Below are 57189 nucleotides of genomic sequence, written 5' to 3'. Positions count from 1 at the left end.
CGTCGCCCTGGGCTTCGGCTCGCAGAAGCTGGTGCAGGACTTCATCACCGGGATCTTCCTGCTCATGGAAAACGCCATGCGCGTGGGCGACTGGGTGACTGTCGCGGGCGTCTCGGGCAGCGTGGAGTACCTGTCGATACGCACCGTGCGACTGCGCGGCGGCGATGGCGCCCTGTATATCGTGCCCTTCAGTTCCGTATCGACCGTCAGCAATAGCAACCGCGGCATCGGCAACGCGGCCGTGCGCATCAGCGTCAACTACGACACCGACATCGAGATGGCGATAGCCGAACTGAAGAACATCGGTGCATCGCTGCGCAGCGATCCTGCCTTCAAGGACCTCATCCTGAACGACCTCGAAGTATGGGGGGTGGACTCTGTCGACGGAGCCATGGTGACCCTGGCCGGGCAAATACGCTGCGTCGACAAGGGCCGCTGGGGCGTACAGCGCGAAATCAATCGGCGCATCCTGGCGCGTTTCCGTGAACTTGGCATCGAGATCGCGAACCCCCGCGCCAGCCTGCTGCTGCCGGCCGACCCCTCTCCGCTGGCCGCGCAGGGCGTCTCTACCCTGGCCGCGGCCGGCACGGAGGCTTCCCCTGCGCCGCCCGCTCGCGGCGGGCCGCCACCCAGTGGGCAAAGATGATCCGGCCGGGGCCTGCTCACGGCCCGGAGGCGCAGGCCAAGGTAACCCACCACACGTGAGACGGCGATTGCTGCCCCGCCCCGCGCGTCCGGTCCCGGGCCGAATGGCCTACTTCGGAATCAGCGCGGCCGCCTTCCGGTCGCCGTCGCGGTGGCTCTGCGCAAGGCCGGCCGCAACGCCGGCGCGGTCTTCGGCGTTGCGATTCTGGCTCATCTTCCGCTTGGCTTCGATGCGCGCGATCGGCAACCGCACCCCGATGATGCCGCGCAACTGGGCCGCCACGTAGTCCTGTGGCGCGTCCGACACCGCCCAGGGCGCGTCCCGCCCGGACTCGTGGCGCTCGGTCAGCGCAGACACCACCGTGAGCAGCCGCGCCGCATCGTCGAAGAATTCCACCGGTCCATAGGCGTGCACGGCCACGTAGTTCCAGGTCGGTACCACTTTGCCGTCGCGCTGCTTGCTTGGATACCAGGAGGGAGACACGTAGGCGTCGGGTCCCATGAAGATCGCCATCGCGTCGCCCGCCACCTCGGCGCGCCAATGAGGATTGCCGCGCGAAACGTGGCCATACAGGACCCCATGCTCGCCTTCCTCCGCGACCAGCAGCATGGGCAGCGGTGTGGCCACGACGCCGGCGGGCCCTGCCGTGACGAGGTGCGCGAGCGGCGCATCCCGCATCGTCTGGTGGATGACGGACAGGTCTTCTTCACGAAATGCGGGTGGCACGTACATGGGTTTTCTCCGAAGGCGCACGCCATTATCGGTGATTCGCGGCTGCCCCGGCACGACGCTTGCCCCATGGGAACCCCGGAGCAGCACCCCTGCCCGGCCGTCCTTGTCCCGAGCACCGCCGCGGCGGTCCAAGAGAGCCATACATGAGCAACGATGCCATTCTCGTCACCGGCGGCGCCGGATTCATCGGTACGCATGTGCTGGTGGAACTGGTGCAGGCCGGCTACCAGCCCATCGTCCTGGACGACTTCAGCAACAGCCGCCCGCAGGCCTTGCGCCGCGTGGCCCGCATCGTCGGGCGTGCGGTCGAGCATGTCGCGGGCGATATCCGTTCGCCGGCGGTCGTCAGCGCCCTGTTCGCTTCGCTGCGCGACCGTGGCACACCGATCCGCTGCGTCGTGCATATGGCGGGGTGCAAGGCGGTCGGTGAATCGGTGCGCGATCCGCTCAAGTACTACGACGTCAACGTGGGCGGGACGATGAACCTGCTGCGCGCCATGCGCGGCTTTAACGTGAACCGGCTGGTATTCAGCTCGTCGGCCACGGTATACGGCGAGCCGTGCGCGCTGCCGATCACGGAAGCGCATCGCCTCGACGCCACCAGCCCGTATGGCCGCAGCAAGCTGACCATCGAAGGCATCATCGCCGACCTGTGCGCCGCCGACCCGCGCTTCGGCGCGGTGGCCTTGCGTTACTTCAATCCAATCGGCGCGCACCCCAGCGGACTGATCGGCGAATGTCCCAATGCGGAGCCGGACAATCTCTTTCCCTACATGACCCAGGTCGCCGTCGGAACGCGCCCGCGCCTGACCGTCTTCGGGAACGACTACCCGACCGTCGACGGCACCGGCGTGCGGGACTACCTGCATGTCGTGGATCTCGCGCGCGGCCACGTGCGTGCGGTGGATCGTGCGCTGCGGCTGCCGCCGGGCATGCTCGCGGTCAACCTGGGCACCGGCAAGGGCACCAGCGTGCTGCAGTTGATCGAATGCTTCGAGCAGGCGACAGGCCTGCGTATTCCCTATACCGTCGCGCCGCGCCGCGCCGGCGACGTGGATGCGATGTGGGCGGACGCCACGCTCGCCGAACGCGAGCTGGGCTGGCGCGCGCGGTACGGCCTTGCGGACATGTGCGCGCACGGCTGGCACTGGCAACAATCCAATCCGGACGGCTATGCCGACGACCGCATCGATGCAGGCGGCCGGCAGGCGCCTGCCCAGCGCCGGCGCGAACCTGCGGAGGTGTCGTGATGGACGACCCGCAATTCGCGGTGTTGGTCGCCGATGCGCGCATGCTGTCCGAACTGGTGCGCGTCATCGCGCAGGAGAAGCAGGATCCGGAGACCTTCATCGCCCAGATGAAGGTGGACGTACTGGCCTGGGCGGACCGGCAGTATCCGGACTGGGCGGGGGCCGTGCGCGATGCCTTCGAGATGCGCGTCGACGATGTCCTGGGCGCCGCGCAGAACCGGTCCGTGGGCGGCTAGTTCCCGCCTGGGGTCCAAGGCGTCCGTCCTTGCCCCAGGACGCGTTCCACCGCCGAGACCATCTCGGACAGGTCAAAAGGCTTGGCCACAAAGGCGGCGTAGCCGCTGCAGGCGCGCATGACATCGCCTTCCGGCAAGGCGCTCATGACGATGAGCGGCACTTCTCCAAGGCAGGCGTTATCGCGCATGGCGGTCAGGAGGGAACCGCCGCCCATGCCGGGCATCATGATGTCCGACACCACCAGGTCCGGCTCGATCTCCAGCATGCGGGTCAGTGCGGTCAAGCCATCATTCTCGACATAGACGGTATGGCCCGCCTCGAGCAACGCCTCGCGGACGACTTTCGCAAGGACGGCCTCGTCGTCCACCACCATTATCTTTGCCATATATTCTCCGATGCGGGTCGCGCCGTCGCATACTAGCGCACCAATTCACGCATGAAATCCAGCAGCGCTCGTCCCGGATCCGGGTCCCGGGACGCCACCACCTTGATGCCCCATTGGTCCAGCACCGCATTCGCTACGGGGTTGTCCTGATGCCAGAACAAGTACGACGGGGGACGTTGCGCCGCGAACTTGTGTCCTTGCCACAGCTTCGACAGTTTCCAGAACAGCAGGCGGATATTGATATCCGAAATGCTGTAGCCCACGAACAATACGGGATTGACCAGCAAGTCCGCGCGTAGTTTCAAATCCAGCGGCGATTCGAAACTCAAGCGTTCGAAATAGCTGGTCTCGTCCAGGACCATCGTGTCCCCGTCCTTCAGGTCGCCATGGAACTTGATGATCTGCCGCACCCCGTTCCGGGCCGCCGCCAGATCCTTCACGCTGGATATCTTGGCGTAGGGCTTGCCATAGACCTCGTGCGCCAACTCGAGCCATCGGTCGAAATTCGTTGTGTAGATGCTCTGGAAGCACCCCTCCACGATGAGCCGATGGATCTCGGATTGCTGGATATCGATATCCGGCCGATGCCATTCCTTGATCATCCATTCCCGTAGCGGCCCGATGCCGCAGCGCAGGCGATAGTACTCCGCCAGCGCCCGCACATCACCGTAGCCCGAGAATGTATCGACGTCCTCGTTCAACTGGCGCGCCATTTCGGTAGCAAGCTGGGGAGCTGTGGGCAACCCGAGGCCGGCTGAAACGCCGGCGCCGGCAAACAGGATGAGCCGGCCTTCGCGATAGGTCTTGCGCAGGCCTTGCAGGGCCGAAGCATCCAGATCACTGCGTCTTCTTGTTGGCATGGTCGATCAATTGCCGCGGATTCGCGCTCGCTCGAACGTCGCGCGTGATCCGCGGAATGGGGTGCTTGCGGCGTATCGCCGTGGGGCCGCATCGGCAAGCGTCGTACCCGACCCGCCCGCCGCGGCCCATGGGCACGGGGGCTGCTGAGCCGCGCCGGTCTTCCGAGGACATGACACGCGAACATCGATGAAGATCCTGCTCACCGGCGCCACTGGATTCATCGGCCGCAGGCTGGTCGCGGCCCTGATGGCGCAAGGCCACACGCTGCGCTGTGTCAGCCGGACCCCGCCTTCGGGCGTCCAGGCATCGGGCGCGCTGGCATGGCTGCGTATGGACTACGCACAGGCTCTCAGCGCGACGCAATGGGCCGAAGCCGTGCGCGATTGCGATGCCGTCATCAACGCGGCCGGCATTCTGCGTTCGCACGGTTCGCAAACCTTGGAACGCGTGCATGGACAAGCGCCTTGCGCGCTATTCGAAGCCGCGCGCATCGCCGGCGTGTCCCGCATCGTCCAGATATCGGCGTTGGGCGCGGACGCCGGCGCGGCATCCGCCTATCACCTCAGCAAGAAGATCGCCGACGATGCGCTGCGTGCCCTCGGCATCCCGTACTCGATCGTGCAACCATCACTGGTGTTCGGCCCGGAAGGGGCGAGCGCGCGATTCTTCATGGCCACCGCCAGCCTGCCCCTGATCCCGCTTGCGGGGATGGACGACAGCCTGATCCAGCCTGTGCTTATCGACGACCTGGTGCAAGCCGTACTGGCCCTCCTCGCGATGCCGGCCCACGATATGCCGCCCGTGGTCGCGGCCGTCGGGCCGCGGCCGCTGTCCTTGCGCGCGTATTACGAGGCGCTGCGCGCAACCCTGCACCTGCCGCGTCGCGCGCGCTTCGTCCGCATGCCCCTGCCCCTGGTCCAAGTAGCGGCGCGCATGGGCGACGTGGTCCCCGGGACCCTCCTGAACACCGACACCCTGGCCATGCTCATGCGGGGCAACACCGCCGATTCCGGCCGGCTGCAGCGCTTGCTGGGCCGCGCCCCGCGGCCCGCCGATGCGTTCGTGGAGCCGGCGTATGCGTCCGCGCTTGCCGCGCAGGCGCGTCTCGCATGGCTTCTGCCGGTGCTGCGGTGGAGCATCGCGCTGGTGTGGATCGTCACCGCCTTCGTGTCGGCGTTCGGCTATCCGGTGGCGGACAGCTACGAACTGCTGCGGCGCGCCGGCGTCCCCGACGCCGCGCTGGCACCCGCGTTGTATGGCGCGGCCGGCCTCGACCTTCTGCTCGGCATATGTGTCGTACTGCCGCGCCGGCGCCGCTGGCTATGGCTCGCGCAGGCCGCGCTGGTGATCGGGTACACCATCATCATCTCGCTGCGCCTGCCGGAGTTCTGGCTGCATCCCTACGGCCCGATGGTGAAAAACCTGCCCTTCCTTGCAATGCTTTGGCTGCTATACGAACTGGAAGACCGGAAGTGGACATCCTGATCGTCAAATGGATTCATATCCTGTCCTCGACGCTGCTCTTCGGAACGGGCATCGGCAGTGCCTTCTACCTGCTGGCCGCCACCATGTCGCGCGACACCCGCGTAGTCGCGGCCGTGGCGCGCTACGTCGTGCTGGCGGACTTCCTGTTCACCGCGACGACCGCCGTGATCCAGCCCGTGACCGGCGTATGGCTGGTGTGGCGCTACGGCATGCCGATGGAAACGGCATGGGTACGCCTATCCCTCATCCTTTATGCGGTGGCCATCGCCTGCTGGCTTCCGGTTGTGTGGCTGCAGATGAAATTGCGCGACCTCGCCCAGGAGGCCGTTCGGACGAACCAACCTTTGCCACCGCCGTACTGGCGCGCCTTTCGCATCTGGGTTGCGCTGGGCGTCCCGGCGTTTGTAGCGTTCCTGGCTATTTTTTATCTGATGGTGGCGAAGCCGACATAGCGAGGGGGCCGACCGCGGCCAGATCGGCCGATGTCACGGTCACTTCACCCGCGTGGCGGTCTCCAAGCAGCTGTGCAACCGCGTGGATGGCGCGGAAGTTCGCACGGTATGCGTCCAGCATGCGCTCCGGCGTGCCGTCGGCTCCGAAGTATTCGCACAGTGCGCCGCGCGTCACGCGTACCGCGCGCACGCCGTCGGGAAAATGCATCGCGTAGTGGACGTCGCCGTCCTGTACATGCGCATCAGGATCAAAACTCATCGATGCTCCTCACGTTTGCCGGGCTTGCGGAGCGGCCATGAAAGCGAAACTCATCCGTGGAAAGAAAGTTCACGCGCGGCGCCCCTTGGAATGCATAGGCCGCGCATGCCCCGTGCCGCGCCATACGTGCTGACGGGTCGGGACCGCCGGGCTTGCTGTCTATTCCGCGCCCGCGATGCGGGCATGGCAACTGCGTAAAGGGGCACGCCGCTCCAGCGCATGTCGCTCCGGCAGCCCCCGCCACGCTTTCCCCATACCCGTTCTTCTTGAGGTCATTATGAGCCCGGACGCTACCCCGCGCATCGACACCGATGCGGCCCTGGCATTGTCTGATTCGGCAGCGCGCATGCCGGCGCGCCTCGCGCATGCCGCTCGGCCGGCCCTGCTCTGCTTCTCGCACTTGCGCTGGAACTTCGTCTATCAGCGGCCTCAACATCTATTGTCCCGGTTCGCACGCACGCACCGCGTCTACTACATGGAAGAGCCGGTGGCCACGCTCGATGCGCAGCCATGGCTGGAATGCGTGGAAACACCGGAGGGGGTCACCGTACTGGTCCCGCACCTGCCCTCCGATTGCGGAGCCGAGCAGGCACAGGTTCATCAGCGCGCGCTGCTCGACGCCATGCTGCGCGAGGATGCGGTGCGGCCTGCCGTACTCTGGTACTACACCCCGATGAGCCTGGCCTTCTCGGATCATCTGGCCACGGACGTCGTCGTCTACGATTGCATGGACGAGTTGTCCGCGTTCCGGGGCGCCCCCCCGCAATTGACCGCCAGGGAAGCGCAGTTGCTCGGACGTGCCGACGTGGTATTCACGGGAGGACACAGCCTGTATGAAGCCAAGCGCAACCGCCACCGCAACGTCCATGCTTTCCCGAGCAGTGTCGATGTGGCGCATTTCCGCATGGCTCGCCAGGCCTTGGATTGCCCGGCGGACCAGCGAGACATCCCGGCGCCGCGCATGGGCTTCTACGGCGTGCTCGATGAACGGTTCGATATCGATCTGGTGGCGCAGGTCGCCAGGCTGCGGCCATCCTGGCAGTTGATCTTCGTCGGTCCGGTGGTGAAGATCGACCCGGCCACGCTCCCACGCGCGCCGAATATCCACTATCTCGGTCCCAAGCGCTACGAGGAGTTGCCTGCCTACCTCGCCGGCTGGGACGTCGCGCTCATGCCCTTCGCGATCAACGAATCGACTCGCTTCATCAGCCCGACGAAGACGCCGGAATTCCTCGCCGCAGGCAAGCCGGTCGTCAGCACCCCCATCACGGATGTCATCCGGACCTACGGCGAGTGCGCGATGGTGCGCATCGCCGCGGATGCCCAGGGCTTTGTGCAAGCGGCGGAAGCCGCTCTGCTCGACAGCCGCGACAGCGAGGCGCTTGAACGGACGGCCGATGCCGCATTGACGGACCAGTCGTGGGACCGCACCTGGACGGAGATGGGCGTCTTGATGGCCAAGGCCGCCGCGCATGATGCGGACAGCCGCGACGCCGCGCCTGCCGTCATGCCCACGGATGGCGCGCGCATCCTGCAACTGCACGGGCCGGCCAACGACAAACGGGATGCCGGCCGCAAGGAAGGACCACGCATCATGACCCCGCGTATCCGCCATGGCAAGGCGGTCCGCTACGACTACCTGGTCGTCGGCGCCGGTTTTGCCGGCAGCGTACTGGCCGAGCGGCTCGCCGCCGGGCTGAACCGCCGGGTCCTGGTGGTGGACCGGCGCCCCCATATCGGGGGCAACGCCTATGACCACTACAACGAGGATGGCGTCCTGGTTCATCGGTACGGTCCGCACATCTTTCATACCAATGCCGACAAGGTGGTGGACTACCTTTCCCGCTTCACGGGATGGCGGCCCTACCAGCACCGTGTCCTGGCCCAGGTCGACGACATGCTCGTGCCGATGCCGATCAACCTCAAGACGCTGTCCATGCTTTACGGACGTCCGTTCACCCCGGAGCAGGCCGCCGCTTTTCTGGCGCAGCGCGCCGAGACGCCCGATGCGATACGCAGCGCCGAGGACATGGTCGTATCCCAGGTGGGCCGCGAGCTGTACGAAAAATTCTTTCGCGGCTACACGCGCAAGCAGTGGGGCCTGGACCCATCGGAACTGGACCGCAGCGTGACGGCCCGGGTGCCGACACGAACCTCGCATGACGACCGCTACTTCACCGACCGCTTCCAGGCGATGCCGGACCAGGGCTACACCCGCATGTTCGAAAACATGCTGGCGCATCCCAACATCGACATCTGGCTGGGCACGGATTTCCGGGAAGTCCGCGCGGCGGTCCAGGCAGACAAGATCGTCTATACCGGGCCCGTCGACGAGTATTTCGACTACCGCTACGGACGGCTTCCCTACCGGTCGCTGGTGTTCCGCCACGAAACGATCGACCGGGAGACCTTCCAGCCCGCGGCGGTGGTCAACTATCCCGCCGAGGACGTCCCCTACACCCGCATCACGGAGTACAAGCACCTGACCGGGCAGCAACACCCGAAAACCAGCGTGACGTACGAATATCCCAGCGCGGAAGGAGATCCCTACTATCCCGTCCCACGTCCCGAAAACGCCGAACTCTACAGGCGCTACGAGGCCCTTGCGGACCAGACAAACGATGTTTATTTCGTCGGCCGACTGGCGACATATCGCTACTACAACATGGACCAGGTGGTGGCGCAGGCGCTCAGTACCTACGCACGTATCGAGGCGGACCATCAGCAGCGCCAAGCGGACACCCCGCAGCCGGCCGTCGCCTGAGGGGATGGCCATGCCAGCGATTTTCCGTAGTTTCTTCCAGGGCGGTTTCGAATGCTCGACGCTGCGCCTGCCGGACGGGCGGCAACGCGACCTGCTGGAAAGCACCCGACATGCGCGCCACGCCGAACGCGATTACCGGGCATTGGCTGAACTGGGCATCCATACGGTCCGCGACGGAGTCCGGTGGCACCTGATCGAGGAACGCCCCGGCATCTACGACCTGGGCAGTTTCCTGCCCCAGCTGGACGCCGCAACGCGCACCGGCACGCAGGTGATCTGGGATTTGTGCCACTACGGATGGCCGGGACACCTGGATATCTGGTCACCGGAGTTCCCGCAGGCCTTCGCCCGCTTCGCCGCGCAGATCGCCGCCGTCGTCCGCGACCGCAGCCCGCAGCCGCCCATCTATTGCCCGATGAATGAAATCTCGTTCTGGGCATGGGGCGGCGGCGAGATGGCCTACATCGGCCCCTGCGCGCTGGGGCGTGGGAACGAGCTGAAACAGCAACTGGTGCGCGCCTGCCTGGCTGCCATGGACGTAATCCGCCTGGTCGATTCGCGCGCCCGGTTCGTCCTGGCCGATCCGATTATCCGCGTCGTTCCCCAGACGCCGGCCGACGCGGCGGACGCCGCCGGCCACACCGCCGCGCAGTACCAGGCCTGGGACATGCTGGCCGGCAGGGAAAGACCCGAACTGGGCGGTGGACCCGGCTACCTGGATATCATCGGCGTGAATTTCTATCCGCACAACCAGTGGTTTCTGGATGGCCCGACCATCCGGCGAGGCGAGCCGGCCTATACGCCGCTGCGCGAGCTGCTGGCCGAAATCCACGATCGATACGGCCGTCCGATCCTGATCGCCGAAACAGGTGCCGAAGGACCGCGCCGCGCCGGCTGGCTGCGTTATGTTGCCGAAGAAGTCGCCAGCGCCCTGGCGGACGGCCTGCCGATATTGGGCATTTGCCTGTATCCGGTCACGGACTATCCTGGGTGGGACGACGACCGGCACTGCCCGACAGGCCTGCTGGGCCTGGCGAACGAGCATGGGGCCCGCCCCATCGACGGGCTCACCGCGGCGGAGCTGGCCGTCCAGCGGCAGTGCATCGCCGATGTCATCGCGACCTCGACGCAGGCAGCAGCCGAGCCGCTGCGCTAGCGCCTTGGTGACACGCCAGCCCTCCACCGGTATACCATGTCGACCCGAACCATACCGCATCGCCCGCTTGCCTTCCTGTTCCACTACGTGCGGGCCCGGCCTGTTCATTTCCTCTGCCTCGGCGCGCTGATTATCAGCGCGGCCACCTGCGCCGTCGCAGTGCAATACGGCATGAAGCTCATCGTGGATGCGATGAGCACGGAAAACCGCGCCGCCGCGGACGTCTGGCACCCGCTGCTGTTCTTCCTCGGCCTGATCGCCGTCGAAAGCGCGCTGTGGCGCACGGGCGGCTGGCTGGGTTGCCGCACCATCGTGGCCACCTGCGCCGACATGCGCCTGGACCTGTTCGACCACCTGACCGGCCATGCCATGCCTTTTTTCAAGCGCCACCTGACCGGGGCGCTGGGCAACCGCATATCGTCGACGGCATCGGCCGGCGGCATCATCTTCAGCACGCTCACCTGGAACGTCACGCCGCCTTGCGTCGAATTCATCGGGGCCACCGTCGTATTGCTGACCATCGACTGGCGGCTGGCGCTTGCGCTGATGGTCTTCGTGGTGCTGGTTGCCACGGTCATCGTGGCATTCGGCACGCGGGGACGGCAGCTGCACGAGACCTACGGAATGCACGCCTCGCGTGTGGGCGGGGAGATCGTCGACACGGTCTCGAATATCTGGGCCGTGCAGGCGTTCGCCGCGCGGCAACGCGAAAGCGAGCGCCTGAAATGGGAGGTCTCCAAGGAGGCACGCGCGCAACGCCACAGCTGGATGTACCTGGAGAAAGCCCGCGTGCTGCACGACATCTGCCTATGGCTGATGGCGGGCTCCATGCTTTTCTGGGCGCTTTACTCCTGGCGGCGCGGCACCATGACGACGGGTGACGTCGTGGTGGTCAGCGCCCTGACCTTCCGGATCCTGCATGGGTCGCGCGACCTGGCGCTGGCGCTTGTCGGGACGGCGCAGCAGTTCGGCATCATCGCCGAAATGCTGAGCGTGGTGGCCCAGCCGCATGGCATGGCCGATGCGCCCAACGCCAAACCTTATATCGCCCGAGGCGGCGAGATCCAGTTCGACAACGTGGACTACGCCTATCCGGACGGCCATCACGTCTTTCGCGGCCTGAACCTGTATATTCCCGCCGGCCAGAAGGTGGGTATCGTCGGTCCGTCCGGCGCCGGCAAGTCGACCTTGCTGGCCTTGTTGCAGCGTCTGGACGATGTGTCCGGCGGCAACATCACCCTGGACGGCCAGCCGCTGCGATCGCTCACCCGCGACAGCCTGCGCAAGGCCATCGCGGTCGTGCCGCAGGAGGTGCCTCTCTTTCGCCGTACCGTCATGGAGAACATCCGCTATGGCCGGCCGGACGCCACCGACGAAGAGGTCTACGCGGCGGCACGCCTGGCCAACTGCGACGAGTTCATCGACCAGTTGCCCAACGGCTACCACACGCTGCTGGTCGAGCGCGGGGCTTCCCTGTCCGGGGGACAACGGCAACGCCTTTCCATTGCCCGCGCCTTTCTGACGAACGCCCCCATCCTGATCCTGGACGAGGCCACGTCCTCGCTGGACAGCCGCTCCGAAGCGCGCGTCCAGGAGGCGCTGACCGAACTGATGCGGCATCGCACGGTGCTCGCCGCCGCCCACCGCCTGTCGACGCTGTCGCGCTTTGACCGGATCATCGTTCTGGATGATGGACGGGTCGTCGAGGACGGGAGCCCCGAGGCCCTGCGCGCGCGGGATGGGTTGTTCAGCACCCTGTGGCGGATGCAGAGCAAGGAAGTCGCGGTTTCGGAAACCTCGGAGCCGGCGTGGCGATGAGCCCGTCCTCGCGCGCCACGCCGGAGCATCGAGACAGCCAGCCATGATCTACCGGGTACTCGCCGACGCCGTGCTAGTGGCACACGGGCTTTTCGTGGCCTGGGTGGTTTTCGGTGGCCTGGCCGCCTTCTGGCGCAGACGCGCCGTCTGGCTGCACCTGCCGGCGCTGGCCTGGGGCGTCGCCATCGCAGGCATGGGGTGGATATGCCCCCTCACGCCCCTGGAGAACAGTCTGCGCGAGCGCGCCGGCTTGCAGGGGTACGCCGGCAGCTTCATCGGCCAGTATCTGCTGCCCTTGATCTATCCTGCCGCGCTTACCCGGGACATCCAGGTGCTGCTGGCCGTCCTGCTGCTGGGCGGCAACGTCGTCGTCTATGCACTGCTGTACTGGCGCACGCGCGGACGCAGGACATGATGTCCGATCGCCGCCGTATGCCGTTGCCCTAGGCCGCCAGTTGGATATGCGCTTTACTGTGCACATGTTCCCGCAGGCTTTGCTGCCAGGGCAGCATATGTAGCGCGGCCAGCTCGTCCAATGCAGCCCTGGCGACGTGAAAGCTGTCCTCGCCGGGTGCCCGCGCATAGGTTTCCATGGCGCCGAAGAAGGCCGCGCGCATCGAGGCGATCTGCGCCGCGCGAGTCGGGTCCGCGGCCTCGACGATCTGGTTCCAATAATGGCGCGCCTCGCCACCTATCGGGTGGTCCGGGTCCGCCAGCTTGGCGAGCATCGATTCGATGCTGCCGCGGTGCCGCGCGCAAAACCGGCTCCAGTACGGCGCGCCCGTTCCGCCGGCACGGCTTGCGTAGGCATGATGCCGCATGAACAGGTACGACAGCGTGTCGGTGCCCAGCTTCTCGCCCCGGAGCCGGCTGCTTTCCACCCCCGGTGCGGCCGAGCCGCAGGTCAGGCGCGCATACTGCAATCGCAAGCCGTCGATCGCATTGGCGCCACGCGGCTGGTAGTAGCACAGCGTCACCCTGCTTCTGACCGAAGCTTCCACTGCCCCGATGAGATAGTTGCGCAGAACGTCTCCAAGACCCTCCACACCGGGTCCGATGGCATGGTTATCCAGGCCCAGGCGGGCAGCATGGTCACGGAGGAATTCGCCTATCGCCGGGACAGGTTGCTCAAGGCGGCGGAGGACGGAAACGTCGAAGGAAATGCGCAGGTACCGGCCCGCGCGCAGCGTGTTCGCATCGCATCGCCATGTGGTAAGCGCCTGGACGCTGGCCGCCACGCCAGCGCTCATGCCCACGGTGCCGCCGATGCCGGCAATGCCCGCATCACGCCTGGCGATAAGGCCCGCGTGCAGGGAGATCGGGAAGCTGTATTCGAGCAAGTCGGTCTCGTCCCTGAATGTCGTGTAGCGCTGGGCCTTGCGCGCGTCGTAGTCGACCATGTCGGGCGCCTGGAGTTTGTGGTCCAGGCGATCCAGCGCGGCATGGTCGCCCTCGCCCATGGCCTTCAGGCGCAGCCCGATCAGCGCAAGGGCGATCGCCAGCGCCTGCACATACGCGTACATCGCGTCGGGACCGCGCGCGCCCCACGCCGACTCGATGGCACGAGCCTGTGCTTCGTGCCTGCGCAGGCCGGCCGCGACCTGCGTACGGCTGTAGCAATAGCGGTCGAACTCGCGCTCCATGCCTGACAGCAGCTCGGCGAGTTCCGATGCGGATGCGCCTTCGATCGCATTGATCGCCTCGACCGCATCGATCGCGCCGCCGCTGCGGGCGGCGCCGGGGATTTCGCCCGGTGCCTGCGCCGCCCGCGGATGCTGCCGGCCCAGCGCCACCCGCAGATGCCCCAGGCCCGTCGCCACCCGCCCCGCCGAGGCTTGCAGCGCCCCGACGCGTTCACGTTCGGCCGGCGTCAGCGACGCGCCGTCGTCCAGTTCCAGGTGGCGCACGGCCTGCCAGAATCCCTTGCGCGAATAACCGGCCAACTGCTTGAAGATCGCTTCGCCCGCCACCTTGACCGTGCCCGTCATCAATCCCGGCACGCCGGCCGTGCCGCTCAGGTCCGCGCTGGCCCGGGCTTCCGTCGCCTGGAAGGCCGAGGGTCCCGGCATGGCGGACGCAGCCCGGGTGATGCGAACCATGTGCAGCGCTTCGCCCGCAGCGTCGGCACTGAACCCGATCGGTCCCAAGACCTTGGCGAAGATTTCCCGCTCGGCATAGGCCCGTTCCTGCAGCGCCACCAGGTCTTTCAGCGCCAGCCCTGTCGCCACGGGGCCGCGATTCGCTCCCATCGCCCGCTTGAGCCGCCGGGTAGTGGCGTCGGCGACGCGTTGCCGATGAGGCAAGCCTTCCGGCGAAGCGACGAGCTGGTCCACATCCTCGAAGAAGAAGCCTTCCGTGCGCTTCACCGAAACGGACAGCCCCAGCCTGGCCTTGATGAACGCGATCCCAGCCGTCAGGGATGCCCCCAGTGTCATCGACCACCAGCTCGACTGCTCCACGCTGCCGTCCTCGCATGCCCCCAGGTCACGGCCCAGTATCGTCATGCCCGCGATCACTCCCGGCGTGATGCCGACGGATGGACTGCCGACAGGCATATCGGCGGTCGTGCCGAGAAAACTCGTTTCGCCATTGCCCGGACACTCGTAATCCTGGTAGCCATGGGTCTGCACGGCCTGCACGTGCACGCGCACCAGCGCCGCCCAGCCTCCCAGGATCTGCACCTCCATATGCCTGAGCAGCATCTCCAGCACCGCGTCGGGTTCCACCGTGCAATCCGGCGTGCCCGCACCGGGCCCCAGCGCTTGACACAGGCGGGCCCGGAACGAAGGGGGGGCATAGATGGCTTTGCGTACTCCGCGCAGGACGCGCAGCAGCTTCTCGCTGCCCTCCGCATCCAGGCCCGGGCTTGCGTCGCCCCCGGCCGGCACAGCCCCCGCGCCGGGATCGCGGGGCGACGGGGCGAGATCGCGCGCCAAGGCGTGCACGGCCGCCCATTCCCGGGTGGCCGCTACGCGGATCATGCGCGACTGGTTCTTTGCGTTCGCCATGTGGGCGAGACGGACTTCTATCCGTTCCAGCACTTTGGCCACCATGTCGCGACGCAGTTGACCGCCTTCGGTATGCAGATCCACTTCCGGCATGTCGGCCCGGGCCGGACAGGCGTCCGGCGCCACGACCGTACAGACAGGGGCACGGCGCACACCATTGATCGCGGACGCGGCGTCCCCGCGCGCGCGGGCCTCGGTGACATGCTGGACGCTTGCCCGTGGTGCCGCCTTGGCCAGGTCGGCGCGTCCAGGCTGGCGCAGGGCCCTGTTCGCTTTTGCATAGAGCAGCCGGTATCGCGTCCGCGGGCGCAGGGGCACACCCGACGTGGTCATCGAGACGACGGTGGGACAGATGCGGCTCATCCTGGCGACTCCCGGTGATGCAAGGCCTCCGACGCTCGCGGCAAGCGGATCGGCATATAGTGACCATCCTAGACAAGGCGTCGACGGCGCGCTGCCGGACGTATCCGCAAATGGCGGACAGGTACACGCCTTGCTCCAGCGAATCCGCGCCTGCCTCCGTAAGGTTCGCGGAAGCCTTCCGCGGAACCGCATGTAGCGCAATGGTCGGCCGCCCGCCCCCGTATCGTAGAATTCGCGAATGTCCGCCGCCTCCTGGCCCACCCGTATCGCTGCTGTCCGCACACGCATGCTGCTGTGCCTGCTGCTGCTCGTCGTGGGTTTTCGCGCGGCCATCCCCGTCGGATACATGCCCGACCCGCACAGCCTCCGCCAGGGAATGGTACGGATCACGCTGTGCACGGCGCTAGGCGCGGTCTCCACCGTCCGGCTGTCGCTCGATGACGCCCGGCAGACGGGCTGGCACACGGACCGGCACACGGACCGGCTTGCGGATGTACCCTCCGCACATGGTCATCCTGAGCACACCGCGGCCGACGCGTCGGCGGTGCACCTTGGGGCCCATGGCCTGCAGCACGCCGCCGGCCACGGCGGCGATAAGGACGACGCCGGACACGACCATGCCGCCGGCGCCGAATGCCCCTTCTGGGCAGCGGCGCATCTGACCTTGAACCTGCCGCCCGGCGCGCTCGTGCCCCTGGCGGTGGCCATGGACGATGGGGCGCTGCCTGCCCCGCCGACCGCCACCCTGCCGCCGCAGGCCCTTGCCGGTCCCCCGCTCGGCTCCCGCGCACCACCCCGCCCCATTGCCTGACACGGTTTCCGGGCTCCCGCCTATCGGCCGGAGCGATATGGTCACGCGCGCGTGCCGGCAAGAACCGGCCGCATGCGCACGGGGCGACCGCCAGGCATCCGATGGATGCGTGCCCGGCCGTCCCGCCCAGGCAAGGTGCACACCATGTCCCAAGCACAACAGCGCGCCCCGACGGCTCTCCGCGGCGCGCAAACACCGGCTTCAGGAACCGCGCTGATCGCGCTGCTGACCCGCCTGCATTTTTATGTCGGCCTGTTCGTCGGTCCCTTCATCCTGGTTGCCGCCATCACCGGCACGCTCTTCGTCCTGACGCCACAGATCGAGGATCACCTGTACGCGGCCCAGCTCCGCAGCGATGCGCCCGGCCCCCGGCGCACGCTGGCCGAGCAGATCGACGCCGCACGAAGCGCGATCGGGGGCGGACTGACCCTGGCCGCCGTGCGCCCGGCGCTGGAGCCAGGCAGGACCACGCGCGTGATGTTCAATGATCCGGCGCTGGATGACTCCCGGCAGCGCGCCATCTTCGTGGATCCCGTCACGCTGGACATCAAGGGCGACCTGCCTGTGTACGGCACCAGCGGCACCCTGCCGTTTCGCACGACGCTGGATTTCCTGCATCGCAATCTCATGCTCGGCGATGCCGGCCGCAACTACAGCGAGCTTGCCGCATCGTGGCTATGGTTCGCCGCGTTGGGAGGCATCATCCTGTGGGCCAGCGGCCGGCGGCGCGCCGCACAGGTCGCCCGTGCATCCTCTGGGGGGAGAAGGCGGCTGCGCCGCGTGCACAGCGTCATCGGGCTCTGGATCGCGATCGGGCTGTTCTTTCTTTCGGCAACCGGCCTGACCTGGTCACGCTGGGCCGGAGGCCGTATCGATGTCGTGCGGCAGGAGCTGGGCTGGGTCACCCCATCGGTGTCCACCAAGCTGACGGCAGGACCGCACAGCCCATCGGGCGGCGAGCACGCGGAACATATGCATGGGAGGGCAGCGGCCAGTGCGAGCGCCTCCCCGGTGGCCGGCGCGACGTCGGGCGCTCCCGCGGCGGCGCAGTTCGACCGTGTCCTGCTGGCCGCACAGGCCGGCGGGATCGATGCCGGCGACATTGAAATCCGCCCGCCGCGCAAGGCGGACCAGGCCTGGACCGTGCGGGAGGTCGATCGTGCCTGGCCGACGCAGGTCGACACGGTCGCCATCGATGGCCGCGACATGTCCATCGTCAGCCGCGCCGACTTCGCCTCCTTCCCGCTCGTCGCCAAGCTCATCCGATGGGGCATCGACGCGCATATGGGGATTCTTTTCGGCTGGGCCAACCAGCTGCTGATGGCCGCCTTCGGCATCGCCCTGAGCGTCATGATCGTGCTGGGCTATGCCATGTGGTGGCGGCGCCGGCCCGCCCCCGGCGCGCCTGTATTGACGGTGTCCCAGGCGTGGCGCCGCTTGCCAGCGGCGCAGCGCTGGGCCGCCCTGCTGTTGGCCCTTGCCCTGGGATGGACCCTTCCCCTGATGGGATTGAGCCTGCTGGCCTTCATGCTGGTCGACATGACGCGCTGGCAATTCGCAGGACGCGCGCGACAACACAGCCACAGCCAGGCCTGAAGGCACAGGATGCGCGATCCCGGCGGGTGGCTCGCCTCCCCGCGGGATCGCTCTACTGCGCCATGCGCTGCAAGGCGTCGCGCAGGGGCACCACAGAAATGCGGACCATGCCGTCCAGCGGCCGATCCATTTCCAGGATCAGGAAGATCGCGCCCGAGGCGGAAAGCGCGGACAGTACGAGGGCGATCACCACGGCGCCGTTGCGCGGCGACAGCAGGCCGAACGACGCGAAGATCACCACCAGCCATGCCACCAGCACCGTCACCAGAGGCATCGATATCGCGCCGTCACGTTGCAGGACCAGCAGCCACCGCGTATTGGTGACCTGCCCTTGCAGTTGTACGGCGCGCGCGCGCATCTGGCGGTGCAGGTCATCATCCGCCTGCAGTTGCATGAGCCGGAACTGGTAATCCTCCAGGTAGCGCATGCGCGATTGCATATAGGCCCTGTCCACCATGATCGGCTGCTCTTCGGACAGCAGTCGCACCGTCGTCGCGTAGTCCCGCCGCATCCCGGCGCGTAACTCCGCAGCGGCCGGACCATAGTCCTGGAGCAGCCGGTCCAGTTCGAGCATATAGGCGGCATTGCGTGTCAACTCGCCATTGACGGAGTCCAGCGATCCCTTGGACGACGACACCAGCAGTCCCAGCACCAATGCGGCCAGAGTGGCCACCAACCCCGTTGCCAGCTTGATCGCGTCCACGGACAAGGCGCTGAGGTGGTGTTCCGGCAGCACATCGCGCAGGCGCAACCCGACGACCGCGGCGGCGGTCACGCTGGCGAAAACCAAAACGGCAATCAGCAGATGGCTCAAGATCGGATCTCGCGGCTGGACAATCGCGCCAGCATAGGGGCAGACGGGCTTGCAAGACTATCGACCCCTCGGCCGTTGGCCGGGCACCATAAAGCCTACGCAGGCATAGCTCATCCACACCGTTGCCAGACTTTCGGCTAATCTGTCCGTCGCGCGTGAATAGCCTGAACAACAGCTTAATTCCGCGGCGGCCTGCCTCGCCCCGACCGGCGTGCGCATCCCGCCCGGCACCCAACGGTTGGCCCGCACGCGCGCTTGCCGCAGGCATGTGCGCCAGCCATACCAAGGAGGTCCTTTGGATGACTGAACCCGTCGCAAAACCGATGGTGCTGGTGGTCATGGGCGTATCCGGCTGCGGCAAGACCACCGTCGCCGCCATCCTGTCGGGTCGCCTGAACTGGCCATTCGAGGAAGGCGATGCCCTGCATCCCCAATCCAATATCGACAAGATGCATGCGGGGCACCCGCTTACCGACGAAGACCGCGCACCCTGGCTGGAGAAAGTCGCCGACTGGGTCGACGCATGCCTGGACGCCGGCGAGAACGGCCTGATCACATGCTCGGCGCTCAAGCGCGCTTACCGGGACGTCATCAACCGGCGCGGCGCCGGCGTCACCTTCGTCTACCTGGCGGGCTCGCGCGATGTCATCGCGGCGCGCCTGACCGCCCGGCATGGGCACTTCATGCCGCCCACCCTGCTGGACAGCCAGTTCGCCGCCCTGGAAGAGCCCACACCCGATGAGCCCGCCGTGCGCGTCGATGTCGGTCCGGCACCGTCGGCCATCGCACAGACCATTATCCAGACCCTGGGCCTGACTTCCGCAACCGGAAACAAGGATAGCCAATGAATGCAGCGACCGCGTTGACCTCCCACGATATCCAGGTGCTTATCGTGGCGGCCGTCGGCATTGGCATCCTGGTCCTGCTGATCGTCTGGCTGAAGCTGCATGCCTTCATCGCGCTGACCATCGGCGCGCTTTTTGTCGGGGTGGGCTCCGGAATCCCCTTGGAGAAAGTCGCGTCATCCTATGAAGCCGGCGTCGGCAGTGTGCTCGGCTATGTCGGCGTGCTGATCGCGCTGGGCGCCATGCTCGGCAAGCTGCTGGCCGACTCCGGCGGGGCGGATCAACTGGTGGACCGCATCCTGCGCGGACGTCCCGCCACCCTGCCCTGGAAGATGGCGCTGGTGGCCAGCATCATCGGCATCCCGATGTTCTTCGAGATCGGCCTCGTCCTGCTGATTCCTGTCGTCATGCTGGCCGTGCACCGGTCCAAGGGACCGGCCATGCGGCTGGGCATTCCCGCCTTGGCGGGACTGTCGGTGCTGCATGGCTTCATTCCGCCACATCCGGGCCCGCTCGCCGCCATCGCCATCCTGCACGCGGATGTCGGCATGACCTTGGCGCTGGGACTGCTCATCGCCATCCCGACCGTGATCGTCGGCGGCCCCATGTTCGGTGTTCTCGCAGCGCGCATGGTGCCCATAGGCGCCGCCGGCGCGGGCTTCGCCGTTACCTCGGGCGAGGAAGCGGCCGAAGGCGCCGCGGACGAACAGGACGCCAAGCCACGCCGCAGCCCGACGTTCGCGTGGACCCTGATTACGCTGCTGTCGCCGATCGTGCTGATGCTGCTCAAGGCGGCCGCCGATATCTGGCTGGACAAGGGCTCCCCGCTGCGCCACATCCTGGACTTCATCGGCGATCCGGTCTTCGCCCTGCTGGTCGCCGTGCTGATGGCCATGTTTACCTTCGGCAGGGCGGTCGGGTTCTCCATGCCGGTGCTGTCCAAGAAAATCAGCAACAGCCTGCTGCCGGTAGTCGGCGTCATGCTGATCGTCGGCGCCGGCGGCGGCTTCAAGCAGGCGCTGGTCGATGGCGGCACGGGTAGCGCCATCGCGAAGATCGCGCTGGCGGCCGGGCTGTCCACGCTGGTGCTCGGCTGGATCGTGGCGGTGTTGATCCGCCTCGCCACAGGATCCGCGACGGTGGCGACCGTCACCGCGGCCGGCATCGTGGCTCCCCTGGCCACCAACCTGCCCCCCGGCCAGTTGTCCCTGGTCGTGCTCGCCATCGGGGCAGGCTCTTTGTTCTTTTCCCACGTGAACGACGCCGGGTTCTGGCTGGTGAAGGAGTATTTCGGCCTGACCATCGGCCAGACGATCAAGACGTGGTCGCTGATGGAAACCGTGCTGGCGGTGATGGGGCTGGTGCTGACCTTGGGGTTGTCGGTGGTGATTTGATCGACCGTGGGCCGCGCCTTGGCGCCCGCCTGTATGGCGCGATGGGGGTACGATTGCGGCCCGCATCGTGGCGGCTGTGCCGCGTTCGGTATTGTCGGATATTGTCGCGCGACACAGACCACGCGCGGCAGCAACGCTACAGGACTTCCTTGTCCACGTGCTGGACTACCAAGTCGATAACACGCGGCGTGTTCTTCGATGCCAGCGCTTCAATGATCGCGCAGTGCTCCTGGTGCAGCGTGTCACGGCTTTCCGGCACAAAGCCGTAGATTCTCCAAGCCTGTGTCCATAGCTGATGGATCTGCCGCTGCATGGCGGAAAGGATGGGATTGCCGGCCAGCTCGGCGACCTTGGCCTCGAAGCTCAGGTCCAGCCCCGCATTTTCCTCGAACTCGTCCTTCGCTGTCTTGTCCTGGGCGTTCTCGTCGATCAGTTCTTTCAAGGCCCGGATGCTGCCTTTGTTGGCCTTGATGGAATACGCCTCGAACACGGCGCGCTCGACGGCCGTGCGCGCCGCGATCAACTGCTGCATGAACTCCTTGCTCACGCCCTGCGCCAGCAGCGCATTCAGGTTGTCGCCGCTGCTGGCAACCGCCTGTTTTTCGACGAAGTAGGTACCGCTGCCGACACGGGTCTCGATGCGTCCCGCCGCTTCCAGCACCTTCAGCGCCTGGCGGATCGATGAACGGCTCACGGAAAAGCTCTCGGACAGTTCGCGTTCGGAGGGCAGTTTGTCGCCGATCTGGAATTGGCCGCTATTAAGCAAGTTTTCGAGCTGCTGGCAGACCTCCTGGAAGATGTCTGTGCGCTTTATGGGAAGCATTGAAAAACGGGGCTTGCTCATGTGGCTCAATGCCGGACATGCGAAATAGATAACCGAGGAACTTTACCATTCTTCGGAAAAATGGTCCGTCCACTTCCCCTTGCAGCCTGCGCGACGAATACATCTCCTAGGGTAAATCCCTGGATATTGGACAGTTGTCAGACCACTTTTAGTCGGATAGCATACCAATCCTCGACAGGCTTGCCCGCAGGCTTGGTGGCCATGCGAGCAGCAATTCAGGAGACAGAACGATGTACAGAAGCAACTTCGAACCCGGCTCCACCCGCTGGGCGGTGCGGCGCAGCCAGTGGCGCAGCATGGGTATCCGTGAGGAGGACATGGACAAACCCAAGATCGCCATCATCAACACCTCAAACAAGCTGTCCTGCTGTTACGTCCACCTGGACGCCATCAGCGCCCTGGTCCAGCAAGCCATCCGCGATGCCGGCGGGCTGGCCTTCGAAGTACGCACCGTTGCCCCCAGCGATTTCGTCACCAGCGCAGGCAAGAAAGCGCGCTACCTCATGCCCACCCGCGACCTGATGGTTAATGAGGTGGAATGCATGATGGAAGGCGCGGTGCTGGACGGCATGATCTGCCTGTCTTCCTGCGACAAGACCACGCCCGCCCACCTGATGGCCGCCGCGCGCCTGGACGTCCCTTCCCTGCTCCTGACCTGTGGCTACCAGATCGGCGGCAAGTGCTCCAACGAGAAGTTCGAGGATCAGTTCTTCGACATCGACGACGTCTATGAGCAGATCGGCGCGTTGGCGACCCGTACGATCACGCTCAAGGACCTCACCGACATGACCGATGTGGCGATCCAGTCGCCCGGCGTCTGCGCTGGCCTTGGAACCGCGAACTCCATGCATATCGTCGCGGAGGCCATGGGCATGACCCTGCCAGGCAACTCGCCCATCTGGGCAAATGGCCGCCGGCTGAACGAGTACGCACAAGCCGCCGGCCGCCAGATCGTCGAACTGACGCGCCACGGCGTCTCGGCGCGCAAAATCATTACCGAAGAAGCCATCCGCAATGCCGTCATGATGGTGCTGGCCGTCGGCGGCTCGGTCAACACGGTGCGCCACATTGCCGCCATCGCCACCGAAGCCGAACTCGCGCTGGACGTGGTGAAGCTGTACGAGGAGTACGGCAAGACCATCAAGCTGCTGACGGCCGTGCGTCCCAATGGTCCTTTCCGCACCGAAGACCTGGAAGCGGCCGGTGGCACACCTGCCGTCATGAGCGAGTTGCGCGAACATCTATATCTCGATGCGCTCACCGTCACGCGCCAGACCATCGGCGAAAACATCCGCAATGCAGCCGTCAAGGACGGCAAGATCATCCGGTCGCTGGCGAATCCGGTCAGCCAGCGGCCCGGCGTCGGTATTCTGCGCGGCAACCTCGCGCCCAACGGCGCAATCGTGAAATTGTCAGCCGTACCGGGCGAACGGGCCGGGTTTTCCGGCCCCGCCAATATCTACGAAGGCGAGGACGAAGCCATTGCGGCGCTCGGCGAAGGAAAAATCAACAAGGGCGACGTGATCGTGCTGCGCAATATGGGTCCCAGTGGCGGACCGGGCACCGTGTTCGCGTGCAGCTTTGTGGCGGCCTTGAATGGCGCCGGTATCGCCGAATACGTGGCCGTCGTCACCGACGGCGAGCTATCCGGATTGAACCGGGGGATCATCGTCGGCCAGTTGATGCCGGAATCGGCAGCCGGGGGTCCGCTTGCCGTGGTCAGGCAGGGCGAGACCATCCATATCGACTTCGTCAATCGCAAGATCGACATGGATGTGCCGCACGAGGAGATCGCCCGCCGCCTGGGCGAATGGAAGCCTCGCGAACTCGAATTGGGCGGCGGCAACAGTACCTATCTTCTGCAGTATGCCCAACTGGTGCAGCCCATCGAACAGGGCGCGGTGCTGGGCAAACGCAAAGTGCACGCGCACACATCTTGATCCGGGCGGGCGCCCTTGCCCGGGCGCCCACGCCTGACGAACCATAACAACGGCATACGGAGACAGCCCAACATGTCCACGCAGACAGCGGCACAGAAGTCCAGGAAAGCGGGTCTGGCAGCATTCATCGGCACCGTCCTGGAATGGTACGACTTCATCATTTATGGCACCGCGGCGGCCATCGTACTGAACAAGGTTTTCTTTCCGAACAGCGATCCGCTGGTCGGCACACTGGCCGCTTTCGCCACCTATGCGGTGGGATTTCTGGCCCGTCCACTGGGCGGGCTGTTTCTCGGTTACCTGGGCGACAAGGTCGGCAGAAAAACCGTGCTGGTGCTGACACTGTTCCTGATGGGCGGCGCGACCACCGCCATCGGCCTGCTACCCGGCTACGACAGCATCGGCCTGTGGGCGCCGGCCTTGCTGGTGCTGATGCGCTTGATCCAGGGGTTCGGCGCGGGCGGCGAATACGCCGGCGCCGTGGTGTTGTCGGTGGAGCACGCGCAGAAAGGCAAGCGCGGCGCGGCCGGCGCCTGGGCGCCGCTGGGCTTTGCCGCGGCCACGCTGCTGGCCAACGCGGTGTTCTTCTTCTTCCTGAACGTGCTCAGCGAAGCGCAATTCATGGCCTGGGGATGGCGCATTCCGTTCCTGCTCGGCGCCGCCTGCGTGCTGGTGGGCTACCTTATCAGGCGCAACATCGAGGAGCCGCCGGCCTTCGAGAAATCGCAGCAGGCGCTGAAGACAAAGAAGATCGGTCTGCTCTCGGCGATCAAGCATCACCCGCGCAGCTTCTTCATCGTCATCGGCTCGCGCATGGGAGAGAACGGCTTCGCCTATCTCTACCCGGTATTTTGCGTGTCCTATATGGTGACTACGCTCAAGATGGAGAAGTCGACGGCATTGTGGGCCGTCATCATTGCATCGGCCATCCAGCTGTTGACCATTCCGTTCTACGGCGCGTTGTCCGATCGCATCGGTCGCAAGAAGGTCTACCTGGCCGGCATCATTTTCTCGGTGCTATGGCTGGCGCCCTTCTTCATGCTGCTGGACATGCATGCCTTCTGGGCGGTGGCCCTGGGCTTCGCGGTCGGCCTGGGTATAGCGTACCCGGCCATGCTGTCGCCACAGGCTGCCTGGTACGCGGAGCTCTTCGACACCGAATTCCGCCTGGCCGGCTTCGCCTTCTCGCGAGAATTGGGATCGCTGTTGGCCGGCGGCCTGGCGCCCTTTATCGCAACGGCGCTCTATACCTATTATCAACATTGGTGGCCTATCGTCGTCTACATGGGCGGCATGGGTGTCCTGACGCTGATCGCGCTTGCACTGGGGCCTGAAACCGTGCACAAGAACATAGATTGACGCAGGGGCCGCCGCCGTCAACGGCGGCTCGCCTCCGGAGGAGACAGCATGGACAGCAAGAACACTGATTTCCCGGCCTGGCATCTCGAAAGCCGCTACGACGCCGTGCCCGACCTGCCCGTCCTGGCCGAGGTAGATGTGCTGGTCGTGGGCGGAGGCGCCGCCGGCGTGGCCGCGGCGACGACGGCGGCCGAACACGGCAAGCGCACCCTGATCATCGAGCGCTACGGATTCTTTGGCGGCGCGGCCGTGGCAGGCATGTCCGGGACGATCTGCGGCATGTATCTGGCAAGCGAAGTCCACGCCGAACCCCGCCAAGTGGTGCACGGATACACCGAGCGTTTCCGCGCCGAGCTGGCTCGCCGCAACGGCGTGACGGCGCCGCAGCGCTACGGCAAAACCTGGACGGTTACGCATGACCCGCTCATGTGGAGCGAGACGGCGGATCAACTTGTCGAGGACGCCGGCGCCAGAACGCTCTTCCATACCAGTGTGAGCGGCGTCATCGTTGAAGGCGACGCGTGCATCGGCGTCGTCGTCGAATCGGCTGCCGGGCGATCCGTGATCCTGGCCCAGCGCATCATCGACGCCTCCGGCGATGCCGCGGTCATCGCTCGCGCCGGTTACCGCTATGTTTTCGGCGACCACGGAAAGATCCAGAATCCGACCATGTTCTTCAGGCTGGGCCAGATCGACATGCCGCGCTTTCTAGCCTATTGGGGCGAGGACACCATCAACCCGCCCAAGGTCAGCGAGGCGATCGAGCAGGCCGACGCCGCGGGGCGCTACGAGCTGCCTCGGAAGAAAATCTGGATTTTCCCCACCACCCGGCCCGGCGAGCTGCTGGTCAACGCGACCCGACTGACGGCCCGTGATGGCCATATGCTGAATGTCATCGATCCGGAAGACTTCACCGAGGCCGAAATCGCCGGCCGGCGCCAGGTGCGTCAATATGCGGCCTTCCTCGCGGACAACATCCCCGGCTGCGAGGCCAGTTACGTAGTGAATACCGGCACGCAAGTCGGCGTGCGCCAGACCCGCAGCATCGTGGGCGTCGAGACACTTACCAACGACGATGTGCTGTCCTGCCGCAAGCGCGATGACGGCATCTGCAGGGTGCCGTGGCCGATAGAGCTGCATGCGGGCGAAAAACCCAAGCTGCACTGGTTGCTGGACGACTATTACGAGGTGCCCTATCTTGCACTGGTACCCGAACAAGGCGAGAACCTGATTGTCGCCGGCCGCTGCCTCAGCGCCGAACATGAAGCGCTGGCTTCGGCGCGTGTGACCGCCCAATGCTTCGAGTACGGCCGGGCCGCCGCCGTGGCGGCCGTTCTGTCGCTGGATTCAGGTCGGCGCCTGCGCGATATCGCGGGGCAGGAAGTCCGCGCCGGGATGCGAGCGTTGGGCAGCGCGTTGTAAGCGAGGCCGCGGTGGAGGTGGACGAACGCCGCAGGGCAGCACGCGGCCATGGGATCTGCCTGCACCTTGCCCCGCCAGACAGCCCGCTCGCCGCCAACATCGCTGCCGTCCAGGCAACAAAAAGCCCGCAAGGACTTGATCCTTGCGGGCTTTTTGGATTTTCCAGGGGATCCCTGGAGCATTTCCTGGTGCCGACGGCGAGACTCGAACTCGCACAGCTTTCGCCACTACCCCCTCAAGATAGCGTGTCTACCAATTTCACCACGTCGGCGTATTCGTATGGTCTTCGTATCGTCTTCCCTACGCGCCTGGGGAGCATTTCGCTCAGCCGCTGGCGCGCTGGAAAGTCTGAAATTCTAGCACGGCCGGCGGCGACTTGCCGCGGGCCGCACCTTGCCTACCGCTTACTTGGCCGGCTGCGCCGGAGCGGCCGGCGTGGCGGGAGCCTGCGGAACCGCCGCGTCGGGCTTGGCGGGCGCGGCAGGTTGCGCCGGCGCGCTGGGCACGGAGGCATCGCCGGCCGGCGCGGGCACGCTGCTGGCACCCGGCACGCTGCTGCCCGGCGCCTGCGGCACGGAGCGGTCTTGCGGCTGGTAGTTCTGCATCACCCCGGTATCCACGGTGGGGGCCGCCCCCTTGTGCGACACATAGGCCAGGCCGGCCGTGGTCACGAAGAAGACGACGGCGGCCCACTTGGTGGTGCGCGACAGGAAGTTCGCCGCACCGGACGCGCCGAACAGGCTGCCCGCCGAGCCGGTGCCGAAGGCCGAGCCCATGTCGGCGCCCTTGCCTTGCTGCAGAAGAACCAGAACGATGATGGCCAGTGCCGACAGCACCTGTACGACCATCAGCAGGGAAAGCATCAAAGACATTACTTACTCCGGACGGAAACTCAAATTGCGGCGATACGCAAAAATTCATCGGCCACCAGCGACGCGCCGCCCACCAGGGCTCCGTCGATGTCGGGCATGGCAAACAGGGTGGCGGCATTGGCAGCCTTGACGCTGCCGCCGTAAAGCACTCGGACCTGCGGCACGCCCAGCCCGCGCAACGCGACACGGATAGCGCTGTGCACCTCCTGGGCCTGCTCCGGCGTGGCGGTGCGCCCGGTGCCGATGGCCCACACGGGCTCATACGCCAACACCATGCGGCCCAGGGCCTCGGCGCCCAGATCCAGGACCGGCTCCAACTGACGTTCGATGACGCCCAGGGTGTTGCCCCCTTCGCGCTCGGCCAGCGTTTCACCGACGCACACGACCGGGGTCAGGCCAACGGCCAGAGCAGCCTTGGCCTTCTCGGCGACCAGAACGTCGCTTTCGGCGTGCATCGCGCGGCGCTCGGAATGCCCGGCCAGCGCCCAGCGGCAGCCGAAATCGTTGAGCATGGCGCCGGACACCTCTCCGGTATACGCCCCCTTGTCATGCACGCTGATATCCTGCGCGCCCCAGGAGACGGCGCTGCCCTTGAGCAACACTTCCACCTGCGCGAGATAAGGGAACGGCACGCAAACCCCGATCTCGCAGGTCGCGGCGCCGGCACCGGCACGCAGCGCGGTCAGCAGCGCCGCATTGTCGTTCAGGCTGCCGTGCATCTTCCAGTTGCCCAGCACCAGGCGCGCGCGCGCGCCGTCCTGGGCAGCAGACGCCGTGGCGCCCCGCGTACCGGACTGGGTTCCCTGCATGGCTGCGGAAGCCGGCCCGGCAGGGGCGGCGGTCGTGTCGCGGCGGTCGGCTGTGCTCATCGTTTGAAAAAATCTGGGTCAAACCCGCGATTGTATCGTGTTTGCGAGTTAGCGCTCGACCGTCAGGATGATTTTGCCGATCTGCTCGCCCGCCTCCATCATGGCGTGCGCCTGAGAGGCCTGCGCCAGCGGGAAGGTGGCATGCACGATGGGCTTGACCGTCCCGTTGGCCAGCAAGGGCCACACATGGGCGCGCAGGCTGCGGGCGATCTCGCCCTTGAAGGCGACCGGTCGCGGGCGCAGGGTAGAGCCGGTGATCGTCAGGCGGCGCCGCATGACCTGCCCGAAATCCACATTCCCATGGTTGCCGCCCAGGGTGGCAACCAGGACGATGCGGCCTTCGTCGGCCAGGCATTGGATATCGCGGGCGATATAGTCCCCAGCCACCATGTCCAGGATGACGTTGACCCCCGCCCCGCCGGTGGCGTCCAGGACTTCCTTGACGAAATCCTCGCTGCGATAGTTGATGCCACGGGAGGCGCCCAGCTTCTCCACGGCACGCGCACGATCGTCGCTGCCGGCCGTGGCGTAGACCTTGTTGCCGAAGGCGCATGCCAACTGGATGGCCGTGGTGCCTATGCCGCTGGCCCCGCCATGCACCAACAGGCTTTCGCCGGCGCTCAAGCGGCCGCGGTCGAATACATTGGTCCATACCGTGAAGTAGGTTTCCGGCAAGCCCGCGGCCTCCACCTCGGACAGCCCGGCGGGAATCGGCAGGCACTGCTGTACGGGCGCCGTGCAGTACTCGGCGTAGCCGCCGCCGGCCACCAGCGCGCAGACCTTGTCCCCAATGGCAAAGCCGCCCACGGCCGCATCGCCCGCGACGATTTCGCCGGCGATTTCCAGGCCCGGCAGGTCGGATGCGCCACGAGGCGGCGGATACGAGCCCTTGCGCTGGAAGGTGTCGGGACGGTTTACGCCCGCCGCCGACACCTTGATCAAGACCTCGCCATCGCGCGGTTCCGGGGTGGAACGCTGGACGGGGACGAGCACTTCCGGGCCGCCTGGGCGGGAGATTTCAACGGCGAGCATGGTCGGCTCCTGTGACGGGTTCTGGATTCGAGGCGAAGCCTGCATTATCGCGCGGGGCGCCGCCGCCAACCTGACGATCCCATGACCACCCTACAATCGATCGGACCAGCGGCCGTGCCCCGCCACGGACCGCCGGCAATAACGAAACCAGGAGACACCATGACATCGCCTCGCCCACGCCGCCGGCTTGTCGGCCTGCTTTGCGCCGCCCTCCCTTTCATCGCGGGACTCGCTCCGCAACATGTCCGGGCTCAGGCCGCTTACCCCGAGCGGCCCGTCAGGCTGATCGTGCCGTACGCACCGGGCGGCAGCGCCGACATCGCGGCCCGCCTGGTGGCCGACGAATGGGCCAAGGCCTTGGGACAAGCGCTGGTCATCGAAAACCGCGCCGGCGCCGGCGGCAATATCGGCGTCGACTTCGTCGCCAAGGCGCCCGCCGACGGCTACACCATCGGGCTGCAGACCGTGTCGCTCGCCATCAATCCGGCCATCTTCGGCAACATGCCCTTCGATACGCAGAAGGACTTGTCGCCCATCGGCATGGTGGCGACTTCCCAGCACGTGCTGGTGGTCAACCCCAAACTGCCGGCGCAGAACGTCAAGGAACTGATCGCCCTGGCGCAGGCGCGGCCCGGCAAGCTCAACTACGGTTCGGCCGGGCCCGGCAGCACCTTCCACATGGCGGCGGAACTCTTCAAGTCGCTGGCCAAGGTGGATATCGCGCACGTGCCTTATCGCGGCGGCGGCCCGGCCTTGATCGACACGATGGCCGGGCAGGTGGATATGTGCTTCCCCGTACTGTCGGCGGCCCAGCAGCAGGTGCAGGCGGGCAAGCTGCGCGCACTGGGCGTCACGGGACCGCGCCGCTCGCCGCTGATGCCGGACGTCCCGACCATCGCCGAAGCGGGCGTCCCGGGCTACGATTTCGAGACCTGGTTCATGGTGTTCGCGCCGGGTGGCACACCACCAGCCGTCATCGACAAGCTGAACGCGGCGCTGAACCGCGCACTCGGCACGCCGGCCCTTTCCGCGCGCATGGTCAAGGAAGGTTTCGATCCGCAGCCGAGCACCCCGGCGCAGGCGCGCGAACGGCTGCAGCGCGAGATGCCACTCTGGGCCAGGCTCGTGAAGGAACGCGGCATCACGATGAACTGAGGAAGGCGGGCGATCAGCCCTCGCCCTGTATCCGGCTGCGCCGCCCGCCGAACCGCGCCATCAACAGCACGGCGGCGAGCAGCATCAGTCCGGTGCAGGCCAGGGACAGATACAGGCCCCACTGCAAGCCCCATCCGTCCATGACCGCGGCATAGACGACTGGCGCGGCAGCCGACAGGATGAAGCTGGGCACGAGCAGCCGTCCGACCAGGCCGCCATAGGTCCGGTGATCGAAGAGGACCAGCGGAACAGTGCCCCGCGTGATCGTCAGGATCCCGTTGCAGGCCCCGTAAAGCAAGGCGAAGGCAATAGCCGCGGCGTCCGCCCTGCCGCTGTACAGGCCCGCGACAAAGGCCAGCGGCATCAGCAGGCATGCCACCAGATTGAGCAGCAACGGCTCCACGCGCCGGCCGAACAACACCTCGCACAAGCGCGCCCCGGACTGCCCTACCCCACGCAAGGTGGCGATCCACACGGACACGGCGGCACCCAGGCCCAGGCCGTCCAGCAGGCCGATCATGTGGGCCGACATCCCCGCGTTCAGGAAATTGGCCATGGTGGCCACCATGGCGTAAAGGCCGCCCCCGATCAGCACATCGGCGCGCCGCAGGGCCAATGGCGCCCGGGCCACCGGGGCCTGGGCCTGTGGGCCCTCGCCGTGTCGGCCGCCCGGGATCGCCCAGTGCAAAGGCAGCGTCGCCAGTGCACAGCCCGCATAAACGAGCAGCGCAATGCGCCAGCCGTACTGCTCCGCCAGGTAATGCCCCAGCGGCCAGAAGGCGGTCGATGCCAGGCCGCCCAACAAGGTGATCTGCGAGATGGGACGGCGCGCATGCGGACCGCCGATGCGTGCCAGCGCCGCGAACGCAGCGTCATACAGCGTGAGACGCATGCCCAGGCCCAGCACCAGCCACGCGGCGTAATACACGGGAAGCGTGTGGCAAAACGCCAGCATGGCGCAGCCCGCGGCATTCAGGATCGACCCGGCCATCATGACCTTGCGTCCGCCGTGGCGGTCGATCAGGCGCCCGGTAATGGGCGAGGTCAGCCCCATGACCAGAAGCCCGAGCGCAAAACCGCCATAGACCGTGTCCCGCGCCCAGCCCTGCGCGTTGCCGATATAGCCCCCGAAGCCGCCTATCAGGTAATAGGACACGCCCCAGGAAATAAGCTGGGCGAGCCCCAGGCAGAAGACCGTACTGGACGGCACCGGGCCTTTGCCCGGACCGGACGCCTTGGCGGCTGTGGCTTGCATGCGCTGCGACTCCATTGCGTACGAGCCCGCATGATGCGCCGCTCATTTCCGTCCGTACAGCGTTGGCCGCTTATGCGGCGGATAAGGGATTCCTTCAGGACCGACCTGCACTGAAGGGCGTCCCGTCCGGTTTGCCCGGGCGGCCAGCGCGGCGCGTGGTCGCATCCGAAATGAACCTGCAACAGCTCGAGGCGTAATAATTCGCGCCGCCGCCTTCCACCCCGGCCTGCTCCACGCTAAATTACGCCAGCCCTGCGGGCGGGCCGCGCTGTATGCCCACCACCGTTATCCAACACGCTGCACTTACCAAGGAACGACGCGATGATCGCTGCCCGCTACGCCAAGGCTGTCATGGTTCTGGGACTCGCCCTGTTCGGGTTGCTCGTCGGCGTCGACAATATCATCGACTATCCGTCGAACCACGCCTTCGTCCAGCATGTGCTGAGCATGGATACCGTGTTCCCGGAGAACGCGCTGAAGTGGCGCGCCATCACCAACCCCGACATACAGCGCGTCGCGTATATCGGGATCATCGCCGCCGAACTGGTAATGGGCCTGTGTTTCCTGGTCTGCGCCATCAGGCTGTTCGCCACGGCGCGGGCGCCGGCCGCAAGCTTTCACCGGGCCAAATCGTTGGGGATCGTCGGCATCGGCCTGGGTTTCGCCATCTGGTTCATCGGCTTCATGGTGATCGGCGGCGAGTGGTTCTCGATGTGGCAGTCGACCCAGTGGAATGGCCAGGACAGCGCCTTTCATTTCTACATGACGATGATGGCCGTGGCGATATTCCTGATGCAGCCTGAGGGGGAAGCGGCGTAGCGATCGCTGCAGGAGGGACTACCGGCCGGGAGACCTGCGCGGCATCCAGGGGCCTGGAGCGGCGCCCGGTTCATTGAACTGGCGGAAGGTGTGAGATTCGAACTCACGAGGGCCGTGAAGCCCCGCCGGTTTTCCGTACCCCTATGGCTTTCGCCACCAGGCGCTGCGGCCTGTTTGCGGGTCTGGACTTTGCCTTCACCATGGTCCCGATGAGCATGGGGACGTTAGGTGGGAGCCGTCAAGTCTCTACACGTTATCGATGCGTCGCCCGTGGGCGGCATCGATCTTCGCTCGGCGTTACCTCGGAAGCGGGTCCAGGGGCTTCACCGAATTTGACTCCTTACATCCGCCGGGTTTCCCCCGCGGCGCTCGATTGAACAAGACCGGTGCATTCAACCACTCTGCCAACCTTCCACGGGCGGGATTGTATCGGATTTCGTGCGTGTTCCCGGGTCCTTCGACACCGATTTCGACAAGGCCGTTGCGGGGGGCGCGGCCATTCCGCGCGGCGCGACGGGCCCCGGGGAGGACGCCGGACGGTACAATGCGCGTCCCCGCTGGGCGCTCAGTGCGCGGCAACGGCGCCGAGGGCGATGCTCCGTCACCGCACTCCGCCCAGCAGGCCCGAGTGGTGAAATTGGTAGACACAGAGGACTTAAAATCCTCCGGCTTTAATCGGCCGTACCGGTTCGATTCCGGTCTCGGGCACCAAAGACGCAGGTTTACGGCGTAGTGCCTATTCGCAGAAGCAGAGGCGTTCCGCAAATGTTCCGCGAGGCGTTCCGCATTTGACGAGCTTGCCGACCGACGCAATCTTCGAACCGGACTGGCGCAGCGGTAAGGTCGTGGACACCCAGTTCCGGTGGCTGACGGTGCGCCGCTGGGGATCGCGGGCTGTTGAACAAGTGGCGCTCGCCGGCCAGGGAATGGATCGAGAGCTACACCATGCTGACCATCAGTGCCGACCAGCATCCACTGTTCAAGGACTACCACCCGAGAAGCGCCTGCAAAAGAGCTAGGTTCTGGGGCAGCCAGAGTCCCCTGCGCCGGGTGCCGTCACAGGCCCACTTGCCATCACGCTGTCTGGGTGCGGCCGTGGGCGCTTCAACAACCCAGGGCCTCCTCTAGGCGCAATCTCATACAAAAAAGCCCTCTAATGAGGGCTCTTTATTGCACGGGTACGCCAACGGCAACGCGTCGGCGGCTAGTGCTTACAGCGGCGTGATCTTCGTTGCTTGCGGGCCTTTGGCGCCCTGACCAGCGATGAAGCTAACGCGCTGATTCTCTTCGAGCGATTTGTATCCACCGCCTTGAATTTCGGAGAAATGCGCGAACAAATCCTTGCCGCCACTCTCAGGCATGATGAAGCCGAAGCCCTTTTCAGCGTTGAACCACTTAACGACACCGGTTTCCATTTCCATATAAATCCTTGATGAGATACGGACGCACGTCCGAAAACAGAGACGATCAAGGAGGGACATGGACAATGATGACGAACTGCTAACTCGACAACAACCGAACGATCGCAACGCTTGAGAATCTACCCCCACTATGGGGCCACTGCTGCGATGCGTCAAGCGATATCTTTTGTGAGTCGAGCGGGCGAAGCGATTTCCTGCTAATGAGCGGCTTGCTCCATATCACCGCCTGTTTGATAGGCGCGCACCGCCGCTTTAATCGGCCGTACCGGTTCGATTCCGGTCTCGGGCACCACCAGCTGCGCCACTTGCGCGCCGTGTATGCGCCAGTCATGCGCCAGGCCGCCTCGTCGGATCAGACACAACCACCAGCGCCTGGGCCGGCGTGGCCCCTAGCGACCGGGAGCGGTGGGGAAGCGACGCATTGAAGTACAGGGAGTCGCCCGCGGTCATGGCTATGGTGTGGCCGGCGAAGATGACTTCCATGTCGCCGCTGACGACGTAGATCAGTTCCTCCCCCGCATGGCTGACGAGTTCGTGTTCGGCGTCCACCGAGAACGGCGGCGTCATCATGAACGGGGTCATCGCCTTGTTCAGGCGTTCGGTGGCGATGGCTTCATAGGTATAACCCTGCCGCTCCCGCGACGGGCTGAAGGGAACGCGGTCGGCGGCGCGCACCAGCAGGATCTCGCTGGATTGCGCCGGCTCCCCTATCAGCTGGTCGACGCTGACATCCAGCGCCTTCGCCAGCTTCAACAACGTCCCAATGGTCGGCGACGACAGGCCACGTTCCAGCTTTGAGAGATAGCTCTTGGTCAGCGTGGCGCGTTCCGCGACCTGCTCCAACGTCAATGCATTCAGTTTCCGGAACGATGCCAGGCGTTCACCCAGGACGTTGTCGCGCAGTTTGTCTTCCATGTTTCCGCATAAGCCCCGTGCCGCGCCGCCCCCTGGTCGGGATGCCCTGCGCCGAAGAGGAATTCTAGACGCAGGGTTTTACCGAATCAACTTTCGTTTCCTATAAGGACACTTAAGTGTCATACTAAACACCATGGTGTCTGACACCTGATTCCAATTCAATTCCAGAACAAGGGAGATTGACCATGAAGCCATCGCACCGCCGCGCGCTGCTCAGCGCGCTCGCCTGTCTTGCCCCGCTGTCTCTGTTCTCGCCATCCGTGCTCGCCGGCGGATATCCCGACCGCCCCATCAGCCTCGTCGTGCCCTTCGGCGCCGGCGGGATCACAGACCTCGTGGCGCGCGCCGCTGGCAAGGCATTGGGCGAACAGCTCGGCCAGACGGTGATCGTCGAAAATCGGCCAGGCGCCGGCGGCAACATCGCGGCCGACTACATCAGGCGGGCCAAACCCGATGGCTACACGCTGATGTTCACCACGATGGGCGTACTGGCGGTGAACCCGCATACGGGCATGAAGGCCCCGTTCGACAGCAAGAAGGACTTCACCTACATCTCCCTGGTCGCCAATACGCCGCATCTCATCGCGGTGAACGCGGGCGTGGCGGCCGCGAACCTCGGCGACCTGATCAAGCTGGCCAAGGACAAGCCCAACTCGATCAGCTTCGGAACGGCTGGCCTGGGCAGTTCGCCCTATCAAGGCATGGCGATCCTGCAGGAAGCGCAGGACATCCGGTTCCTGCACGTGCCATACAAGAGCGGCGCCGAGTCCGTGACCGGCGTGGTAGCCGGGCAGGTGGACATGACGTTCGAAGCGACGCCGCAGGTTATGCCCTTCGTCGCTTCGCAGAAGCTGCGCGCGCTGGCGGTGGCCAATACGCAGCGGCTCGCGAGCGCGCCGGACGTGCCTTCGACAACGGAACTCGGCTATCCGGGCATCGTCTCGGGTTCCGTGGCGGGCCTGATCGGCCCGGCCGGCCTGCCGGCCGATGTCGTCGACACGCTCAATGCAGCAGTGGCCAAGGTGGTGGCCGATCCCATATTCAAGGACACATTGCTCAAGCAGGGCACGGCCACCGCCTCGTCTTCGCCGGATCAATTCCGGCGTCTGGTGGCGGAGGAAGACAAGCGCTGGTCCAAGATCCTGGCCGGCGCAAAGGAACAGTGAACGAAGCGGCCGCGGATATCCCCTGCGGCGCTCCTTAGCCGACCGACGGACACTCTCTACGAATAACCCCTTTACACTCTTCTCGAACCAGGAGACCGACATGGAAACCATGCAACTCAAAAAGGGCGAAATCGTCAGCGCTTCGCTCAAGAAAATGGAAAGCGACCTGCGCTCGGAAAAGATGCCGCTGCGCGAAGCGGTCGCCGAGACTTGCCGCATCCTCTTCGCGTTCGGGCACGACTCCGGCCTGTCCGGCCAGATCACCGCTCGCGCGGAGACGGCGGGCACCTACTGGACGCAGCGCCTCGGCCTGGGTTTCGATGAAATTACCAGCGACAACCTGCTGCTGGTCGACCAAGACCTCAACGTGCTGAAGGGCGAAGGGATGCCCAATCCGGCCAACCGCTTCCATTCCTGGCTGTATCGCGCGCGGCCGGACATCAACTGCATCGTGCACTCGCACGCGCCGCACGCATCCGCGCTGGCGATGCTGGAAGTGCCGTTGACCATCTCGCACATGGATACCTGCGTGCTGTATGACCAGGTCGCGTTCCTGGGCGAGTGGCCCGGCATTCCGGTGGGCAATGAGGAAGGCGAGATCATCAGCGGCGCGCTGGGGAACAAGAAGGCTATCCTGCTTTCGCACCACGGGCTGCTGGTGTGCGGCGCCAGCGTAGAAGAAGCCTGCGTGCTGGGCGTGATGTTCGAACGCGCAGCGCGGCTGCAATTGCTGGCGATGGCCGCGGGCGAGATCCAGCCGATTCCCCACGACCTGGGCGCGGAGGCGCAGAAGTGGGTCAGTACGCCGCGGCGGTATGAAGCGACGTTCGCCTACTACTCGCGCCGCGCGCGCCGGGAGCTACCGGCGCTTTGAGCCGTGGCGAGCGTGCGCTTGCCTTGGAAGGCCACCGTGCACCGTGTATTGCGCGCGCTGGCGACTCATGAGCCAGGTGGGATTGGCGGCTCCTTCTGGTCCGAGAGCGCCCACAGGGCCTTGCATTCCGGTCGCACACCGAAGAACACTTTCGGCGAGCCATACAGCCCACAGAACGGGGAAGCGAGGGGGGTGGACGTGAATAGCGATTTCATCCCGTCCAACTGATACCCCATCGCATTACGAATCGACTCCGAGAACTCCAGGTGGGTCAGCCTGTCGTGCTGGGTGTGCGACGCCCTCTGAAGGCGGGCCTGCAGGCTGGGATCTGTGGCCATCGCAAGGAATGGCACGCGATACTCCTGCTCGGTGATTGCGTCCCCGGTGTTGCAATGGGTGGCCCCGCCGGCGAGGCTTTGCCCGTGGTCTGATGTATAGAAAACGATGGAGCCATCGGGAATCCGCGCCTGCAGCGCAAGCAGGAAGTCGACCGAGTTCGCCCGAATCGCGGTCATGTAGTCGCTGACCCTATCGCCCGATACGACGGCTGGCTCGATATAGTCGCGATAGGGGAAATGCGCGCCGGCCTTGTTGACGAAGATGAAGTTTTTGCCCGTGGCCGCGTGATCGGCGATCTGCTGCACGGTCTGCTCATCCCGCTTGTAAAGCACCCCATCATTCTCGATGACGTGGTCGATATCGGCCAGTTCGGCCCGGTCGATGTAATTGCGCGTCGTTGGATCCGACAATACCCGCTGATTGTCGATATACGTCGTCGCGTAGCCTTGCCGCTTCGCCAGGGCGAACAGGCTGTCGGTTTGCGTGATACCGACATGACCGCTGTCGCTGCGCGGCCAGAAGGCTTTTCTGAGGATGTAGTTGGAAGCCGCGGAACAGTTTCCGCCGCTATAGGCGCGGCCGAAATCCGCATACAGGCTGCGCTTGCCCTGAAACAGTCTGGAAAAGTAGTCGTATTCGACGGACTCGTCGACGATCACGATCACATTCCGGATGTCGCCGTGCGCTGCGCCAAATGGCCGCGCAGGAACATATTGCGGCCGGTCGAGCACTTCGTTGAGCGCGATATACAAGGTACCCAGCCCATAGGAGAACCCTTTCGGAAAACCGATAAGCGCCGGCGGCCCACGCTTGACCAGAATGTAGCCGTACATGCCGCTGAGTGCGCACATCAGTATCAGCGGCACAACGAACGGCCAGCGGGACCTGCGGCAAACCATGGCCTTGACCAGAAGCGGCACGAAAAACAGCACCGTCTTGCCTGACGCGACTGCGATCGTGGAGCCATATTCATGCAGCGCGGCGCCCAGCATGGCCGCGGACGCGTTCAAGGCACTGATGTTGCCTATCTCGGCCGGCCTGCCATACACGGCGTGGGCGGTCAGATCCACCGTCGTCATCAGCCAAAGCAAAACCAGCAGCGTGGCCCCGCGCCAGCGCCCCGCCCGTGTCGCGCCATACAAGGCCAGGATGGCAAGCGCGTATTCCAGTATGAACACGCCCTGCCTGATGTACTCGGCCAGGCCGAAATGCCCCTGCGCGTTCACGCCGATGGCGCGGAATCGCTCGAAGGCGAAGAAGCCATCCAGCGCCAGCAAGCCCGACCCGGCATAGAGCAGCGCCAGGCATTCAAGAATGCTTGGGCCTAGAGCGAACGATATGCGGGACGATCGGTTCGGACGCGAGCGGAAGGCTGCCGTCGCGGCGCCGGGTCGGGAGTGAGGCACTGTGGAGACGCCGGCGGGGCCTGTATCCGAGCGCCGCAAGGTGCGGCGCCGCTACGTGAAGGATGGGCGGGCCAAGCCAACGATAGGATGGAAAGACCGATTAGGAATCCGCGTACCGGAAAGATTCCATATCTGCGCCTCGTGGGTCTTATTCGATTTTGCGCTTGCTCAACGAATCAGCGCGCAATGCCAGCGCATTCGGCCCCAATCCTGGCGCTGAAAGGATGTGGATTGGGCAGGCACAGCTTTCTCGATGACCTCGCGGCGGCGCTGCGCGGCCATGGAGTCCTGGTCGATTGGCTGGTGGGCTACCGGGACTGGATCCGCCAACTGGACTCGAAACACATAGGGATCGGGACACTGGACTCGTGGGTGCGCGACTTGACCCACGGCCATTACAAGCTGCCCGATGATCACCGCGTCAAAGTCGTCCAAGGCCATGCCGGGGCGGTCGCGCGCGCCGGTTCGCGCCGCTACGCCTGAATGCAGCGGGCCACGCAAGCACGCCTTCGGGGCCAGGGAACCAAGTCTGCGTGCCCCGTACGCACGCGTACCTCAACCACCCGCGAGACGATCACTCATGCAAGTATCAAGGACCTTCGGCGGTGCAGCGATGCCAGCGCTGGCTACCGCTGGCCGCGTGGACGGCAATCCGGTCTCTCCTGAAGCAAGCGTGCAGGCCACGGCGCCTGCGCCGGATGCATCCATGGCCAGTGCAGATTTCGCCAGCGTTCCCGGCCAGCGGTCCGCCGACCTCAGGATCCACTACGCCGACAACTTGGCAACGACCGCCCCGCACGTCGATATCGTGATCCAGCGCATTCCCGACATGGAGCGGCGCATCACCACGATCGAAGACGTGGAGATGCTTGTCGAGTCCAAGGGGCCCTACAGCGAGCTGCCTGTCATCCGGAGGGTACGCGGCAAATGGGATACGGCCGGGCCGGGGGAAGCCGCACGGCCCCACTACGATAAATGGCGGGCAGATCCGGGCAACTGCCTGCTGGAAGAACACTACTACGACGCGTTGTTCCACGACCTGGGCGGAATCTTCCTGGACCTGGTGGAAGACACCATCGAGGACTGGAAGAAAACCGGCCGGTTCGAGCGGCAGGTGGCCATACGGGCGTTCTACCAGCGCGGCTACGACGCCTCGCGGGCCGAGCGCGATATACGCGACTCCATGCTGGCCTGGTATGTGACCGGGGCGGCCCTGGAAAAGTATTGCCTGTGGAAGCTGGCGGGAGATGGCGACCGCCACGCGCGCCAGCTTGTGACCGCCCGCCCGGAAATCGGCGAACTGGCGCCATTGTTCATGATGATGCGTTGGGACTTATGGCACGAGTCGGGCCAGCCGCGCCAACACCATCGCGACCCCACCGACGAAATGCGCCTGCTGCACAAGAAACTCATCATCAAGCAGATCCTGGACGTGGCGCTCGCCCGCGAAACCGCGTACAGCAAGGCCAGCCCGCCTCCTTGAAGCATGGCGTGGCGTACCTGCTCCACCAGCCGGTGCGCGCCGGCCCGGCTGGTCCTTAGGCGTATTGGGGCGGCGGGGGATCCACAGGAACGCCCCGCCGCTCAGCCCCCTTACACGTACCGGCGCTTGTCCGGTGGCGGCGGAAAATACTGATACAGCCAGGTTTCGCTGAGCACCTGCTTGTCGCTGCTGCGGCGAAGGAAACCGCGCATCTGCACGGGCTCGGTGCTGTCGCTGGTGGGATACCAGTCGAACATCGCGCGGAATCCTTCGACCTCCGGATGCAGGGCGAAGATCTGGAAATCCTTGGCCTGCCCGTGCGACACCTCGATGACCGATTCGAGCCGCTCGTTCCTGTCCATGCCTTGCAGCGGGCCACCGACGAAATCGATGGCGAAACGGCGCGCCCAGACCCGGGGATAGTGTTCACCCGGCGCCCAGCCTTCGACGAATCCCCCCATGCCGGTGCGCGTGGCCAGCACCCGGGCCAGGGTCGGCTGCACCGGCGCGAGCGCGGCCCAGTGCAGCTTGTACCCGTAGTGCAGCGACTGCCCTGCCTTGACGGGCTCCTTCGGGTTCCAGAACGCCACGATGTTGTCCAGCGTTTCCCCGGTGGTTGGCAACTCCATCAGGTTGATGGCGCCATCGCCCCAATCGGAGGTGGGTTCCACCCACAGGCTGGGGCGACGGCTGTACCAGTCGACGGTGTCCTGGTAGGAGGCGAAATCGTGGTCCGTCTGCAGCAGCCCGAAGCCGCGCGGGTTGTTGTCGACGAACGTATTGAACTGGATGCGCTCCGGATTGTTCAGTGGCCGGCACACCCATTCCCCGTTACCCCGCCACATGGACAACCGGTCGGAGTCATGGATCTTGGGATGGATGGTGTCGCACATGCGGCGCTCGTTGGTGCCGCAGCTGAACATGCTGGTCATGGGCGCGATGCCCAATTGCTTGATGTCCGTGCGCGCGTTCAGGTGCACATCGATATCCATGACCACGCGATCGCTCAGGCAATCGATATCGAAGCGATACGCGCCAGTGACGCTGGGCGAATCCAGCAGCGCGTACAGGACGAAACGGGTACTGTCCAACGCCGGCGTTTCGAACCAGAATTCCGTGAAGTCGGGAAATTCCTCGACGGTTCCGATGTAGGTATTGACGGCGACGCCACGCGCCGACAAGCCGTATTGGCCGGTGTTGTCCACCGCGCGGAAGTAGCTGGCGCCCAGGAAGGACACGATGTCGTACTTGTCGATGTTCGGTACCTTGAACACCTTCAGGCCGGCAAATCCCAGGTCGCCCTTGAGCTGGCTGACGTCCACGCCGCTGCTCTGGTAGTTGAACAGTTCCGGACGGAAATGCACTTCGCGCGCAATGCGGGTCTGTGCATCGATGCTGTGCATGCGCACGGGCTGGCGAAAGCCCATGCCGACATGAAAGAACTGCACGTCCAGTTTGCCCTTGCGCTGCCACAGCGAGTGCTCGGCGTCGTACTGGATGGCATTGAACTGCTGGGGCGTCATATTGGCCAGCGTGGGCGGCAGGACTTCGCGGGTGTCGACGTAAGGCCTGGCGGCCTGGGCCTTGGCCCTTGCCTTCAGTGCTTCGAAGCTGAAGGGCTTGGCGTCGCCATCGGCAATGTCGGCGAACGCGCGCGACGCCATCAGGAAAGAGGCAGGCAGGCCGGTGCACGCAGCCAGCGCCGCGCAGGAGGCTTTCAGCAGAGTTCTTCGATGCATGGATACCATGGAAAACGGAGCCAAAGAAAAGGCGTGACCAGAACCGCGCCACGCCCGCCCGACCCACATTGAACCCATATGTCGTCCCGAGTGCAAGTCAGCCGCGAAGGTCCCGGTAACGACAGTTCACAAAGCGGCGAGCCTTCGGCGCCGGGTTACCATGGCGTCTCCGTGCCGGCCCCGCGCCGCGGCCCGCCGCGCCAGCCGGCCTAGCCCGTCACGCCGGCGTCCCCGGCCCTTGCCGCTTGTTGCACACTTCTGCCACCGACCGCCCGGCGCCGGGCGCCGCGCTGCCACCTCCGCCGCCCTGGGTCGTCCTTGACGCCTGTGTCCTGATGTCGTCCATCCTGCGCCCGCTGTTGCTGCGGCTGGCGCGGGCCGGCGTGTTCTCGCCCGTGTGGAGCGCCCGCATCGGAGAAGAATGGATACGCAACGCGGCGAGGCTGTGGCAGGTCTCCACCGACGATGTCGCTGCGCTATGGGCTCGCATGCAGGAGCAGTTTCCCGACGCCGACGCCGGCGACGTGCGGCCGTACGAGACGGGACTGCGCTACAGCGATGCCAAGGACCACCACGTCATCGCCGCCGGCCTGGCCAGGCGAGCACGCAGCGGCCTGCCCAGGGTACCCGCGGTGTTCGTCATGACATGGAACCTGAAGGACTTCAACCGGCCGGAAATGCGCCGCGCGGGCCTGGACGTGTTCGACCCCGACCGCCTGCTTGCGCAATGGTGGGCAAGATCGCCGGAAATCATCCGGACAGCGCTTGCCGCCACGGCTGGCGACGTGGCGGCCCTGGGGCGCGAAGGCGAACCGCTGGCCACCACCTTGCATCGGGAACGCCTCTATCGCCTGCGGACTTTGGTCACGCAGCCCGGCCCCGACGACGCAAGCGCATGACGCAGATGGGTGCCGGCGCCGTCCTCGGGCACCGCAAAGACCTGCCCGACAACCATGGGGACACATGGCGCACTAGCCGCGACGCCCGTCCGCGGATCAATGATCGTGGTTGCTCGCAGCAAAGCCGGCGGCGTTCAGCCGCTCGATGACCTCGGCGATATGCTCGGGCCCGCGGGTCTGCATCACGAAATCGACTTCGACATTGCGCACGGGCAGAGACGTGAATGCCCGCTGGTGGTGCACTTCGGTGATGTTGGCATGGGCGTCGGCGATGATGGTGGTGGCGTGTGCCAGGGCGCCCGGCAAGTCGCGCAGGTCCACCCGTATGCGGGCAAGGCGGCCGGCGCGCACCATGCCGCGCTCGATCAGCTCGCCGAGCATCAGTGGATCGATGTTTCCGCCGGTCAGCACCAGGCCGACCCGCTTGCCCTGGAAGCGCTTGCTGCCCTGGGCCTGGTCGCGCAGCAAGGCGGCCAGGCCGGCCGCGCCGGCGCCTTCGACCACGGTTTTCTCGATTTCGAGCAGCACGACAATGGCATGCTCGATGTCGCTTTCGCTGCACAGCTCGATACGGTCGACGTAGCGGCTGACGATCTCGCGCGTGATCTCGCCCGGCGAGCGGACGGCAATGCCCTCCGCGATGGTGTACGCGCCATGCGGCAAGGAGACGTTCTGCGTGGCCTCGTACATGGACGGGAACCGCTCCGTCTGCACCCCGACGATCTCGATGTCCGGGTTCAAGGCCTTGGCGACGATGGCCATGCCGGAAATCAACCCACCGCCGCCGATGGCCACCACCAGGCTGTCCAGTCGCGGCTGCGTGGCCAGCATTTCCAGGGCGATGGTGCCCTGGCCGGCGATGACGTCCGCGTCATCGTACGGATGGATCATGACCAGGCCGCGCGTCCGGGCCAGCTCGTAGCCATGCGCCTTGGCATCGTCGAAGCTCTCACCGGCCAGCACCACCTCGGCGCCGAATCGGCGGGTATTGGCCACTTTGACCGTGGGCGTGAAGCGGGGCATGACGATGACCGCCGGCACGCCCATGCGCTGGGCGTGATAGGCCACCCCCTGCGCGTGGTTGCCGGCCGACACGGCAATGACCCCGCTGGCGCGTTCGGCATCGGACAGGTTGAGCATGCGGTTCAACGCGCCCCGCTCCTTGAAGGACGCAGTGAACTGCAGGTTCTCGAACTTCAGCCAGATCTCCGCGCCCAGCATGTCCGACAGCGTGCGCGAATGGGTGAACGGCGTATTCAGGACCTGGCCCTGGAGACGCTGGTGCGCGGCCTGGATGGCGGAAAGATCGATCACGGTTGGCTCCTGGAAGGCGACAGGCTTGAGCGTCAACGTACGGGCAGGAAATTGAAGAAGAGCAGGCCTTGGGCGTAGTTGATGCCCACGCGCCGGCCATTCTCGCCAAGCAGATTCGCGATCAGGTCCAGGCGCCCGATAATTGCGCCGAATTCGCGTTCGAAGCTCAGGTTCACCACGGTGGGACTGATCTCGTTGGCCAGCAGCAAGGGCTGGCCGTCCTTGTCGCGCCGGCTGGCCAGCAGCCACGCGGCGGCCTCGACGTTCCGTGCGGCATTGTAGACGCGCTGGCCGTCCAGCACATCGGCGACATAGAAGCGCGTCTTGTCGTTGTGGGCCGCGATGACCGTGTCGGCCAGCCCGTAGATGAAAGCGGCGACGCGGTCTCCCTGGAAACCGGGATCCAGCGAAACGGCCAGCACCTGGATGTCGCGCAGCCCCGCCAGTCCGGCGGGCGCCTTGCGATGGTCGATCATGGTGTGCAAGCGCGCCATCGCGGCGGTCTGGTCCGGCAGGCCGGCCTTGCGCCATTCCCGCGGATTGCGGCGGTACAGCTTGTCCGCCAGGGCATACAGGCTGTTCAGGTTGTCGCGGACCTCCAGCGTGACGGTGCGGTTGAAATCCGTCTGCATGAACTGGTCCGCGCTCATGTCTTCGCCGGTAGGCGTGCGGCCATCCCGCGCAGGGGCTTGCGGGGAAAAGCATCCCGTCAGCATCGTGCCGACGGCGATTGCTGCCAAGACCTTGCTCCCCCGCCTCTTCATGCCATATATGCCTGTTCCGCGCGCTCTGGGCGCCGGCCGTGGTTTCCTGGAAAGCCGCGCGAGCACTTTACCGCACCATAAACAAAAACGGCACACAAGGTGCCGTTTCGGTCCGCGGAATGCCGCGCGGTGCGGTGCTCGCCACTGCCCGGCTGCGCGCCGGGCAGTTCCGCCGTCCCGGCCAGGCCGGTCGAGGCGGATCCGGGTGCGCCCTTACTCGGGTTGCGACTCGGACTGCGGCGCTGCTGCTTCGGAGCTGGGCTGGGTCTGCTGCTCGATGCCGCCGATCGCCTTGATCGACAGACGCAGGCGGCCCTTGTCGTCGGCCTCGATGACCTTGACACGGACGTTCTGGCCCACCTTCAGCACATCGTTGATGTTCGCGATGCGATAGTTGGCGATTTCAGAGATGTGGAGCAGGCCGTCGCGGCCCGGCAGCACCTGGACGATGGCACCGAAGTCCAGCAGGCGCAAGACGCTGCCTTCGTAGACCTGGCCCACTTCCACGTCGGCCGTCAGTTCGACGATGCGGCGTTGCGCTTCCTTGGCCTGGCCTTCGTCGACGCTGGCGATGACGATGGTGCCGTCATCGGAAATGTCGATCTGCGTACCGGTTTCCTCGGTCAACGCACGAATGGTCGCGCCGCCCTTGCCGATGACGTCGCGGATCTTCTCGGGGTTGATCTTGATCGTCAGCATGCGAGGAGCGAAAGCGGACAACTCGCCACGCGAGGTGTTCAGCGCTTCGCGCATCTTGCCCAGGATATGCAGGCGGCCTTCGCGGGCCTGGTCCAGCGCAACCTGCATGATTTCCTTGGTGATGCCCTGGATCTTGATGTCCATTTGCAGCGCCGTCACGCCCTTTTCGGTGCCGGCCACCTTGAAGTCCATGTCGCCCAAATGATCCTCGTCGCCCAGGATGTCCGTCAGCACGGCGAACTTGCCGTCTTCCAGGATCAGGCCCATGGCGACGCCGGCGACGTGGTCGCGGACCGGAACGCCCGCGTCCATCATGGCGAGCGAACCGCCGCACACCGAAGCCATCGACGACGAGCCGTTGGATTCGGTGATTTCCGACACCAGGCGGATGGTGTACTGGAACTCTTCCGGCGCGGGCAGCAGCGACAGCAACGCGCGCTTGGCCAGGCGGCCGTGGCCGATTTCGCGGCGCTTCGGCACGCCGATCCGGCCGGTTTCGCCGGTGGCGAACGGCGGCATGTTGTAGTGCAACATGAAGCGATCGCGGTACTCGCCCATGAGGGCGTCGATGATTTGCTCGTCCTGCTTGGTGCCCAGCGTGGCGACGACCAGCGCTTGCGTTTCACCACGGGTGAACAGTGCGCTGCCGTGCGCGCGCGGCAGCACGCCCAGGCGGATGCTGATCGGGCGGACGGTGCGGGTATCGCGGCCGTCGATACGCGGCTCGCCGCTCAGGATCTGGCTGCGGACGATGCGCGCTTCCAGGTCGAACAGGATGTTGTCCACGGTGACGGAATCGGGCACGCCTTCGCCGGTTTCGGCGGCGCGCGCGGCCAGCCGCGTTTGCACGTCGGCATAGACTTCACGCAGCTTGTTGGTACGCAGCTGCTTTTCGCGGATCTGGTAGGCAGCGGCCAGGCCATCGCTGGCGGCTGCGGTCACGGCGGCGATCAGCGCTTCGTTCTTCGGCTCGGGCTTCCAGTCCCATTCCGGCTTGCCGGCTTCGCGCACAAGTTCGTGGATGGCGTTGATCACGGCCTGCATCTGCTCGTGGCCGAAGACCACCGCGCCCAGCATGACTTCTTCCGACAGCTGATGGGCTTCGGATTCGACCATCAGCACGGCGGTTTCGGTGCCGGCAACGACCAGGTCCAACTGCGACTGCTTCAGTTCCGAGGCGGCCGGGTTCAACTGGTATTGGCCGTCGATATAGCCGACGCGCGCGGCGCCGATCGGGCCATTGAACGGGATGCCGGAAATGGCCAGCGCCGCGGAGGCGCCGATCATGGCCGGGATATCCGGATCGATTTCGGGATTGACGGACAGCGTGTGCAGAACGACCTGCACGTCGTTGTAGAAGCCTTCGGGGAACAGCGGACGCAGGGGCCGATCGATCAGGCGCGAGGTCAGCGTTTCCTTTTCAGAAGGCTTGCCTTCGCGCTTGAAGAACCCGCCGGGGATCCGGCCGGCCGCGTAGGTTTTCTCGATATAGTCGACGGTGAGCGGAAAGAAGTCCTGCCCAGGCTTGGCTTTCTTCGCGGCAACGACCGTGGCCAGCACCATCGTATCGTCGATGGAGACCAGCACCGCTCCGGACGCTTGCCGGGCCAGCTCGCCGGTTTCCAGCACGACGGTGTGTTTCCCGTACTGGAACGTTTTTGTCACTTTATTGAACATGACGATTATTCCTTGCAAATGAAAAACCGTGGCCGTTGCGACGATGTCGCAGCGGCCACGGTTGCGTCATGGGGAACCGGCCCCATCGATTACTTGCGCAGACCGAGTTTTTCGATCAGTGCGCGGTAGGCATCGGGGTTGCGGCCCTTGAGGTAGTCGAGCAATTTGCGGCGACGGCTGACCATGCGCAGCAGACCGCGGCGCGAGTGGTGGTCTTTGATGTGTTCCTTGAAGTGACCGGTCAGCTCATTGATGCGTGCGGTAAGCAGCGCCACCTGGACTTCGGGGGAGCCGGTATCGCCTTGAGCGCGCTGGAATTGCGCAACGATATCGGACTTTTTGATGTCAGCTACGGACATTTATTGACCTCTTCGGACATGCGCCAGGGCCGAGGTGCCCGGGCGTGGGTTGATACAAAGAAAAACGCGACCGTGGTTCGTTCGATCGCAAAAACCGAAGAATTATAGCGTATTGGCTAGAATTGTCGGAACCGCGCATCCGCGCCCCTCCCGGGGCCACGGCGCCGGCATGCGCAGCAGGACCGCGCCTTTCCAGCAGGAATCTCCATGGCACAGCATACTCGGACTTTGCGCAGGCGCGCGGCGACCTTACTACTGCCCTGCTTGCTGGGGGTGCTCGGCGGCTGCGCGGACATGGCGGCGCGTACCCCGCCCAACAGCCCCTTGAACCAGGTCGTGGCCGAATACGGCAGGCCGAATTTCACATGCCCATTGGCCGGCGGCGGCCAACGCGTAATCTGGACGCAGCAGCCCATGGGGCAATTCGCCTGGGGTGGCAATGTCGGGCCGGACGGCCGGATCGACCGTGTCGTCCCCCTGCTGACCGACGCGCATTTCAAGGTATTGGCCCAGGGTGAATGGACCCCGGACCGCGTGCGCTGTGAATTCGGCCCGCCTGCCCTCATCGACGAGGTCGGGCTCCCCAGCGTCCGGCAAGTGGTGTGGTCGTACCGCTACCGCGAGAACGACTCCTGGAATTCCTTGATGTACGTGTACATGGGGCGCAATGGCGACCGCGTCACCCGCTTCCATCCCGGCCCCGACCCGATGTACGACCAGGAGTGGGACTTCGCCCGCTGACGGCGCAAGCCTGGACACGGGCGAGCAGCGAGCGCTCAGTCTGGCGCGTGGGGACGGACCCGGGCGCGCTGCAGGCGCCGCGCGCGGTTCCAGCGCCAGGCCAGCACGAACCAGCCGGATATGCCGTAGACCACGAACAGCCCGAACAGCACGACCGGCGGGTCGCTGGACACGAATACGAACGCGGCGACGACCAGCAGGATGACCCAGAACGGCACGCTGCGGCCCAGCGCGAAGCTCTTGCCGCTGTAGAACGGTGCATTGGTCACCATGGCCACGCCCGCGTACATGGTCACGCAGAACGCCGTCCATGCCATGAAGCTGTCATGGATGGGCAGCTTGTTGTCCACGGCCAGCCAGACATAGCCGGCCACCAGCGCGGCCGCCGAAGGACTGGGCAACCCCTGGAAAAAGCGCTTGTCCACCACGCCGATATTCGTGTTGAAGCGCGCCAGGCGCAACGCCGCGCCCGCCACATAGACGAAAGCGGCCAGCCATCCCCAGCGGCCCAGCTCGTTCAGCATCCATTCGTACATGACCAGGGCCGGCGCGACGCCGAACGAGGTCATGTCCGACAGCGAGTCATATTGCTCGCCGAAGGCCGACTGGGTGTTGGTCAGACGCGCGACCCGGCCGTCCATGCCGTCCAGGACCATGGCCGTGAAGATGGCGATCGCCGCGGCCTCGAACTGGTTGTTCATGGCCTGCACCACCGCGTAGAAGCCGGCGAACAGCGCCGCCGTCGTGAACGCATTGGGCAGCAGATAGATGCTGCGGTGTCGATTTTCGGGATCGCGCATCGAAAGTTTAGGCATGGCTCGTAGGGTTGGTTACGGGCAGGTCCGCCAGCACGGTGCTGGTGGCGCTGACCTTGTCTCCCAGCGCGACGCGCGGCCGGGCAGCGGGCGGCAGATAAACATCCACGCGAGAGCCGAAACGGATGAAGCCATACCGCTGGCCGCGCACCAGTGCGTCGTCCTTTCTGGCATAGCACAGGATGCGCTTGGCGACGAGGCCGGCGACCTGGACGGCCGTGACGACGTGGCCGCCGGGGGTACGCAATACCATCGCATTGCGCTCGTTCTCAAGCGACGCCTTGTCCAGCGCCGCATTGAAGAACTTCCCGGGAAAGTACTGCACATCCGTGACCTGCCCGTCGACCGGCGCGCGGTTGGAGTGCACATTGAAGACGTTCATGAAGACGCTAATCTTGAGCGCTTCGCGATCGGCGTACGGGTCGCGCACGGTTTCCACAGCGACGACCCTGCCGTCGGCTGGCGACAACACCGCGGCCGCGGAATCGGGCGCCATGCGCGGCGGATCGCGGAAGAACTGCAGGACGAACAGCGCGATGATCCAGAAGATGATCGACACCGGCGGGGACCACAACGTTACCAGTATCGCCACGACGACCGTTCCGGCGAGAAACGGCCAGCCCTCGCGGGCGATGATGGGATGGGGATAAGGGGGTTTATTCATCGTAGGCGAAGGTTAACCGATATGGCCCCGTTTGTGCCTCGCACGCGCGGCAAGTATGCGACAAAAAACGCCCCGCTCGAACAGCCCGGCCACCGGGGCCGGGACTTCCCCCGGCCACATGCGCCAGGGGCGGGTGGGACGCGACGAGGCAAAAAAAACGGCATGCCTGAGCATGCCGCGAACGCAAGTCGCATGCCCGGCGGGACCGGGCGACACGATCAGTTTTTGCTCTTGTCCACCAGCTTGTTGGCGGCGATCCAGGGCATCATCGCGCGCAGCTTGCCGCCGACCTGCTCGATCTGCGATTCCGCGTTGATGCGGCGACGCGACGTCAGGGTCGGGGCGCCGGCGGCGTTCTCCAGGATGAAGCGCTTGGCATATTCGCCGTTCTGGATATCTGCCAGGGCCTGGCGCATGGCGGCGCGGGTCTGTTCCGTGACGATCTTCGGGCCGGTTTCGTATTCGCCGAATTCGGCGTTGTTCGAAATCGAGTAGTTCATGTTCGCGATGCCGCCTTCGTAGATCAGGTCGACAATCAGCTTGAGCTCGTGCAGGCACTCGAAGTACGCCATTTCGGGCGCGTAGCCGGCTTCCACCAGCGTATCGAATCCGGCCTTGATGAGCTCGACGGTACCGCCGCACAGCACGGCCTGTTCGCCGAACAGATCGGTTTCGGTCTCTTCGCGGAAATTGGTTTCGATGATGCCGGCACGGCCGCCGCCGTTGGCGCTGGCGTACGACAGCGCGACGTCACGCGCGGCGCCCGACTTGTCCTGGTACACGGCGACCAGGTGCGGCACGCCGCCGCCCTGGGTGTAGGTGGAACGCACGGTATGGCCCGGCGCCTTGGGGGCGACCATGATGACGTCGATGTCTTCGCGCGGCACGACCTGCCCGTAATGCACGTTGAAACCGTGCGCGAAGGCCAGGGCGGCGCCCGCCTTGATGTTGGCGTGCACTTCGTCGCGGTACACCTTCGCAATGTTCTCGTCCGGCAGCAGCATCATGACGACGTCCGCGCCCTTGACCGCTTCCGCCACTTCCTGGACTTTCAGGCCGGCGTTGGCGGCCTTGTTCCACGAAGCTCCGCCCTTGCGCAGGCCAACGACGACCTTGACGCCGGATTCGTGCAGGTTCAGCGCGTGCGCGTGGCCCTGCGAGCCATAACCGATGATGGCCACGGTGCGACCCTTGATCAGGGAGAGATCGCAGTCCTTGTCGTAGAAAACTTTCATTTGCCTAGCTCCAGTATTCTGTCTTGCAGTAGTGATGATGGGTGATCGATCGGCCGGGGCCGCTCATAGCTTCAACACGCGTTCCCCACGCCCTATTCCCGAAACCCCGGTACGAACGGTTTCAAGGATGGCGCTCCGATCCAGTGCCTCGATAAAGGCCGAGATCTTCTCCTGCACACCGGTCAGTTCGATGGTGTACGACTTGTCGGTAACGTCGATGATGCGGCCGCGAAAAATGTCCGCCATGCGCTTCATTTCCTCGCGTTCCTTGCCGACGGCGCGCACCTTCACGAGCATCAGCTCGCGTTCGATGTGCGCCCCTTCCGTCAGGTCCACGACCTTGACCACATCCACCAGGCGGTTCAGGTGCTTGGTGATCTGCTCGATGACCTCGTCCGACCCGGCGGTAACGATAGTCATGCGCGAAAGCGTGGCGTCCTCGGTGGGCGCCACGGTCAGCGTTTCAATGTTGTAGCCGCGGGCGGAAAACAATCCGACCACGCGCGACAGCGCACCGGGCTCATTTTCCAGCAGAACCGATATAACGTGTTTCATGGCGCCCCCTTACAGATCCTCGGAACCCAGCAGCATTTCGGTCAGGCCGCGACCCGCCTTGACCATCGGCCACACGTTCTCGGTTCGGTCCGTAATGAAGTCCAGGAACACGAGCCGGTCCTTGTGCTTCCTGAATGCCTCGCGCAGCGCCGGCTCCACGTCGGAGGGGCTTTCGATACGCAGCCCGACGTGCCCGTAGGCCTCGGCCACCTTGACGAAATCCGGCAGCGAATCCATGTACGACTCGGAATAGCGCGAACCATAGTCGATCTGCTGCCACTGCCGCACCATGCCCAGGAACCGGTTGTTCAGGCAAATGATCTTCGGCGTCAGGTGATACTGGTGGCAGGTGGAGAGCTCCTGGATATTCATCTGGATGGACGCTTCGCCCGTGATGACGGCCACGTCCTGCCCGGGGTTGGCCATCTGCACGCCCATCGCGTAGGGCAGCCCGACGCCCATGGTGCCCAGGCCGCCGGAATTGATCCAGCGGCGCGGCTGCCCGAAACGGTAGTACTGGGCGGCCCACATCTGGTGCTGTCCGACGTCCGAGGTGACGAAGGCGTTGCCGCCCGTGATCTCCCACAGCTTCTCGACGACGAACTGCGGCTTGATGACGCTGGTCGACCCGGCATACGCCAGGCATTCCTTGCCCTGCCACTCCTTGACCTGCTGCCACCACTTTTCCAGCGACGGCGGCTTGATGTCCGTGGTGCGCAACTGCGCCAGCATGTCGACCAGCACGTCCTTCACATTGCCGACGATGGGCACGTCCACCCGCACGCGCTTCGAAATGGACGACGGGTCGATATCGATATGGACGATCTTGCGCGGGTTCTGCGCGAAATGCTTGGGGTTGCCGATGACCCGGTCGTCGAACCGGGCGCCGATCGCCAGCAGCACATCGCAGTGCTGCATGGCCATATTGGCCTCATAGGTGCCATGCATGCCGGGCATGCCGAGGAAAGCGGGATGGTCGGCGGGCAAGGAGCCCAGGCCCATCAGCGTATTCGTGCACGGTGCGCCCAACAGGTCCACCAGGGCACGCAGTTCGGCCGCGGCATCGGAAAGGATCACGCCGCCGCCGGTATAGATCATCGGCCGCTCGGCCGTCAGCAGCATCTGTACGGCTTTCTTGATCTGGCCCTGGTGCCCCTTGTTCACGGGGGCATACGAGCGCATCGTGATCTCGCCCCGGGGCGGCACATATTTGCACGGCGCGAGGGTGATGTCCTTGGGGATGTCCACCAGTACCGGGCCGGGCCGGCCGGTGCGCGCGATGTAGAACGCGCGGCGCATGGTGTCGGCCAGGTCCTTGACGTCCCGCACCAGGAAGTTGTGCTTGACGCAGGGGCGCGTGATGCCGACCGTATCGCATTCCTGGAAGGCGTCCTCGCCGATGGCGGCGGTGGGCACCTGCCCGCTGATGATCACCAGCGGGATGGAATCCATGTAGGCCGTGGCGATGCCGGTGATGGCATTGGTCACGCCCGGACCGCTGGTGACGATGCATACGCCAACCTTATCCGACGAGCGCGAATAGGCATCGGCCGCGTGCACGGCTGCCTGCTCGTGCCGGACGAGGATATGTTGGAATTTGTCCTGCTTGAAGATTGCGTCGTAGATATAGAGCACTGCGCCGCCGGGATAGCCGAAAACGTGTTCCACGCCTTCATCGGCCAGGCAGCGCACGACGATATCGGCGCCATTGGTTTCCATGATGTCATTCCTTTCAGTGTTCCGGCCCTGCGGTCAGGACTGCCGCGCGTCATATCGATCGGGATATGACCCGCGCAGGACCCGTTACCGGCCGCGGCAACACGATCCGGCGCTTCACGGTTCACGGAACCGCTCCACCCGAACGCCTTGCCGACCCGGCACGCGTCCATCCAAAACGCAGTGCATGCGCCCCACTGGGCGCCGGAGGTCGAAATGGAAGCCTTTGACTACGCGCTTGTGGCACGGCCAACGGCAGGGTAATGCTGGCGCTTCGAAACCGGCCGGTAGACCGGAAAACTTGCAAACCATCGCCGCCGGCCGTGGTAGTGGGCAGGCGGGAACCCGGAAATTTACCGTGTTTGTTACTCAACAAGCAAATCAGACGGAAGGAAGAGCCCCTTTTGCGGCTGCCGGGCGTCCGATTGGCGCCACACCGCGCAGGCCGGCAAAGCGCTCGCCCCCGCTGCGCTTGCAGGTGCTCGGCACAAAATGGGGACTCTTCATAACGGAGACTCTCTATACTTGCCAACTATCGCCGCCCCCGGCGCCCTGACACGAGCCCGCCGCCCTATGGACCTGCGCATCGCCAATCTCCGCCGGTTTATCTATAGCCATTATTTCTTCGGCGGTGTGCGGCAAGGCGTGGGAATGCTGCTGCCGGTGCTGATCCTGGGCGTCCTGTGGGGCGACTACACCCTGGGCCTGGTTGCCACCTTCGGGGCGAATTGCGTCGCCATCATCGACCAGCCGGGCGGACCGCAACGCCATCGCACCAACGAGATGCTCGGCGGCGCGGTCCTGGCCACGCTCACGGTCTGTATCACCGGCTTCGCCTCGACCCATCGCCTGGCGCTGTGGGCGGTGGTGATCGCGCAATGCTTCTTCTATTCCCTGTTTACCGTCTACGGCAAGCGCGGCGGCCTGATCGGATTTGCCGGCCTGCTGGTGATGGCCCTGACCATGCATTCGCCGCTGCCGGCGGACCAGGTGCTTTTGCACGCGGCCGGCACGCTGGGCGGCGCGCTCTTTTATCTGCTCTTCAGCGTCGCCTTCAGCCGCATCTTCCTGTTGCGGGAAGAACAGCAGGCCATGTCGGTGGCCCTGTTCGCCACCGCCGACTATGTCGAGGCGCGTGCCGCCTTCTACGACGAGACGGAAGACCTCGAAGATTCATACCGCGCCCTGATCCAGAGCCAGTCGACCATGACGGAGAAGCACCAGGCCGCGCGCGACGTGGTGCTGCGCGCCCTGCCGCGCGGCAAGGGCTGGGGCGACAGCCGCCGCGTGATGGTCTTCAACATGTTCGTCGACATGCTGCAACTGGTCGATACCCTGTTCGCCACCCATACCGACTATGCGGCGCTGCGCCGCACCCTGGCCGGCAACGACATCCTGTTGTTCATGCACGATGCGCTTTTCAAGATGTCGCTGGACCTGAACCGCATCGCGCTCTCGGTTTCGCATGGCCAGCCCGTCAAGCGCCGGACCCGCATCAAGGCCGAACTGCGTGCCATCGAATACGAGATCGACCAGCTCAAGCAACAGGGCCTGGGCCAGCGCGAACCCGAGATTCTGGCGTTGCTGATCCAGATCCTGCGCCGTCTGCGCAACGCCGGCCGTATTGTCGACCGCCTGGGCGAGCACACCCTGCAGCCCGCGGACGCGGTGCCGACCAGCGCCCTGCGCATCGACAAATCATTGACGCGGTTCATGTCGCGCCAGGACTTCCGGCTCGGGATGATCACCAGCAATCTGCGCATGGATTCCCCCAACCTGCGCTACGCCCTGCGCGTCACGCTCGCCGCCGCGATCGCCATGACGATCAGCGAGTTCTGGGTGACGGAATCCTTTTCGGCGCACAACTACTGGATCATGCTGACGATCGTCATCATCATGAAGCCGGGATTCGCGCTTACGCGCCAGCGCAACGGCTGGCGCCTGACCGGCACGCTGATCGGATGCCTGCTGGCCCTGGTGCTGTTGAACATGACCGACCGGCCGGGCATTCTGTTCATCGCCCTGCTGGTCGCATGCATCATGGGCAACAGCCTCGTGCAGCTCAACTACATGGCCAGCGCCATCTTCAATACCCTTTTCGTGGTGCTCGTCTTTCACTTCGTGTCGCCCGGCACAGTGTCCATGGCGGTGATCGGCGAGCGTGCACTGGATACGTTCATCGGCTGCGCGCTCGCGCTGGTATGCAGCTACGTCTTCCCGTGGTGGGAGGCCCGGTTCATGCCGCCCCTGGCGCGCGCGGCAATCGTCGCCAACCGCGAATACCTGCGCGCGGGCCTGCGCTATGCCGGCGTCATGCGGGAAAAGCAGGCGCGCAAGCCGGCGGCGGACGTGGCCCTGGGGCCCGTGCCGGAGCCGCCCGCCACGGCGGCCGAAATCGAGGCTGACCTGAACTGGAGACTGGCACGCCGGAACGTGCACGTCGCCTTCAGCAACTTTGCCGAAGCCTTCTATCGAATGATGAGCGAACCGCGTTCGCGCCAGCAATTCGTGCCGGAACTGAACAACCTGCTGATTCAGAACCATGTGCTGGCCTCGCAGACCACGGCGGCGGTGCCCACGCTGTCCACCTTGCGCGAAGCACCGCCCGCTTCGGTCACCCAGACGCTGGAATCCGTCGTCACCATGCTGGATCCGGCGCGGCCGGCCGTACCGCCCCTGCCTGAGCAGATCGATACCCAGGGCGAACTGGCCTCGCTGGCCTATCCCTTGAAATTGATGATCCGTGCAGGGCAGATGATCCGCCAGGAAAGCGCGGCGCTGGACGGATAAGCGCCAACGGCCACGTCCCTGCTGCCCGTGCTTCTCCCCGTCCACGAGGCCCGCGCCGGCAGGCGCCGCACGGCCGTACCCGGCCCGCGTCAGTCCTGCTTGCGGCGAAACACCAGCTTGTCGGCGGTGGAGGCGGCGGCGTCATACGCATAGCCTTCGCTGTCGAAGGCCTGCAGGCGCTCCGGCGTTGCGATTTTGTGCTGGATGGCATAGCGCGCCATCATGCCGCGCGCGCGCTTGGCGTTGAAACTGATCACCTTCCAGGCGCCGCTCTTCCAGTCCTGGAATACGCATTGCACCACCCGGGCCTGCAAGGTCTGCAAGTCCACCGCCTTGAAGTATTCGTCGGAAGCCAGGTTGACCACGATGGGTTTCCGGCTTCCCGCCAGGCGTTCGTTGAGGTACGCGGCGATGTCGCTGCCCCAGAATTCGTACAGGTTCCTGCCCTTGGCGGTTTCCAGCCGCGTGCCCATTTCCAGCCGGTAGGGTTGGATCAGGTCGAGCGGACGCAGCACACCGTACAGGCCGCTCAGGATCGCCAGGTGTTCCTGGGCCCATTGCAGTTGCGCTGGGCTGAGGCTGCCCGCTTGCAGGCGCTCATAGACGTCGCCGTTGAACGCCAGCACCGCAGGGCGCGAGTTTTCCTGCGTGAACGTGGGCTTCCAGGCGGCATACCGGCGGGCGTTGAGTTCGGCCAGCGCGGGGCTCAGGTCCATCAATTCGGCGATTTCCTCGGCCGATTTCTTCTTCAACACCTTGATAAGCGCCGCGGCCTTCTGCACGAAAAGCGGCTGGGTGTGCAGGTCGACGTGCAGCGGCGTGTCGTAGTCCAGCTTCTTGGCGGGGGACAGCAGGAACAGCATGTTCTTCGATTTCCTTGTTCAGTTATTCAGCGCGAGGTCCAGCCGCCATCCACCGAGATCGTCGTGCCCGTCACCTGGTCGGCGGCCGGCGATGCCAGGTAGACCGCGGTGCCGCCCAGTTGCTCGGGCGTGACGAACTGCAGCGAAGGCTGTTTTTCGCCCAGCAGGCCCCGGGCGGCGGTCTCCTGGTCGACACCCTGCTGCGCCGCCAATGCGGTGATCTGCTTTTCCACCAGCGCGGTGCGCACCCAACCCGGGCAGATCGCATTGGCAGTGATGCCCAGGCCCGCCGTTTCCAGCGCGGTTACCTTG

General features: G+C 65.3%; 51 protein-coding genes and 2 tRNA genes (2 of these 53 running past the window's edge). 26 read left to right on the top strand and 27 right to left on the bottom strand.

The genetic code is table 11. The annotated features are described in order from the left end of the window. A protein-coding gene (locus tag BAU07_RS07520) for a mechanosensitive ion channel domain-containing protein (RefSeq protein WP_066655519.1) crosses the window boundary here: on the top strand, window positions 1-646 show its end. 2168 nt of this gene lie to the left of the window's left edge; only the last 646 of its 2814 coding nucleotides appear in the window; its start codon lies beyond the left edge, outside the window; its stop codon occupies window positions 644-646. A gap of 108 nt (window positions 647-754) precedes the next feature. Here the strand turns inward: BAU07_RS07520 and BAU07_RS07515 are convergent, their stop codons facing one another. Continuing rightward, the gene (locus BAU07_RS07515) at window positions 755-1378 is read right to left on the bottom strand and encodes an FMN-binding negative transcriptional regulator (RefSeq protein WP_066655516.1); all 624 of its coding nucleotides are present in this window, start codon (window positions 1376-1378) and stop codon (window positions 755-757) included. Between the two features lie 143 nt (window positions 1379-1521). On the opposite strand from BAU07_RS07515, the gene galE reads away from it, so the two are divergent. Beyond that, entirely contained in the window at window positions 1522-2628 is a 1107-nt protein-coding gene (gene galE, locus BAU07_RS07510) for a UDP-glucose 4-epimerase GalE (protein WP_066655513.1), read from the top strand. Continuing rightward, window positions 2628-2864 (top strand): hypothetical protein, encoded by a 237-nt coding sequence (locus BAU07_RS07505; protein WP_066655510.1) that lies wholly within the window; start codon window positions 2628-2630, stop codon window positions 2862-2864. The genes galE and BAU07_RS07505 overlap by 1 nt, the downstream gene beginning before the upstream one ends. Here BAU07_RS07505 and BAU07_RS07500 read toward each other — a convergent pair. Together BAU07_RS07500 and BAU07_RS07495 are read right to left on the bottom strand one after the other, a co-directional pair. After that, window positions 2861-3250 carry a response regulator gene (locus tag BAU07_RS07500; protein WP_066655507.1) on the bottom strand — a complete coding sequence of 130 codons (390 nt, stop codon included), beginning with the start codon at window positions 3248-3250 and terminating at the stop codon, window positions 2861-2863. The two genes, BAU07_RS07505 and BAU07_RS07500, sit on opposite strands and share 4 nt — an antisense overlap. A 32-nt stretch (window positions 3251-3282) precedes the next feature. Further along, the gene (locus BAU07_RS07495; protein WP_066655500.1) at window positions 3283-4110 is read right to left on the bottom strand and encodes an SIR2 family protein; all 828 of its coding nucleotides are present in this window, start codon (window positions 4108-4110) and stop codon (window positions 3283-3285) included. 187 nt (window positions 4111-4297) lie between these two features. Between BAU07_RS07495 and BAU07_RS07490 the strand changes: the two genes are divergently transcribed. Beyond that, entirely contained in the window at window positions 4298-5596 is a 1299-nt protein-coding gene (locus tag BAU07_RS07490) for an SDR family oxidoreductase (protein WP_066655497.1), read from the top strand. After that, window positions 5584-6048 carry a DUF2269 family protein gene (locus BAU07_RS07485; protein WP_066655494.1) on the top strand — a complete coding sequence of 155 codons (465 nt, stop codon included), beginning with the start codon at window positions 5584-5586 and terminating at the stop codon, window positions 6046-6048. Before BAU07_RS07490 ends, BAU07_RS07485 begins: the two co-directional genes overlap by 13 nt. Here the strand turns inward: BAU07_RS07485 and BAU07_RS07480 are convergent. After that, window positions 6014-6307 carry a hypothetical protein gene (locus BAU07_RS07480; RefSeq protein ID WP_066655491.1) on the bottom strand — a complete coding sequence of 98 codons (294 nt, stop codon included), beginning with the start codon at window positions 6305-6307 and terminating at the stop codon, window positions 6014-6016. The two genes, BAU07_RS07485 and BAU07_RS07480, sit on opposite strands and share 35 nt — an antisense overlap. Before the next feature lie 277 nt (window positions 6308-6584). On the opposite strand from BAU07_RS07480, the gene glf reads away from it, so the two are divergent. The 4 genes from glf to BAU07_RS07460 are packed head-to-tail and all read left to right on the top strand — an operon-like array spanning window position 6585 to window position 12460. Next, window positions 6585-9071, top strand: coding sequence for a UDP-galactopyranose mutase (gene glf / locus BAU07_RS27720; protein ID WP_066655489.1), 2487 nt, complete (start codon window positions 6585-6587; stop codon window positions 9069-9071). A 10-nt stretch (window positions 9072-9081) separates the two neighbouring features. Continuing rightward, window positions 9082-10227 (top strand): beta-glucosidase, encoded by a 1146-nt coding sequence (locus BAU07_RS07470; protein ID WP_198168883.1) that lies wholly within the window; start codon window positions 9082-9084, stop codon window positions 10225-10227. A gap of 36 nt (window positions 10228-10263) precedes the next feature. Further along, window positions 10264-12045 (top strand): ABC transporter ATP-binding protein, encoded by a 1782-nt coding sequence (locus tag BAU07_RS07465; RefSeq protein WP_066655484.1) that lies wholly within the window; start codon window positions 10264-10266, stop codon window positions 12043-12045. A 43-nt stretch (window positions 12046-12088) separates the two neighbouring features. Further along, window positions 12089-12460 (top strand): DUF2784 domain-containing protein, encoded by a 372-nt coding sequence (locus tag BAU07_RS07460; RefSeq protein WP_066655476.1) that lies wholly within the window; start codon window positions 12089-12091, stop codon window positions 12458-12460. A 28-nt stretch (window positions 12461-12488) separates the two neighbouring features. On the opposite strand, the gene BAU07_RS07455 is transcribed toward BAU07_RS07460, so the two are convergent. Next, the gene (locus BAU07_RS07455; RefSeq protein WP_066655474.1) at window positions 12489-15416 is read right to left on the bottom strand and encodes a hypothetical protein; all 2928 of its coding nucleotides are present in this window, start codon (window positions 15414-15416) and stop codon (window positions 12489-12491) included. A gap of 238 nt (window positions 15417-15654) precedes the next feature. Between BAU07_RS07455 and BAU07_RS07450 the strand changes: the two genes are divergently transcribed. Then, window positions 15655-16227, top strand: a complete 573-nt coding sequence (locus tag BAU07_RS07450; protein WP_066655472.1) for a DUF2946 family protein — start codon at window positions 15655-15657, stop codon at window positions 16225-16227. 144 nt (window positions 16228-16371) lie between these two features. Then, window positions 16372-17823 carry a PepSY-associated TM helix domain-containing protein gene (locus tag BAU07_RS07445; protein WP_066655470.1) on the top strand — a complete coding sequence of 484 codons (1452 nt, stop codon included), beginning with the start codon at window positions 16372-16374 and terminating at the stop codon, window positions 17821-17823. A gap of 52 nt (window positions 17824-17875) precedes the next feature. Here BAU07_RS07445 and BAU07_RS07440 read toward each other — a convergent pair whose 3' ends face one another. Next, window positions 17876-18637: a bestrophin-like domain gene (locus BAU07_RS07440; RefSeq protein ID WP_066655468.1), complete on the bottom strand. Its 762-nt coding sequence runs from the start codon at window positions 18635-18637 to the stop codon at window positions 17876-17878. A gap of 299 nt (window positions 18638-18936) precedes the next feature. Between BAU07_RS07440 and BAU07_RS07435 the strand changes: the two genes are divergently transcribed. Further along, window positions 18937-19485: a gluconokinase gene (locus BAU07_RS07435; protein WP_066655460.1), complete on the top strand. Its 549-nt coding sequence runs from the start codon at window positions 18937-18939 to the stop codon at window positions 19483-19485. Continuing rightward, window positions 19482-20876 carry a GntT/GntP/DsdX family permease gene (locus BAU07_RS07430; protein WP_066655457.1) on the top strand — a complete coding sequence of 465 codons (1395 nt, stop codon included), beginning with the start codon at window positions 19482-19484 and terminating at the stop codon, window positions 20874-20876. The genes BAU07_RS07435 and BAU07_RS07430 overlap by 4 nt, the downstream gene beginning before the upstream one ends. A 136-nt stretch (window positions 20877-21012) precedes the next feature. On the opposite strand, the gene BAU07_RS07425 is transcribed toward BAU07_RS07430, so the two are convergent. Then, on the bottom strand, window positions 21013-21720 hold the full coding sequence (locus BAU07_RS07425; RefSeq protein WP_084025474.1) for a FadR/GntR family transcriptional regulator: 708 nt from the start codon (window positions 21718-21720) through the stop codon (window positions 21013-21015). A gap of 230 nt (window positions 21721-21950) precedes the next feature. On the opposite strand from BAU07_RS07425, the gene ilvD reads away from it, so the two are divergent. From ilvD to BAU07_RS07410, 3 genes are all read left to right on the top strand, one after another. Further along, complete coding sequence (ilvD, locus tag BAU07_RS07420) at window positions 21951-23660, top strand: dihydroxy-acid dehydratase (protein WP_066655451.1); 1710 nt, start codon at window positions 21951-21953, stop codon at window positions 23658-23660. Window positions 23661-23732: 72 nt separating this feature from the next. Continuing rightward, complete coding sequence (locus BAU07_RS07415; RefSeq protein WP_066655449.1) at window positions 23733-25019, top strand: MFS transporter; 1287 nt, start codon at window positions 23733-23735, stop codon at window positions 25017-25019. Window positions 25020-25067: 48 nt separating this feature from the next. Continuing rightward, the gene (locus BAU07_RS07410; RefSeq protein WP_066655447.1) at window positions 25068-26441 is read left to right on the top strand and encodes an FAD-dependent oxidoreductase; all 1374 of its coding nucleotides are present in this window, start codon (window positions 25068-25070) and stop codon (window positions 26439-26441) included. Window positions 26442-26627: 186 nt separating this feature from the next. On the opposite strand, the gene BAU07_RS07405 is transcribed toward BAU07_RS07410, so the two are convergent. The 4 genes from BAU07_RS07405 to BAU07_RS07390 form a co-directional block, all read right to left on the bottom strand. After that, window positions 26628-26712: transfer RNA gene (locus BAU07_RS07405), tRNA-Leu, on the bottom strand. A 133-nt stretch (window positions 26713-26845) separates the two neighbouring features. Further along, window positions 26846-27313, bottom strand: a complete 468-nt coding sequence (secG, locus tag BAU07_RS07400; protein ID WP_066655444.1) for a preprotein translocase subunit SecG — start codon at window positions 27311-27313, stop codon at window positions 26846-26848. Window positions 27314-27333: 20 nt separating this feature from the next. Next, window positions 27334-28122, bottom strand: coding sequence for a triose-phosphate isomerase (tpiA, locus tag BAU07_RS07395; RefSeq protein ID WP_066655442.1), 789 nt, complete (start codon window positions 28120-28122; stop codon window positions 27334-27336). 108 nt (window positions 28123-28230) lie between these two features. After that, entirely contained in the window at window positions 28231-29214 is a 984-nt protein-coding gene (locus BAU07_RS07390; RefSeq protein ID WP_066655440.1) for an NAD(P)H-quinone oxidoreductase, read from the bottom strand. A gap of 159 nt (window positions 29215-29373) precedes the next feature. Here BAU07_RS07390 and BAU07_RS07385 point away from each other — a divergent pair, with 159 nt between their 5' ends. Then, window positions 29374-30369, top strand: coding sequence for a tripartite tricarboxylate transporter substrate binding protein (locus BAU07_RS07385; RefSeq protein WP_084025472.1), 996 nt, complete (start codon window positions 29374-29376; stop codon window positions 30367-30369). Window positions 30370-30382: 13 nt separating this feature from the next. Here BAU07_RS07385 and BAU07_RS07380 read toward each other — a convergent pair whose 3' ends face one another. Beyond that, a complete protein-coding gene (locus BAU07_RS07380; protein ID WP_066665015.1) occupies window positions 30383-31624 on the bottom strand; it encodes an MFS transporter in 1242 nt (413 codons plus the stop codon). Between the two features lie 321 nt (window positions 31625-31945). Between BAU07_RS07380 and BAU07_RS07375 the strand changes: the two genes are divergently transcribed. Both BAU07_RS07375 and BAU07_RS07370 read left to right on the top strand, forming a co-directional pair. Beyond that, on the top strand, window positions 31946-32443 hold the full coding sequence (locus tag BAU07_RS07375; protein WP_066655437.1) for a DUF2165 family protein: 498 nt from the start codon (window positions 31946-31948) through the stop codon (window positions 32441-32443). Between the two features lie 622 nt (window positions 32444-33065). Continuing rightward, window positions 33066-33154 (top strand) — tRNA-Leu (locus tag BAU07_RS07370). 500 nt (window positions 33155-33654) lie between these two features. Here BAU07_RS07370 and BAU07_RS07365 read toward each other — a convergent pair. Both BAU07_RS07365 and BAU07_RS07360 read right to left on the bottom strand, forming a co-directional pair. Then, window positions 33655-33858 (bottom strand): cold-shock protein, encoded by a 204-nt coding sequence (locus BAU07_RS07365; RefSeq protein ID WP_066665013.1) that lies wholly within the window; start codon window positions 33856-33858, stop codon window positions 33655-33657. 333 nt (window positions 33859-34191) lie between these two features. Beyond that, window positions 34192-34779 (bottom strand): helix-turn-helix domain-containing protein, encoded by a 588-nt coding sequence (locus BAU07_RS07360; RefSeq protein WP_066655434.1) that lies wholly within the window; start codon window positions 34777-34779, stop codon window positions 34192-34194. Between the two features lie 185 nt (window positions 34780-34964). Between BAU07_RS07360 and BAU07_RS07355 the strand changes: the two genes are divergently transcribed. Together BAU07_RS07355 and BAU07_RS07350 are read left to right on the top strand one after the other, a co-directional pair. Continuing rightward, complete coding sequence (locus BAU07_RS07355) at window positions 34965-35945, top strand: Bug family tripartite tricarboxylate transporter substrate binding protein (protein ID WP_066655431.1); 981 nt, start codon at window positions 34965-34967, stop codon at window positions 35943-35945. 100 nt (window positions 35946-36045) lie between these two features. Beyond that, a complete protein-coding gene (locus BAU07_RS07350) occupies window positions 36046-36819 on the top strand; it encodes an aldolase (RefSeq protein ID WP_066654056.1) in 774 nt (257 codons plus the stop codon). A gap of 65 nt (window positions 36820-36884) precedes the next feature. Here BAU07_RS07350 and BAU07_RS07345 read toward each other — a convergent pair whose 3' ends face one another. Next, window positions 36885-38435 (bottom strand): sulfatase-like hydrolase/transferase, encoded by a 1551-nt coding sequence (locus BAU07_RS07345; RefSeq protein ID WP_066655428.1) that lies wholly within the window; start codon window positions 38433-38435, stop codon window positions 36885-36887. 360 nt (window positions 38436-38795) lie between these two features. Between BAU07_RS07345 and BAU07_RS07340 the strand changes: the two genes are divergently transcribed. Further along, window positions 38796-39047: a hypothetical protein gene (locus BAU07_RS07340; protein ID WP_066655426.1), complete on the top strand. Its 252-nt coding sequence runs from the start codon at window positions 38796-38798 to the stop codon at window positions 39045-39047. A gap of 223 nt (window positions 39048-39270) precedes the next feature. Then, a complete protein-coding gene (locus BAU07_RS07335; protein ID WP_157122101.1) occupies window positions 39271-40047 on the top strand; it encodes a hypothetical protein in 777 nt (258 codons plus the stop codon). Between the two features lie 110 nt (window positions 40048-40157). Here the strand turns inward: BAU07_RS07335 and BAU07_RS07330 are convergent, their stop codons facing one another. Continuing rightward, a complete protein-coding gene (locus BAU07_RS07330) occupies window positions 40158-41786 on the bottom strand; it encodes an OpgD/OpgG family glucan biosynthesis protein (protein WP_066665011.1) in 1629 nt (542 codons plus the stop codon). Window positions 41787-42121: 335 nt separating this feature from the next. Between BAU07_RS07330 and BAU07_RS07325 the strand changes: the two genes are divergently transcribed. Further along, window positions 42122-42685, top strand: coding sequence for a PIN domain-containing protein (locus BAU07_RS07325; RefSeq protein ID WP_066665008.1), 564 nt, complete (start codon window positions 42122-42124; stop codon window positions 42683-42685). Between the two features lie 96 nt (window positions 42686-42781). Here BAU07_RS07325 and BAU07_RS07320 read toward each other — a convergent pair whose 3' ends face one another. The 4 genes from BAU07_RS07320 to rpsO form a co-directional block, all read right to left on the bottom strand. Then, window positions 42782-43999 carry a threonine ammonia-lyase gene (locus BAU07_RS07320; RefSeq protein ID WP_066655421.1) on the bottom strand — a complete coding sequence of 406 codons (1218 nt, stop codon included), beginning with the start codon at window positions 43997-43999 and terminating at the stop codon, window positions 42782-42784. Between the two features lie 32 nt (window positions 44000-44031). After that, window positions 44032-44715 carry a hypothetical protein gene (locus BAU07_RS07315; protein ID WP_232338324.1) on the bottom strand — a complete coding sequence of 228 codons (684 nt, stop codon included), beginning with the start codon at window positions 44713-44715 and terminating at the stop codon, window positions 44032-44034. Window positions 44716-44976: 261 nt separating this feature from the next. Then, window positions 44977-47139 carry a polyribonucleotide nucleotidyltransferase gene (pnp, locus tag BAU07_RS07310; protein WP_066655415.1) on the bottom strand — a complete coding sequence of 721 codons (2163 nt, stop codon included), beginning with the start codon at window positions 47137-47139 and terminating at the stop codon, window positions 44977-44979. Window positions 47140-47228: 89 nt separating this feature from the next. Then, window positions 47229-47498: a 30S ribosomal protein S15 gene (gene rpsO / locus BAU07_RS07305; RefSeq protein ID WP_066639299.1), complete on the bottom strand. Its 270-nt coding sequence runs from the start codon at window positions 47496-47498 to the stop codon at window positions 47229-47231. Window positions 47499-47705: 207 nt separating this feature from the next. On the opposite strand from rpsO, the gene BAU07_RS07300 reads away from it, so the two are divergent. Beyond that, window positions 47706-48239 carry a hypothetical protein gene (locus BAU07_RS07300; protein ID WP_198168882.1) on the top strand — a complete coding sequence of 178 codons (534 nt, stop codon included), beginning with the start codon at window positions 47706-47708 and terminating at the stop codon, window positions 48237-48239. Window positions 48240-48274: 35 nt separating this feature from the next. Here BAU07_RS07300 and pssA read toward each other — a convergent pair whose 3' ends face one another. The 5 genes from pssA to BAU07_RS07275 form a co-directional block, all read right to left on the bottom strand. Then, window positions 48275-49054 carry a CDP-diacylglycerol--serine O-phosphatidyltransferase gene (gene pssA, locus BAU07_RS07295; protein WP_066655411.1) on the bottom strand — a complete coding sequence of 260 codons (780 nt, stop codon included), beginning with the start codon at window positions 49052-49054 and terminating at the stop codon, window positions 48275-48277. Then, window positions 49047-49718: a phosphatidylserine decarboxylase gene (locus BAU07_RS07290; protein WP_066655408.1), complete on the bottom strand. Its 672-nt coding sequence runs from the start codon at window positions 49716-49718 to the stop codon at window positions 49047-49049. Before BAU07_RS07290 ends, pssA begins: the two co-directional genes overlap by 8 nt. 218 nt (window positions 49719-49936) lie before the next feature. Beyond that, the gene (gene ilvC, locus BAU07_RS07285) at window positions 49937-50953 is read right to left on the bottom strand and encodes a ketol-acid reductoisomerase (RefSeq protein WP_066655406.1); all 1017 of its coding nucleotides are present in this window, start codon (window positions 50951-50953) and stop codon (window positions 49937-49939) included. 63 nt (window positions 50954-51016) lie between these two features. Then, window positions 51017-51508 carry an acetolactate synthase small subunit gene (ilvN, locus tag BAU07_RS07280; protein WP_066655404.1) on the bottom strand — a complete coding sequence of 164 codons (492 nt, stop codon included), beginning with the start codon at window positions 51506-51508 and terminating at the stop codon, window positions 51017-51019. Window positions 51509-51517: 9 nt separating this feature from the next. Further along, a complete protein-coding gene (locus BAU07_RS07275) occupies window positions 51518-53227 on the bottom strand; it encodes an acetolactate synthase 3 catalytic subunit (RefSeq protein WP_066655397.1) in 1710 nt (569 codons plus the stop codon). 570 nt (window positions 53228-53797) lie between these two features. Between BAU07_RS07275 and BAU07_RS07270 the strand changes: the two genes are divergently transcribed. Next, entirely contained in the window at window positions 53798-56014 is a 2217-nt protein-coding gene (locus BAU07_RS07270; protein WP_066655391.1) for an FUSC family protein, read from the top strand. Between the two features lie 89 nt (window positions 56015-56103). On the opposite strand, the gene yaaA is transcribed toward BAU07_RS07270, so the two are convergent. Both yaaA and BAU07_RS07260 read right to left on the bottom strand, forming a co-directional pair. Then, on the bottom strand, window positions 56104-56877 hold the full coding sequence (gene yaaA, locus BAU07_RS07265) for a peroxide stress protein YaaA (RefSeq protein ID WP_066655389.1): 774 nt from the start codon (window positions 56875-56877) through the stop codon (window positions 56104-56106). Between the two features lie 26 nt (window positions 56878-56903). Then, window positions 56904-57189, bottom strand: the end of a protein-coding gene (locus BAU07_RS07260; RefSeq protein WP_066655387.1) for a 3-hydroxybutyrate dehydrogenase. It continues 497 nt past the right edge of the window; 286 of the gene's 783 nt are visible here — the last part of the coding sequence; the start codon falls outside the window, past its right edge; the stop codon is at window positions 56904-56906.

Source organism: Bordetella flabilis (assembly GCF_001676725.1).
GTDB lineage: Bacteria > Pseudomonadota > Gammaproteobacteria > Burkholderiales > Burkholderiaceae_B > Bordetella_C > Bordetella_C flabilis.
Note: the sequence above shows the minus strand (reverse complement) of the source record. Positions and strands in the feature narration are given on the sequence as shown.

Coding starts and splice junctions, on each gene's coding strand:
- BAU07_RS07515 (WP_066655516.1), bottom strand. CDS start 1,378: ATGTACGTGCCACCCGCATTTCGTGAAGAAGACCTGTCCGTCATCCAC.
- galE (WP_066655513.1), top strand. CDS start 1,522: ATGAGCAACGATGCCATTCTCGTCACCGGCGGCGCCGGATTCATCGGT.
- BAU07_RS07505 (WP_066655510.1), top strand. CDS start 2,628: ATGGACGACCCGCAATTCGCGGTGTTGGTCGCCGATGCGCGCATGCTG.
- BAU07_RS07500 (WP_066655507.1), bottom strand. CDS start 3,250: ATGGCAAAGATAATGGTGGTGGACGACGAGGCCGTCCTTGCGAAAGTC.
- BAU07_RS07495 (WP_066655500.1), bottom strand. CDS start 4,110: ATGCCAACAAGAAGACGCAGTGATCTGGATGCTTCGGCCCTGCAAGGC.
- BAU07_RS07490 (WP_066655497.1), top strand. CDS start 4,298: ATGAAGATCCTGCTCACCGGCGCCACTGGATTCATCGGCCGCAGGCTG.
- BAU07_RS07480 (WP_066655491.1), bottom strand. CDS start 6,307: ATGAGTTTTGATCCTGATGCGCATGTACAGGACGGCGACGTCCACTAC.
- glf (WP_066655489.1), top strand. CDS start 6,585: ATGAGCCCGGACGCTACCCCGCGCATCGACACCGATGCGGCCCTGGCA.
- BAU07_RS07470 (WP_198168883.1), top strand. CDS start 9,082: ATGCCAGCGATTTTCCGTAGTTTCTTCCAGGGCGGTTTCGAATGCTCG.
- BAU07_RS07465 (WP_066655484.1), top strand. CDS start 10,264: ATGTCGACCCGAACCATACCGCATCGCCCGCTTGCCTTCCTGTTCCAC.
- BAU07_RS07460 (WP_066655476.1), top strand. CDS start 12,089: ATGATCTACCGGGTACTCGCCGACGCCGTGCTAGTGGCACACGGGCTT.
- BAU07_RS07455 (WP_066655474.1), bottom strand. CDS start 15,416: ATGAGCCGCATCTGTCCCACCGTCGTCTCGATGACCACGTCGGGTGTG.
- BAU07_RS07450 (WP_066655472.1), top strand. CDS start 15,655: ATGTCCGCCGCCTCCTGGCCCACCCGTATCGCTGCTGTCCGCACACGC.
- BAU07_RS07445 (WP_066655470.1), top strand. CDS start 16,372: ATGTCCCAAGCACAACAGCGCGCCCCGACGGCTCTCCGCGGCGCGCAA.
- BAU07_RS07435 (WP_066655460.1), top strand. CDS start 18,937: ATGACTGAACCCGTCGCAAAACCGATGGTGCTGGTGGTCATGGGCGTA.
- BAU07_RS07430 (WP_066655457.1), top strand. CDS start 19,482: ATGAATGCAGCGACCGCGTTGACCTCCCACGATATCCAGGTGCTTATC.
- BAU07_RS07425 (WP_084025474.1), bottom strand. CDS start 21,720: ATGAGCAAGCCCCGTTTTTCAATGCTTCCCATAAAGCGCACAGACATC.
- ilvD (WP_066655451.1), top strand. CDS start 21,951: ATGTACAGAAGCAACTTCGAACCCGGCTCCACCCGCTGGGCGGTGCGG.
- BAU07_RS07415 (WP_066655449.1), top strand. CDS start 23,733: ATGTCCACGCAGACAGCGGCACAGAAGTCCAGGAAAGCGGGTCTGGCA.
- BAU07_RS07410 (WP_066655447.1), top strand. CDS start 25,068: ATGGACAGCAAGAACACTGATTTCCCGGCCTGGCATCTCGAAAGCCGC.
- secG (WP_066655444.1), bottom strand. CDS start 27,313: ATGTCTTTGATGCTTTCCCTGCTGATGGTCGTACAGGTGCTGTCGGCA.
- tpiA (WP_066655442.1), bottom strand. CDS start 28,122: ATGCAGGGAACCCAGTCCGGTACGCGGGGCGCCACGGCGTCTGCTGCC.
- BAU07_RS07390 (WP_066655440.1), bottom strand. CDS start 29,214: ATGCTCGCCGTTGAAATCTCCCGCCCAGGCGGCCCGGAAGTGCTCGTC.
- BAU07_RS07385 (WP_084025472.1), top strand. CDS start 29,374: ATGACATCGCCTCGCCCACGCCGCCGGCTTGTCGGCCTGCTTTGCGCC.
- BAU07_RS07380 (WP_066665015.1), bottom strand. CDS start 31,624: ATGCAAGCCACAGCCGCCAAGGCGTCCGGTCCGGGCAAAGGCCCGGTG.
- BAU07_RS07375 (WP_066655437.1), top strand. CDS start 31,946: ATGATCGCTGCCCGCTACGCCAAGGCTGTCATGGTTCTGGGACTCGCC.
- BAU07_RS07365 (WP_066665013.1), bottom strand. CDS start 33,858: ATGGAAACCGGTGTCGTTAAGTGGTTCAACGCTGAAAAGGGCTTCGGC.
- BAU07_RS07360 (WP_066655434.1), bottom strand. CDS start 34,779: ATGGAAGACAAACTGCGCGACAACGTCCTGGGTGAACGCCTGGCATCG.
- BAU07_RS07355 (WP_066655431.1), top strand. CDS start 34,965: ATGAAGCCATCGCACCGCCGCGCGCTGCTCAGCGCGCTCGCCTGTCTT.
- BAU07_RS07350 (WP_066654056.1), top strand. CDS start 36,046: ATGGAAACCATGCAACTCAAAAAGGGCGAAATCGTCAGCGCTTCGCTC.
- BAU07_RS07335 (WP_157122101.1), top strand. CDS start 39,271: ATGGCCAGTGCAGATTTCGCCAGCGTTCCCGGCCAGCGGTCCGCCGAC.
- BAU07_RS07330 (WP_066665011.1), bottom strand. CDS start 41,786: ATGCATCGAAGAACTCTGCTGAAAGCCTCCTGCGCGGCGCTGGCTGCG.
- BAU07_RS07325 (WP_066665008.1), top strand. CDS start 42,122: ATGTCGTCCATCCTGCGCCCGCTGTTGCTGCGGCTGGCGCGGGCCGGC.
- BAU07_RS07315 (WP_232338324.1), bottom strand. CDS start 44,715: ATGCTGACGGGATGCTTTTCCCCGCAAGCCCCTGCGCGGGATGGCCGC.
- pnp (WP_066655415.1), bottom strand. CDS start 47,139: ATGTTCAATAAAGTGACAAAAACGTTCCAGTACGGGAAACACACCGTC.
- rpsO (WP_066639299.1), bottom strand. CDS start 47,498: ATGTCCGTAGCTGACATCAAAAAGTCCGATATCGTTGCGCAATTCCAG.
- BAU07_RS07300 (WP_198168882.1), top strand. CDS start 47,706: ATGGCACAGCATACTCGGACTTTGCGCAGGCGCGCGGCGACCTTACTA.
- pssA (WP_066655411.1), bottom strand. CDS start 49,054: ATGCCTAAACTTTCGATGCGCGATCCCGAAAATCGACACCGCAGCATC.
- BAU07_RS07290 (WP_066655408.1), bottom strand. CDS start 49,718: ATGAATAAACCCCCTTATCCCCATCCCATCATCGCCCGCGAGGGCTGG.
- ilvC (WP_066655406.1), bottom strand. CDS start 50,953: ATGAAAGTTTTCTACGACAAGGACTGCGATCTCTCCCTGATCAAGGGT.
- ilvN (WP_066655404.1), bottom strand. CDS start 51,508: ATGAAACACGTTATATCGGTTCTGCTGGAAAATGAGCCCGGTGCGCTG.
- BAU07_RS07275 (WP_066655397.1), bottom strand. CDS start 53,227: ATGGAAACCAATGGCGCCGATATCGTCGTGCGCTGCCTGGCCGATGAA.
- BAU07_RS07270 (WP_066655391.1), top strand. CDS start 53,798: ATGGACCTGCGCATCGCCAATCTCCGCCGGTTTATCTATAGCCATTAT.
- yaaA (WP_066655389.1), bottom strand. CDS start 56,877: ATGCTGTTCCTGCTGTCCCCCGCCAAGAAGCTGGACTACGACACGCCG.